This is a genomic window from Microbulbifer variabilis (genome assembly GCF_020524905.1).
In the GTDB taxonomy this organism is placed as follows: domain Bacteria; phylum Pseudomonadota; class Gammaproteobacteria; order Pseudomonadales; family Cellvibrionaceae; genus Microbulbifer; species Microbulbifer variabilis_A.
Genome location: NZ_JAIVKI010000024.1, coordinates 1 through 56,863 on the forward strand (window position 1 = coordinate 1; position 56,863 = coordinate 56,863).

General features: G+C 48.4%; 66 protein-coding genes and 2 pseudogenes (1 of these 68 cut by a window edge). 27 read left to right on the top strand and 41 right to left on the bottom strand.

Going from position 1 to position 56,863, the window contains the following annotated elements; translation table 11 throughout:
- The 21 genes from LC073_RS21855 to LC073_RS19495 form a co-directional block, all read right to left on the bottom strand.
- Positions 1-102 (bottom strand): phage tail assembly protein T (locus LC073_RS21855; RefSeq protein ID WP_226649093.1); only part of this gene is annotated, 102 nt, incomplete at its 3' end.
- Positions 102-527 carry a hypothetical protein gene (locus LC073_RS19400; RefSeq protein WP_226648981.1) on the bottom strand — a complete coding sequence of 142 codons (426 nt, stop codon included), beginning with the start codon at positions 525-527 and terminating at the stop codon, positions 102-104. The genes LC073_RS19400 and LC073_RS21855, both read right to left, overlap by 1 nt.
- A gap of 2 nt (positions 528-529) precedes the next feature.
- Positions 530-943 (bottom strand): phage tail tube protein, encoded by a 414-nt coding sequence (locus LC073_RS19405; protein ID WP_226648982.1) that lies wholly within the window; start codon positions 941-943, stop codon positions 530-532.
- A 26-nt stretch (positions 944-969) separates the two neighbouring features.
- The gene (locus LC073_RS19410) at positions 970-1,377 is read right to left on the bottom strand and encodes a hypothetical protein (RefSeq protein WP_226648983.1); all 408 of its coding nucleotides are present in this window, start codon (positions 1,375-1,377) and stop codon (positions 970-972) included.
- Positions 1,378-1,570: 193 nt separating this feature from the next.
- Positions 1,571-2,881 carry a HEPN/Toprim-associated domain-containing protein gene (locus LC073_RS19415; protein ID WP_226648984.1) on the bottom strand — a complete coding sequence of 437 codons (1,311 nt, stop codon included), beginning with the start codon at positions 2,879-2,881 and terminating at the stop codon, positions 1,571-1,573.
- Between the two features lie 213 nt (positions 2,882-3,094).
- Positions 3,095-3,391: a hypothetical protein gene (locus LC073_RS19420; RefSeq protein ID WP_226648985.1), complete on the bottom strand. Its 297-nt coding sequence runs from the start codon at positions 3,389-3,391 to the stop codon at positions 3,095-3,097.
- Between the two features lie 7 nt (positions 3,392-3,398).
- On the bottom strand, positions 3,399-3,770 hold the full coding sequence (locus LC073_RS19425) for a DUF2190 family protein (protein WP_226648986.1): 372 nt from the start codon (positions 3,768-3,770) through the stop codon (positions 3,399-3,401).
- A 98-nt stretch (positions 3,771-3,868) separates the two neighbouring features.
- The gene (locus LC073_RS19430; RefSeq protein ID WP_226648987.1) at positions 3,869-5,917 is read right to left on the bottom strand and encodes a ClpP-like prohead protease/major capsid protein fusion protein; all 2,049 of its coding nucleotides are present in this window, start codon (positions 5,915-5,917) and stop codon (positions 3,869-3,871) included.
- Positions 5,918-5,929: 12 nt separating this feature from the next.
- A complete protein-coding gene (locus LC073_RS19435) occupies positions 5,930-7,423 on the bottom strand; it encodes a phage portal protein (protein WP_226648988.1) in 1,494 nt (497 codons plus the stop codon).
- Complete coding sequence (locus LC073_RS19440) at positions 7,420-7,638, bottom strand: primosomal replication protein PriB/PriC domain protein (RefSeq protein WP_226648989.1); 219 nt, start codon at positions 7,636-7,638, stop codon at positions 7,420-7,422. Before LC073_RS19440 ends, LC073_RS19435 begins: the two co-directional genes overlap by 4 nt.
- Positions 7,639-9,663 (bottom strand): terminase gpA endonuclease subunit, encoded by a 2,025-nt coding sequence (locus LC073_RS19445; RefSeq protein ID WP_226648990.1) that lies wholly within the window; start codon positions 9,661-9,663, stop codon positions 7,639-7,641.
- Positions 9,608-10,129: a hypothetical protein gene (locus LC073_RS19450; RefSeq protein ID WP_226648991.1), complete on the bottom strand. Its 522-nt coding sequence runs from the start codon at positions 10,127-10,129 to the stop codon at positions 9,608-9,610. Before LC073_RS19450 ends, LC073_RS19445 begins: the two co-directional genes overlap by 56 nt.
- An 86-nt stretch (positions 10,130-10,215) precedes the next feature.
- Positions 10,216-10,935, bottom strand: coding sequence for a hypothetical protein (locus LC073_RS19455; protein WP_226648992.1), 720 nt, complete (start codon positions 10,933-10,935; stop codon positions 10,216-10,218).
- Complete coding sequence (locus tag LC073_RS19460; protein ID WP_226648993.1) at positions 10,925-11,155, bottom strand: holin; 231 nt, start codon at positions 11,153-11,155, stop codon at positions 10,925-10,927. The genes LC073_RS19455 and LC073_RS19460 overlap by 11 nt, the downstream gene beginning before the upstream one ends.
- Positions 11,152-11,511, bottom strand: a complete 360-nt coding sequence (locus tag LC073_RS19465; protein ID WP_226648994.1) for a hypothetical protein — start codon at positions 11,509-11,511, stop codon at positions 11,152-11,154. Before LC073_RS19465 ends, LC073_RS19460 begins: the two co-directional genes overlap by 4 nt.
- Positions 11,508-11,903 carry a DUF5675 family protein gene (locus tag LC073_RS19470; RefSeq protein ID WP_226648995.1) on the bottom strand — a complete coding sequence of 132 codons (396 nt, stop codon included), beginning with the start codon at positions 11,901-11,903 and terminating at the stop codon, positions 11,508-11,510. Before LC073_RS19470 ends, LC073_RS19465 begins: the two co-directional genes overlap by 4 nt.
- A 207-nt stretch (positions 11,904-12,110) precedes the next feature.
- Positions 12,111-12,473 (bottom strand): hypothetical protein, encoded by a 363-nt coding sequence (locus LC073_RS19475; RefSeq protein WP_226648996.1) that lies wholly within the window; start codon positions 12,471-12,473, stop codon positions 12,111-12,113.
- Positions 12,466-12,798: a hypothetical protein gene (locus LC073_RS19480; protein WP_226648997.1), complete on the bottom strand. Its 333-nt coding sequence runs from the start codon at positions 12,796-12,798 to the stop codon at positions 12,466-12,468. Before LC073_RS19480 ends, LC073_RS19475 begins: the two co-directional genes overlap by 8 nt.
- 281 nt (positions 12,799-13,079) lie before the next feature.
- Positions 13,080-14,594 (bottom strand): DUF5906 domain-containing protein, encoded by a 1,515-nt coding sequence (locus LC073_RS21860; RefSeq protein ID WP_226648999.1) that lies wholly within the window; start codon positions 14,592-14,594, stop codon positions 13,080-13,082.
- A complete protein-coding gene (locus LC073_RS19490; RefSeq protein ID WP_226649001.1) occupies positions 14,591-15,631 on the bottom strand; it encodes a PriCT-2 domain-containing protein in 1,041 nt (346 codons plus the stop codon). Before LC073_RS19490 ends, LC073_RS21860 begins: the two co-directional genes overlap by 4 nt.
- A 421-nt stretch (positions 15,632-16,052) precedes the next feature.
- Positions 16,053-16,283, bottom strand: a complete 231-nt coding sequence (locus tag LC073_RS19495) for a hypothetical protein (RefSeq protein ID WP_226649002.1) — start codon at positions 16,281-16,283, stop codon at positions 16,053-16,055.
- A 101-nt stretch (positions 16,284-16,384) separates the two neighbouring features.
- On the opposite strand from LC073_RS19495, the gene LC073_RS19500 reads away from it, so the two are divergent.
- The 8 genes from LC073_RS19500 to LC073_RS19535 all read left to right on the top strand — a co-directional run bounded on the left by LC073_RS19500 (position 16,385) and on the right by LC073_RS19535 (position 19,345).
- Complete coding sequence (locus LC073_RS19500) at positions 16,385-17,044, top strand: LexA family protein (RefSeq protein WP_226649004.1); 660 nt, start codon at positions 16,385-16,387, stop codon at positions 17,042-17,044.
- 234 nt (positions 17,045-17,278) lie between these two features.
- A complete protein-coding gene (locus tag LC073_RS19505; protein ID WP_226649006.1) occupies positions 17,279-17,620 on the top strand; it encodes a response regulator transcription factor in 342 nt (113 codons plus the stop codon).
- On the top strand, positions 17,617-17,802 hold the full coding sequence (locus LC073_RS19510; protein WP_226649008.1) for a hypothetical protein: 186 nt from the start codon (positions 17,617-17,619) through the stop codon (positions 17,800-17,802). Before LC073_RS19505 ends, LC073_RS19510 begins: the two co-directional genes overlap by 4 nt.
- Positions 17,799-18,101, top strand: a complete 303-nt coding sequence (locus tag LC073_RS19515) for a hypothetical protein (protein WP_226649010.1) — start codon at positions 17,799-17,801, stop codon at positions 18,099-18,101. The genes LC073_RS19510 and LC073_RS19515 overlap by 4 nt, the downstream gene beginning before the upstream one ends.
- A gap of 168 nt (positions 18,102-18,269) precedes the next feature.
- Positions 18,270-18,419: a hypothetical protein gene (locus LC073_RS19520; RefSeq protein ID WP_226649011.1), complete on the top strand. Its 150-nt coding sequence runs from the start codon at positions 18,270-18,272 to the stop codon at positions 18,417-18,419.
- Positions 18,416-18,703 carry a phage antirepressor KilAC domain-containing protein gene (locus tag LC073_RS19525; protein ID WP_226649013.1) on the top strand — a complete coding sequence of 96 codons (288 nt, stop codon included), beginning with the start codon at positions 18,416-18,418 and terminating at the stop codon, positions 18,701-18,703. Before LC073_RS19520 ends, LC073_RS19525 begins: the two co-directional genes overlap by 4 nt.
- Before the next feature lie 88 nt (positions 18,704-18,791).
- Positions 18,792-19,037, top strand: a complete 246-nt coding sequence (locus LC073_RS19530) for a hypothetical protein (protein WP_226649015.1) — start codon at positions 18,792-18,794, stop codon at positions 19,035-19,037.
- Positions 19,038-19,120: 83 nt separating this feature from the next.
- Entirely contained in the window at positions 19,121-19,345 is a 225-nt protein-coding gene (locus LC073_RS19535; protein WP_226649016.1) for a helix-turn-helix transcriptional regulator, read from the top strand.
- 172 nt (positions 19,346-19,517) lie between these two features.
- Here the strand turns inward: LC073_RS19535 and LC073_RS19540 are convergent, their stop codons facing one another.
- The 3 genes from LC073_RS19540 to LC073_RS19550 form a co-directional block, all read right to left on the bottom strand.
- Positions 19,518-20,345 carry a tetratricopeptide repeat protein gene (locus LC073_RS19540; protein ID WP_226649018.1) on the bottom strand — a complete coding sequence of 276 codons (828 nt, stop codon included), beginning with the start codon at positions 20,343-20,345 and terminating at the stop codon, positions 19,518-19,520.
- Positions 20,346-20,598: 253 nt separating this feature from the next.
- Entirely contained in the window at positions 20,599-21,084 is a 486-nt protein-coding gene (locus LC073_RS19545; RefSeq protein ID WP_226649019.1) for a hypothetical protein, read from the bottom strand.
- A gap of 154 nt (positions 21,085-21,238) precedes the next feature.
- Positions 21,239-22,462 carry a tyrosine-type recombinase/integrase gene (locus LC073_RS19550; RefSeq protein ID WP_226649021.1) on the bottom strand — a complete coding sequence of 408 codons (1,224 nt, stop codon included), beginning with the start codon at positions 22,460-22,462 and terminating at the stop codon, positions 21,239-21,241.
- A 386-nt stretch (positions 22,463-22,848) separates the two neighbouring features.
- Between LC073_RS19550 and LC073_RS19555 the strand changes: the two genes are divergently transcribed.
- From LC073_RS19555 to LC073_RS19565, 3 genes are all read left to right on the top strand, one after another.
- Complete coding sequence (locus tag LC073_RS19555) at positions 22,849-23,367, top strand: hypothetical protein (protein WP_226649023.1); 519 nt, start codon at positions 22,849-22,851, stop codon at positions 23,365-23,367.
- Complete coding sequence (locus tag LC073_RS19560; RefSeq protein WP_226649025.1) at positions 23,367-23,585, top strand: hypothetical protein; 219 nt, start codon at positions 23,367-23,369, stop codon at positions 23,583-23,585. The genes LC073_RS19555 and LC073_RS19560 overlap by 1 nt, the downstream gene beginning before the upstream one ends.
- A gap of 461 nt (positions 23,586-24,046) precedes the next feature.
- Entirely contained in the window at positions 24,047-24,175 is a 129-nt protein-coding gene (locus LC073_RS19565; protein WP_413231463.1) for an IS3 family transposase, read from the top strand.
- 105 nt (positions 24,176-24,280) lie between these two features.
- On the opposite strand, the gene LC073_RS21865 is transcribed toward LC073_RS19565, so the two are convergent.
- Positions 24,281-25,111 carry a PDZ domain-containing protein gene (locus tag LC073_RS21865; protein WP_226649026.1) on the bottom strand — a complete coding sequence of 277 codons (831 nt, stop codon included), beginning with the start codon at positions 25,109-25,111 and terminating at the stop codon, positions 24,281-24,283.
- 147 nt (positions 25,112-25,258) lie between these two features.
- On the opposite strand from LC073_RS21865, the pseudogene LC073_RS19575 reads away from it, so the two are divergent.
- Positions 25,259-25,846, top strand: a pseudogene (locus LC073_RS19575) (IS30 family transposase); the annotation flags it as partial.
- Positions 25,847-25,852: 6 nt separating this feature from the next.
- Here LC073_RS19575 and LC073_RS19580 read toward each other — a convergent pair.
- The 6 genes from LC073_RS19580 to LC073_RS19605 all read right to left on the bottom strand — a co-directional run bounded on the left by LC073_RS19580 (position 25,853) and on the right by LC073_RS19605 (position 30,423).
- Positions 25,853-26,008 (bottom strand): hypothetical protein, encoded by a 156-nt coding sequence (locus tag LC073_RS19580; RefSeq protein ID WP_226649028.1) that lies wholly within the window; start codon positions 26,006-26,008, stop codon positions 25,853-25,855.
- A 264-nt stretch (positions 26,009-26,272) separates the two neighbouring features.
- Positions 26,273-26,488, bottom strand: coding sequence for a cold-shock protein (locus LC073_RS19585; protein ID WP_413231462.1), 216 nt, complete (start codon positions 26,486-26,488; stop codon positions 26,273-26,275).
- A gap of 247 nt (positions 26,489-26,735) precedes the next feature.
- Complete coding sequence (locus LC073_RS19590; RefSeq protein ID WP_226649031.1) at positions 26,736-27,134, bottom strand: hypothetical protein; 399 nt, start codon at positions 27,132-27,134, stop codon at positions 26,736-26,738.
- Complete coding sequence (locus LC073_RS19595; protein ID WP_226649033.1) at positions 27,109-27,432, bottom strand: hypothetical protein; 324 nt, start codon at positions 27,430-27,432, stop codon at positions 27,109-27,111. Before LC073_RS19595 ends, LC073_RS19590 begins: the two co-directional genes overlap by 26 nt.
- A gap of 257 nt (positions 27,433-27,689) precedes the next feature.
- Entirely contained in the window at positions 27,690-28,424 is a 735-nt protein-coding gene (locus tag LC073_RS19600) for an SOS response-associated peptidase family protein (RefSeq protein ID WP_226649035.1), read from the bottom strand.
- Between the two features lie 826 nt (positions 28,425-29,250).
- Positions 29,251-30,423, bottom strand: a complete 1,173-nt coding sequence (locus tag LC073_RS19605; protein WP_226649037.1) for a patatin-like phospholipase family protein — start codon at positions 30,421-30,423, stop codon at positions 29,251-29,253.
- 499 nt (positions 30,424-30,922) lie between these two features.
- Here LC073_RS19605 and LC073_RS19610 point away from each other — a divergent pair, with 499 nt between their 5' ends.
- A complete protein-coding gene (locus tag LC073_RS19610; RefSeq protein ID WP_226649038.1) occupies positions 30,923-31,474 on the top strand; it encodes a hypothetical protein in 552 nt (183 codons plus the stop codon).
- A 65-nt stretch (positions 31,475-31,539) separates the two neighbouring features.
- On the opposite strand, the gene LC073_RS19615 is transcribed toward LC073_RS19610, so the two are convergent.
- From LC073_RS19615 to LC073_RS19640, 6 genes are all read right to left on the bottom strand, one after another.
- Positions 31,540-32,490 (bottom strand): UDP-glucose 4-epimerase family protein, encoded by a 951-nt coding sequence (locus LC073_RS19615; protein WP_226649040.1) that lies wholly within the window; start codon positions 32,488-32,490, stop codon positions 31,540-31,542.
- 205 nt (positions 32,491-32,695) lie between these two features.
- Positions 32,696-33,367, bottom strand: a complete 672-nt coding sequence (locus LC073_RS19620) for a hypothetical protein (protein WP_226649042.1) — start codon at positions 33,365-33,367, stop codon at positions 32,696-32,698.
- Between the two features lie 174 nt (positions 33,368-33,541).
- Complete coding sequence (locus tag LC073_RS19625; RefSeq protein WP_226649044.1) at positions 33,542-33,808, bottom strand: hypothetical protein; 267 nt, start codon at positions 33,806-33,808, stop codon at positions 33,542-33,544.
- Positions 33,809-33,939: 131 nt separating this feature from the next.
- Positions 33,940-37,629 (bottom strand): efflux RND transporter permease subunit, encoded by a 3,690-nt coding sequence (locus LC073_RS19630; RefSeq protein WP_226649046.1) that lies wholly within the window; start codon positions 37,627-37,629, stop codon positions 33,940-33,942.
- A 10-nt stretch (positions 37,630-37,639) separates the two neighbouring features.
- A complete protein-coding gene (locus LC073_RS19635) occupies positions 37,640-38,746 on the bottom strand; it encodes an efflux RND transporter periplasmic adaptor subunit (protein ID WP_226649047.1) in 1,107 nt (368 codons plus the stop codon).
- 2 nt (positions 38,747-38,748) lie between these two features.
- Positions 38,749-40,071 carry a TolC family protein gene (locus tag LC073_RS19640; RefSeq protein WP_226649050.1) on the bottom strand — a complete coding sequence of 441 codons (1,323 nt, stop codon included), beginning with the start codon at positions 40,069-40,071 and terminating at the stop codon, positions 38,749-38,751.
- A 304-nt stretch (positions 40,072-40,375) separates the two neighbouring features.
- Here LC073_RS19640 and LC073_RS19645 point away from each other — a divergent pair, with 304 nt between their 5' ends.
- The 9 genes from LC073_RS19645 (at position 40,376) to LC073_RS19685 (ending at position 49,376) form a co-directional block, all read left to right on the top strand.
- Entirely contained in the window at positions 40,376-41,083 is a 708-nt protein-coding gene (locus LC073_RS19645) for a TVP38/TMEM64 family protein (RefSeq protein ID WP_226649052.1), read from the top strand.
- Positions 41,083-43,326, top strand: a complete 2,244-nt coding sequence (locus LC073_RS19650) for a hypothetical protein (RefSeq protein ID WP_226649054.1) — start codon at positions 41,083-41,085, stop codon at positions 43,324-43,326. Before LC073_RS19645 ends, LC073_RS19650 begins: the two co-directional genes overlap by 1 nt.
- Entirely contained in the window at positions 43,323-44,597 is a 1,275-nt protein-coding gene (locus tag LC073_RS19655) for a glycosyltransferase (protein WP_226649056.1), read from the top strand. The genes LC073_RS19650 and LC073_RS19655 overlap by 4 nt, the downstream gene beginning before the upstream one ends.
- A 9-nt stretch (positions 44,598-44,606) precedes the next feature.
- A complete protein-coding gene (locus tag LC073_RS19660; RefSeq protein ID WP_226649058.1) occupies positions 44,607-47,054 on the top strand; it encodes an endonuclease/exonuclease/phosphatase family protein in 2,448 nt (815 codons plus the stop codon).
- 178 nt (positions 47,055-47,232) lie between these two features.
- The gene (locus LC073_RS19665; RefSeq protein ID WP_226649060.1) at positions 47,233-47,916 is read left to right on the top strand and encodes a Bax inhibitor-1/YccA family protein; all 684 of its coding nucleotides are present in this window, start codon (positions 47,233-47,235) and stop codon (positions 47,914-47,916) included.
- Positions 47,917-47,982: 66 nt separating this feature from the next.
- Positions 47,983-48,375 carry a sulfurtransferase complex subunit TusD gene (gene tusD / locus LC073_RS19670; RefSeq protein ID WP_226649062.1) on the top strand — a complete coding sequence of 131 codons (393 nt, stop codon included), beginning with the start codon at positions 47,983-47,985 and terminating at the stop codon, positions 48,373-48,375.
- Positions 48,376-48,377: 2 nt separating this feature from the next.
- A complete protein-coding gene (tusC, locus tag LC073_RS19675; RefSeq protein ID WP_226649064.1) occupies positions 48,378-48,740 on the top strand; it encodes a sulfurtransferase complex subunit TusC in 363 nt (120 codons plus the stop codon).
- 1 nt (position 48,741) lies between these two features.
- Entirely contained in the window at positions 48,742-49,032 is a 291-nt protein-coding gene (tusB, locus tag LC073_RS19680; RefSeq protein ID WP_226649066.1) for a sulfurtransferase complex subunit TusB, read from the top strand.
- 8 nt (positions 49,033-49,040) lie between these two features.
- A complete protein-coding gene (locus LC073_RS19685) occupies positions 49,041-49,376 on the top strand; it encodes a TusE/DsrC/DsvC family sulfur relay protein (protein ID WP_226649068.1) in 336 nt (111 codons plus the stop codon).
- A 9-nt stretch (positions 49,377-49,385) separates the two neighbouring features.
- Here LC073_RS19685 and LC073_RS19690 read toward each other — a convergent pair whose 3' ends face one another.
- Positions 49,386-49,790, bottom strand: coding sequence for a secondary thiamine-phosphate synthase enzyme YjbQ (locus LC073_RS19690; RefSeq protein ID WP_226649070.1), 405 nt, complete (start codon positions 49,788-49,790; stop codon positions 49,386-49,388).
- Between the two features lie 55 nt (positions 49,791-49,845).
- Between LC073_RS19690 and trmA the strand changes: the two genes are divergently transcribed.
- The 4 genes from trmA (at position 49,846) to LC073_RS19710 (ending at position 53,020) form a co-directional block, all read left to right on the top strand.
- The gene (gene trmA, locus LC073_RS19695; RefSeq protein ID WP_226649072.1) at positions 49,846-50,934 is read left to right on the top strand and encodes a tRNA (uridine(54)-C5)-methyltransferase TrmA; all 1,089 of its coding nucleotides are present in this window, start codon (positions 49,846-49,848) and stop codon (positions 50,932-50,934) included.
- Positions 50,935-51,278: 344 nt separating this feature from the next.
- Complete coding sequence (locus LC073_RS19700) at positions 51,279-51,476, top strand: hypothetical protein (protein ID WP_226649074.1); 198 nt, start codon at positions 51,279-51,281, stop codon at positions 51,474-51,476.
- A gap of 445 nt (positions 51,477-51,921) precedes the next feature.
- Positions 51,922-52,431 carry a hypothetical protein gene (locus LC073_RS19705; RefSeq protein WP_226649075.1) on the top strand — a complete coding sequence of 170 codons (510 nt, stop codon included), beginning with the start codon at positions 51,922-51,924 and terminating at the stop codon, positions 52,429-52,431.
- Positions 52,432-52,465: 34 nt separating this feature from the next.
- On the top strand, positions 52,466-53,020 hold the full coding sequence (locus LC073_RS19710; protein ID WP_226649077.1) for a BON domain-containing protein: 555 nt from the start codon (positions 52,466-52,468) through the stop codon (positions 53,018-53,020).
- Positions 53,021-53,477: 457 nt separating this feature from the next.
- On the opposite strand, the gene LC073_RS19715 is transcribed toward LC073_RS19710, so the two are convergent.
- The gene (locus LC073_RS19715; RefSeq protein ID WP_226649095.1) at positions 53,478-54,467 is read right to left on the bottom strand and encodes an endonuclease/exonuclease/phosphatase family protein; all 990 of its coding nucleotides are present in this window, start codon (positions 54,465-54,467) and stop codon (positions 53,478-53,480) included.
- 778 nt (positions 54,468-55,245) lie between these two features.
- Between LC073_RS19715 and LC073_RS19720 the strand changes: the two are divergent.
- Positions 55,246-56,148 (top strand): annotated as a pseudogene (locus LC073_RS19720) (IS5 family transposase).
- Positions 56,149-56,299: 151 nt separating this feature from the next.
- Here LC073_RS19720 and LC073_RS19725 read toward each other — a convergent pair.
- Positions 56,300-56,644, bottom strand: a complete 345-nt coding sequence (locus LC073_RS19725) for a hypothetical protein (RefSeq protein WP_226649079.1) — start codon at positions 56,642-56,644, stop codon at positions 56,300-56,302.
- Between the two features lie 85 nt (positions 56,645-56,729).
- A protein-coding gene (locus LC073_RS19730; RefSeq protein WP_319004746.1) for a putative quinol monooxygenase crosses the window boundary here: on the bottom strand, positions 56,730-56,863 show its 3' end. 238 nt of this gene lie beyond the right edge of the window; 134 of the gene's 372 nt are visible here — the last part of the coding sequence; the start codon falls outside the window, past its right edge; its stop codon occupies positions 56,730-56,732.

Consider the following 56,863-nt stretch of genomic DNA (forward strand, 5'->3'; position numbering starts at 1 on the left):
CCAGTGGTCAAACTCGGTAGAACTCATAGAGCGCAACATATTGAAATAGTCGGGACGGTTAAAATCCCGTGCAATTTGCCGGGCAAATTGAAAACCCGGCACTAGCCTTTTTTTTCGGTGTCCTCGCTTTCGTTTTCGCTACTCTCTCCCTCAACGGGTGTTTCTACATAGAGACCGGATAACTTAGCCGCAGGGACATAGAGCACATCTATCAACTTGGGGGTCACGCTGCGGATCAGCCCATGGTGAATATCTTCCAGTGATTCCTGGCAATCCGGATTCATCCAGATGGCGTAAGCCACCAGCAGCAATTTTTTGCTCACCTCCCCTGCACGGAACGCCCAAAGCTGGCCAAAGTTTTCCAGCTCAGTTTCAGGCAACTCTTCACCCTGCGGCAGTGGAATATCTTCGGTAGTTTTCTGCAGGTATTCACAGCGGTGGTAGGCGCTCAACTCAAATAACTCCACTTCCTGCTGGCCAAATACAACGGTTTCAGATTCTAAAATGGGGGTAGGAACTAAATTCATCGTTAGCTGCCTGGGGTTACTGTGGGTTTACCAGAGATTTTGAACTTCACGGTGCGGGTAATCTTGTCATCCTTGGGCACGGCCTTACCCCAGCCGGTAATATGGCCGATAAATTCCACCTTGGTACCTTCAGGATATTCAATCTGGTAATACTTATTGGTATCTGAATCGTAATCTGCCCGCAGTGCCTGCTGGCCGCTATCTGTCTCTTTCCAGATCAAAGTAATGGAAACCTCGCCGGCATCGCGTAAGCCGGAGGGGTCATAGTCCATATAGCCACTGGTGCCATCAATGGGAGTCATTTCAACTGAACCCCGCGATTCCTCACCGGGGTCGATATCCAGCATGCCCGCCACTGGTGTATAGGAAGTGCCATCATCGCTGCGGGAAAATTTTGTTTTATAACCTTGTGCCATAGCTAAGACCTTATTGAGTTGTTGAGTTAAAGGGCTGAGGGTTCGGTGGAATACTGGGCCCTGTAGATCAATCGAACCTCGCCCAGTGGGTGATCTTGGTCGAGTGCAAATTGCGTCTGGTTAAGCAGAAATAAGTCACAGGTGTTTTCTAAAGTGGCATCCTGTAGTGCATGCTCGATCTCTTCAGCAGCCTGATCCAGTGCGGCATACACATCGCCGCTAGTCTTCACAACCGCAGCAATAGTTAGATCCAGCTGTCGACCTGTACCGCCATGCATTTCGTGCTCGATGTTTTCAGTAGCAAAGCCCACCACAATTGCCGGTAAATTTTTTGAATCAATTTCTTCTGTAGTGCCAGGGGGTGGAAATGCGTAGCCGGATAGAGTTTGCAGCTTGTTTAAAACGGCATCGCGGATAGTTATGCGTTGGGTCATTGGGAAGCATTCCAAGATTTTTGGGCATAAAAAAACCCGCTATTGCGGGTTTGGGTAATTACTATGATTTCTACTAGTGGCAACATTAACCTCCGCATCATAAGTATGCTTGGAGTGAATACGCTGCCGGAATCGAAAAGCTGTCACTGTGCCTAGAATTACTAGGCCGACAACCTGATTACTCAATACGTGATTATCTATGCTGCGACAAATATGGGTAATTTTGACAAGCGGCTATCGCTGTACACTCGGCTATCAGCAAGCCTAGGATGGCCTCAATCTTGCTGACATTATACCCACCTTGAGCCAAGGTTTCGGGAGTTTGCTTTAAGAATTCCTTGCTGTAGGAATCCTTATACTCTAGTGCCCCCTGATACAATTCGAGACTTTTTTTGTAACTACTCCAACGCACTTTGGCTGGAGGGTAACCTCCAACCTCAAGATCTAGATAGCACTCAATTGCCGCAGCTCGCCGATTAATATCTGAATTCCGCAATCCCTCGGGACCTTCAGCGGGAAACTGACGGAACGTTTCTATCTCGGGCAGCATAATCCCTCGCATGTTTACTGGCAGAGCGAGCCTAGACAAACGATTATAGGCATCTAGGCCTTCTGCATCATTATCGAAGACAAATAAAACTTGATTTTGAACGTCAATCTTCGCAAGCCCCTCAGCGAATTTGACAAGATTTCCTGTTCCAGAAAAAGGATGACTTTCGCTAACGTCAATAAATCGAAAAAAATCTATAACATCAGGTTCCAATAGCTCTAAAGCATGTTTCAGTATATGGACATCTGAACTACCTTCAGTTGCAATTAAAAAGGTCTCAGTTCGTTGTGCATTTGCGACGAATTCCCCTTCTGTTGACCATCCCGCTTCCACCAGCGGACCATATTGCCACTCTACGGAAACATCCAGGTTCGCCACTACCTCTGACAAGAGACGTAAAGTCGAATAGGGGTGAAGAATATTCACTAAGTCTAGAAAAAAGCCTCTCTCAGAATAGGCGCTGGCATCATAAGATTTGTAGCACGGTATTCGTTCGAGATTTATTTCATCAAATCGACCTACAATTTTTTTTGTGCTTGCTTCGTCAAAACCAGAGATGAAAGTATTATCAAGATCACTTAACGGATGAGCATGAATAAACGCACAAAACTCAGAAAAGCTCATCAAATCAAGCACTAACTCATCATTATCAAAAAATGATTGCTGCTCCTCTATCCAGTCTTTAACAACCTTCTCATATTCACGTTGAACACGATCCAGATTGAAACCCAGCAGTTCGAGTCGTGTGGCCAAGCTCTTGAGTGGACGGGTGAAGCCCATCTCCAAAGGTGTAGGGTCCTCACTTTCATCAATATCGCAATCGTAGTTGATTTGTTGGCTTTTTATCGCTTTACGATCTTTTTCCTGAAAAATCGATCCATGATCAACCCCACGATGGTTCTTACTATACGTGAGAGACACCCCAGCAACATCAAGCGTGATTTCCGTACCCACGAATTCTCCTCAAAATCTACCTAGCAGTTAATTCAAAAGAAGCTGCTTTATATCACTTTGTGAACCCTCGAAGTATCAATAAGTTACTGAGTTTTATCGATGTAAAACAATAAATTCTACTGGTCTTTGTTAGTAAAAGCACTACGACCAGTTTTTTTAAGTCAGCGGCAGCAATCCCTAGTTAGCTAAAAGCCGGCGAGCAAAGAATCTCGGCTACCCATCCACCAACACCCGCCAAACAACCCCATCATCCGACAGCCGCTTGCGCACCAGATACTCCAAACCTCCAAGGATAATCACCGCCTCAGAACTGTAAGCCCCTACCTCACTGACCAGCAGACTCAACTCGATACGTGGCACCCGCACGCGTTCATCCTCATCGAACTCGTCAATCTCTTGATCCTTAATCACACGGCAAGTAATTGGCTCAGCACCGCTACCGTCTATATAGGTAGCGGGCTTGCCCCACTTGCGAAACGCGCGCTCTGCGGTTCGCTGGTCCAGATCCATAAATCACCTAGACCTTCACGGTGCCCGGCACGCCGGTAAACTTCACCGCTAAGCTGGTAACGCCATCACCGGCAGCCTCTGCAGCGAAGGTAGTAGCACCGGTGATATCACCGGTTGCGGCTGTTGCAGCGCTATCGTCAAAGGCTGCTGCGGATACATCCCAAGTGAGCGACTCACCTTGGGCTATCACGGCACCTGATACTTTGGGCACGGTGAATACACCATCAATAGCGATCACACCGGACTCACCCACGGCGATATCATCCATCGCCACACCCAGCACTGCGCCTACTGCTAGCACCTGGCCAGAGGTAATCACCGCGCTGGTGTTGTTGGTGTAATCCAGCATGCGCCCGTCTTGCACAAAATTAGTAGCCATTCTCTTTCTCTCAATTGAGTAAATTACTGAAAGCAAAAAGGCCGCGATGTGCGGCCCTTTTCGGATTCTTTAAGGTTTGGTTCGGTTTGAGCTGGGTATTAGGTCTTAGGTGTTTTCACCATGCCTTTTGCGTCCCAGGCCTTGGCAGCGGCATCCAGGCGGACTTTGAACTCCACCCCATCGATATTCCAGCCGTTTTGTTGCTCCAGCACCGGGGCCTGCTGGCCGTCCAGGTAGAGCACTTCGATGGTGTCTTGCATATTGGGATCGGCAGCCAGATACCAGCCGTTGTGGTTGTGTAAGCGCGCATCAGAAATCACGCTGGCGATATTGCGCACGCTATTGGGTACGGTGTTGTTTTTGCTGGTTGCGCCCACTTCGAACTCGGATTCCAGCGCGACCCGTGCAGTACCTTCGTCGGCAATATCACAGATCAGGAATTTGGGGCGGATATTCAGGAAGGCATCGCCGTCCTTTTGCTTGCCCATTGTTACCCTTGCGGCGTCGATGCTGCTGGTATTGATCCCTGCTGCGGTGGCCAGGTTTCCATGGTCGGCATGGAACAGTGCCTTGCCATCAGCCATCTTGGGATTGTTGATCAGGATACTGAACACCAGATCCCCCACGGTGCGAATAGCAGCGAGCCCCATCTTTTGCGGGATTCGAGTGAAGGCCCCCAGATCGTCATTGATGATCGCTTGGCGAGTAATGGAGAAGAGTTCCCCGTAAGTGGCCAGCGCGGCAGTTTCGGCACGCTCTCCGATACTCACATATTTAAATTCTGCCCCGGGTGCCACTTGGCGCAGTGAGGGGAAGGTGCCAAGATCCGTGCGAGTAGCTATTTTGAAATCGCTTAAGTTTCCAGTGGCGGTAAACTGCGGAAACACCTCTGCCGCTTCAGAGTACCCCTTCAGCATCGATTTATTGGCGATATTGCCGAGGACCGTCGCGAAGTCCCCGGAGCTATGGGTAAACGCAGCGGCAACCACACCCATTTTATCCAGGCCCGCCAAATTCTGTCCGTGGGCGTGCATAAACATGCGGGCAATTTCCAGCATGGTATAGCCGGCCATACTATTGCCTTCAGTGCGTTCCTCACCAAAGGCACGCATGGCAATCGCGTTTTCAGCGTCTGCCTTGATGCGCTTAATGCCCTCACCTTCCTGCACCACCACGCTGTAGCTTTGCACCGGGGTTGGGGTCTGGTTGCCCAGGGCTTCAAGCAGTTTGTCTTTGGCTGCGGTTACTGTGCAATTCATATCATCCAGACAGGATTGCATTACAGTGTTGTGAGCCTCGAAGCCGTTAAAAGCGGCTTTGATACCGTCTTTGCGCTTTTGCTCATCCGCTGCAAATTGCGCTCTGGCATCGGCGGCAATCTGCGCTTTCATTTCTGGGGTAACCTCGGTCGCAGCGGTTGCAGCTGGCGTGGTGGAGGTAGTTGTAGTCATGGCTTTCGCCTCCTGGCTATGGGTTTGGTTTGGATTGCCTGCAACCGCAGACGGGAATCGAATATCCGTAGGCCCCTGCATAACCAATGCACTAATGGCTTGAGGGGTATTTTTGAACTGGTTGAAGAGATCGCCATTAAAGCTGGAAGCCATCTCGATTGCGGCAGTGGTATCGGTGGCGAAGCCAGCGGCTACCGCCTCGGCGCCGGTATACCAAGTCTCGTCATCCATCACTTGGCTGACTTCTTCATCGGACATTCCTGTGCGTGAGGCGTACAGGCCAATCATGGTGGTTTTCACTTTGGCCAGCAGGTTCTTGGTTTTTTCCAGAGCGCGTTCATCGCCTCGCACACCGGCACTGGGGTTGTGCACCATGTAATAGGCGTTCTCGGCGATATGGACGGTATCCCCGGCGAGAGCGATCACACTGCCCATACTGGCTGCGATGCCTTCAATCCAGGTTTCCACTTCCGCTTTATGGTCTTTGAGCAGGTTGTAAATGGCGGTGCCGTCGAACACATCACCACCGGGGCAGTTGATGTGCAGATTGATCTTGCTGATATTCCCAAGCATTTTGAGATCGCGGGCAAAGTCTTTTGCGGTTACACCCCAATAACCGATGGTGTCGTACAGATAAATATCGGCTTCACCTTTGTTTGCGGCGGAAGTGATGCTGTACCAGGATTTTTTAGGCATTGCGGTCTCCTTTTAAGACTCGGGGTCTTGCTCAGTATTTTCTGCGGGGACCGCAGTGCGTTTACTTGGGGTGGTGATACCGTTCTCTTCTAGCTTTCTCTGCCAGGCAGCGGTTTGCTTGATCACATCGTCTGGCTTTTTGCCACGGCGGCGGATGGTCTGCTGCGGGCTGACCAGGACATTTTCCAGCAGGGTTTCATCCGCACTGGCTTCATGGGCCGGATTAATCCAGGGCATCACCGGGGTAATAAAATCGACGTGCATCAGGGTTGCCGGGTCGACATCAGCCGGCACTTGGAAAGCATCAGCCAGTAAACCCATTTGCACCCAGCGTCGGGTGACCGGCTCTACAATCTCCTCGCAGAATTCCAGGCTGAGGGTTTCGTAATTGGCCCACTGCTCCACCAGTTCCTGGCGCTGCGAGCTATAAGTCCCGTTGTAGTTTTTGCTGATGCTGCTAAAGCTGGCCATGGTGCCGGCGGCAGCCATACGGTGCATGGTTTCTAAAAATGGGGTTAGCAAGCCGCTTGGGCGATTGCTCTGGATGGTGCCGACAGATTCCCCAGGGCGGAGATCGTCATAGATGGCACCGGCACGGATGTCGAGAATGCGCTTTCCTTCACTATCCCAAGCATCATCATGCTCATAAGTATCAGGGCTGCCCTTCTGGATAAAACCCACCATGGCCGAGGCAATCTTGGCGGCGACGCGCTCGTTTTCTTCATAGTCTTTAATATCGTTGAGGCGATTCATTACCGCGGCAAAGATGGAGACTCCCCGGCTCTGGTGTAGACGGCGTACAAACTTTAGGTGTTCGATATTTTCTGCTGTGTGGCGCCTGCGATTCATACGCCAGTTCAGTGAGGCTCCGGGGTGCTCGTCGTACAGCCAGAAGGCCTTGGCTTCCCCCCAGGCGGATTTCTCAATGCCCTGCACTATGCGCTTGTTAGAATCGTTGTAATCCACCGGCAAAAAATCCGGTTCCAGGCATTCGATGGTGTAAGGCACCGGGGTACGATGCTTTAAGCCAGGCACCGTGCCCTGCAAGTGCCGAAGTAAAGTCTCTCCATCGCGCAGCCAGGTATTGCACAGCAGCCGCTGGGATTTGCCCCAGCTGAATTGCCGGGTGCATTCCGGGCGCCGCGCCCATTCCTTGTGAGCTTCATTCATTTGGCTGGCGAGACCTTCGTGGATATCGCCAGCCCAGGTTTTGGGCTGGAATTCCACATCGATACCGCGCGGGCCGACAATGTTGTTGACCAGGGTGGTGAGAATACCAAAGGCAAAATCGTGGTTTTGCTCCAGGTGCCGGGCCTGGCCGCGCAGGGTTTCCACACCGGCTTCGGCGACCAGATCACCGCTGCGATTATCACCGGGGTTTTTTCTCAGCCGGCTTGGCTTTGCGGCTTCATAGGCCGCGGCAATTTCCAAGGCGCGGCGAGCTTGCACACGGCGCAAGGCAGCCTCGGGCGCAAAGAACCCGATTACAGAATCCAGTTTGTTCATGAGTAAAAGTTCGCGTAGGCGGGTCCGCGGCGTTTGCCGGCAGCCTTGAGTTTTTCTTGTAGTGCACGACGCTCCCACTCCTGCCGACCGGCACGGATTTCCTGCAGGTTCTCTGCAGTAAATTGGCGGCCGTTAATCACCGTGGTTTTACCGGCGAGCACGTCTATCTCGGCCTCGATATAGAGGTCAACCATGGCTTGTGCGGTTTTTGACATTTAACTATCCAGTAGGGAGCCAACCGGTTGTGCTGGCCGGTGTGGTTTTTTCGGGGCTGGCTGAGGTTGATCCGGTGATTGATCCGATTCGCTAAACAGTGTGCGCTGGCCCAGCTGGGATTCGATGGTGGACCATTTTTTCTCGTTGTATTTGTGCATGCCCTTGGCGTGGGCTGCGTGAAGAGCGTAGACCTCGGTATCGGTGCCCTCGTTGGGTCTGCCGGGACGCTGCTGCCAGGTTTCCCGACCCTTGTGTTTTTTACTGGGGGCTTTGACCTCGGCGGTGACCTGCTCCCAGTAGTCCTGCCGCACATGCTTACAGCTGTGCATATAAGCACTGGTGCCGAGTAAACGCTTGGCGATCAGGTCTTTCGCCTTATGGGTGCCCACCATATAAACACGAACCCCGTGGCGGTCGGCCTTGGTGCGGCGCTTGGGATTGTTGTAATCCACCTGCCTGGGTTGGGAGAAAATCTCCTTGGTGCCGAAGTCGTTACTGTCGCCCTTGATCGCCATCACCAGCACGCCGCGGTGTTTTTTATCGCGGGTTCGCACCCAGTGATACACCGCGTTGCTGGTGCCCCCATCGGAGGAGTCGATGCTTACCGCGGCTGCGCGGATCTCGCCAAAGCGCTCGTGCTTAAAAGGCTGGAATACCAACTTGTCCAGGGCATCCCAGCAGCTATCGCGCTTGTCCGCGGTATCGCCATCGATCTCACCCCAGAACATCTGCCAGGACTCTTCATTGCGGCCGAAAGCGCGGATGGTGATCGCCAGGCGGTCGTGTTGCACATCGATGCCGACGGTTACCAGCAGGCCGCCAGCGGGGCAGAATAATTCTGGGTAATCCTCGGCGGCTTTCTGCAACTCCTCATGGTCCAGCAGGCGGCTGGCAGCATACTGGTAGGGCCTGCCCAGTTTGTTGTTCTGGAATACGATACGCGCGGATTCATCGCCGCTTTTGGCTTCATGCTCCGCTTCGAGAAAATCCCGCACCACATCGGCGAGGCCGGTGCCGGGGATACACACATAGAGTTCCGATAGCTCCATAAAGGTTTCGATCGGTTCGATTTCATTCTCTGCGAAATCTTCACCGCATTGGGTTTTGACCCAGCCGGCAAAGTCATCGCCATTCTCCCGAGCGGTTTTACAGGTCTGCAGAATATTGGCCTGGCGGCGGTAGTCATCCCACTCGCTGCCACACTCCGGGCAGCCATAGATAGCCGTATCAGGCTGGTGCAGGCCAAATACCGGGTGCGGTATGCCCTCTTCTTTCTTCAGCCAGCGGACGTTTTCCCAATCCAATACATGGGAGTCGCCGCAGTCGTGACAGGTCACCGGCAGTACGCGCATGGTGCCGAGCTTGGTGTAGTGCTCTACCTGGGAAAGATCCGCTACCGCCGGCGTGCCACCAATAATTAATTTCTTATTGCGCATGCGCTTGAGGCGTTCGCGCAGGTGGCGAATGGAATCGCCCTGATCACCGACGTCTTTGTTGGTATCGTCCGGCTCCTCCACATAGCCCCGGCGGGCTGTGGTGGATTTCACATTGGAGATAGAGTTGGAGCCAATGGTGCGCACCTCACCACCGGGGAATTTCTTGCGCGTCGAACGGCTGCCGCCCTTGCGGCTGGTGGTGACATCGATCACCCGATTCACTGCTGGCGAGCCTTCGATAATCGGCACCAGCTTTTCATCCATAAACAGCCGGCCTTTTTCATCCTTGGGGAACAGCATCAGGATGCGGGCCGGGTCGGTGACGGCGACCTTGCAGATATCGGTGGCCAGCAGAACCGTCCAGCCGATCTGCGCGGCTTTTTGCATCACCACCATCCACGACACCGGATTATCCAGTGCGTGCATGACGCCCCAGAAATAGGGTACATAATCATTGCGGTAATAACCGGCGTTATCGCTATCCTCCGAGGGCAGTTTGATATTGTCTGGCAACCACTCAATCAGCGGAATTTTAGGCTGTGGTATCCAGGCCTGGCGCACCTCCTCCACCAGCCTCTTCAGATTCAATCTCGTAACTGCCAATAGCTTTGAGGGCAGCGTCAATGTTTGGCTGTAAGGGTTCGCGGTCGACGGTAATTGCATGCTGGCTCTCGATAGCAATAACGATGCTTTCCACCGCTCCTAAAAATTCATTCTTGCCAATGGTGGACCACTCCACCATCGCTTTGCGTACGGACTCAATATCGACAATCAGCTGATCATCTTTATACAGCTCACGCATTTTTAGCTGTGCGTTCACTTCGGATTCAATTGCCTGGGCCATATCTCGGCGACTACGAGCATCGCTAACCTGACGGCCTGCAGCTTCTGTACGCAGCCGCTCGCAGTATTCCTGTAGCCAAACTCTGAAACTGGCACCTTCCGTAAAAAGCTGAGCTTTGTAGTGCTTGGCAATCGCTGGCTGCGAAGCGCCAACCAGGCGAGCAAAGCCCGATTGAGTGGCCTGATCATCAAGAGAGATATCACCAGCCAAGGTATAACCCCCTAGAAAATTTTAGATATCTGTTAAAAAAGCGGGGTCCGAATCACCCGTGTGTTGGCCCTCTCAGGAGGACCCGTTCAACGTCTTTTTGCGGTCGCAATCGCATGGTCCATGGTCTTATCAAGCTCTAAGGGCAAATGCCTACGGGCTATGCCTTCAGCTATTCGAATAAAAGGGAATCGCTTGCGGTAGTCTGGCTTCCCCTTGAGAAATATCAGAATGGGCTTAACCGTTGGCCGGCGCTTACCGCCTGCCCTCTTCCAAACGCCTAAGACACCATTAACTTTGCCAACGAAATATTTCCCCTTTTTACCCTGCGCACTACCTGCCCCCCTTGTAGAGCCAGGGTTACCCCGTAATTCAGCCAGGATTTTTTTATAAGTTCCGACCGAGATATTCCCGTGCTTGTTTAATCTCGCCGCCTCGCCATGCACCACATACATACCAGCAGGCAGGACACCCATGTGCCGAAGGGCACGCTCAAAGCGCTTGTCGTTCCGGTTCACATCCATGACCGACGGGGCCAGATATTTACTCGGTGCAGTTCCGTTGGAAACCTGATCACGGATAAAGACTTTGGCAATGCCAGAACGCTTCGTGGCTTTCTTTACCAATACAGAGTTCAGCGTTAATTTTGCTGGGTTTGTAAATACACGCCCCATAGCTGAGCGCTCTTCTCCCCGTATACGAAAGGCCACATTATTTAGGGCAACCGAGCTGGCATAAGGTAATTGCTTTTTTAATTCAGCAGATGTTCGATCAAACTTTGAAGTATCCAGCTTTACACTAACGTCCATCGTCACCGCCTTGCTGCTGTTCCTGCAGTTTCAAGCGCTTATGGTTGTAATACCAATTCACAATGAACCCACTCAACGCAATCAAGAAACCACCCACCGCCAATAACTCTTGTGCGGCATATCCACCGACTACCGCTGTACCCGCAGCAACCGTAGTGGTTGCACTGGCGACCTTCTGAACCATGGCTTCCCTCGCTGCCTCTTGAGCTACTGTGTTCACCGCTTGACCTCACTCACCCACGACTTCACGAAATAGAAACCGATGATGATGCTGTAAGGCTGCACAACCACATCCACCAGCAAGCCCTTTAGGTCTGCTACAAAAGGCGCTTTAAAAGCCATGGCCGCCGCAATAAATAAAACCAACAGCGCCCAAACCAAGGTCACCAGAAAGGCAATTAATCTTCGTGCCCGGTTCTGCGGCTGCGTGGCTTCCAGGTATTTGAGATACCAACGGGATTTTTCCTCATTGGTAAACCACACCGCATCCACGGTATTTACAGTGGCATCCAGCACCTTGCCCGCAGACTCTGGGCCGGCAAATAAACCCTTCACTCCAGACCAAATACCCATCATGGATACTCCGGCACATAGTGCGTAATTGTCAGATCAAACTCAGGCGGCAGCAGCTCTCGCAGCTGCTGCATTGCCCTGCGAGATTGCGTCACCCACCAACCACCGGGAGCCAGGTTAGAACCAATACCAATACAGCCCTGCACATCCGCAGAATAATTTGCCGTATGGATCAAAATTTTTGAACGACCAGGGACTTCCTGCAGCTCCCACACATTGGAGAACCTTGGTGAGTTATAGGGATTACAGGAATAAACCCCTTCAGGAATACAGCTCTCGAACGGACGATTCCCCAACCACGGGCGCTCTACCGTATAAAACACACAGTCACACACTCTCAGCCGCCCCAATGTGGCATCAGGCCCATAGGCGAATCGTTGCAGATTGCAATTCATGGAGTTCCGCTCGCAGAGCTAAAGAATTCAAAAAAAAACGGCGCCCAAAAGAGCGCCGCCAAGTACAGGATGAATTGAGATGAAAATAAAACCTCAGAAACGAAAAAACCCGGCTGGGGGAGCCGGGTTTCTTCTTACCCACCTATGGCAGGTTGCCTACATTTAATATTTTATTATCACGGATGTAAACCCCCAACTTGGAAATTATTACGCCACTCTTGGGCCACGAGCACCAAACAGCTCAACATCAAGCAAAACGTGAGCGGCATCCAGGTGACGATAGTAGGTCGATACTGAAACTCCAGCGGCCCTCGCCTTACCTCTTGCTGAGAGACCCTCACGTAAATACTGCACCTTCACTACCTGCCTTAACACTTCTGGCAATTTACGCACAGCCTCTTCCACTTCCATAGGCTCCTCATCGATCAGGATTGAAGAGCCCTTACCTGCAGACTCGCTGGCAATACCATTTTCCATAATCGCCGCAAGTGGTGATTTATATTGTCTGGCCATATTTCCAATCACCTGAACCGCCCAATCAAGCAAACGCTCTTCAACTCGATTAATCAACGGCCTTCTCCTCAATCTTTTCCAAGGCTCTTTCTAGCTCAACTACAAGATCTTGAATAGCAGAGACAAACTGGGGAGTTGATCTACCGGTATCCTCTCTCATTCCTGCTTGGGCGCGGATCGAGCCACGATCCAACATCAACTCTCTTGACGAATACTCTCCCAACTTCAGGGAAACCAAAAAGTAAGCATCCTTGTCTTCAACCACAATCTCAGGAAAGCCATTTAGATTTCGCCAGTTATTCACTCGGTAGTCTTCAAGTAAAACATCCGCAATCGTTGTTGCCACCTGGATTCTCGTCAAGTTCATACCTACATTGCGCACTGCTGTCTCCTTTCTGGTTATGACACTTCAAAAATAAGTGTCATAAATTGAGTCATAAAAAAAATCTTTATTTATCAGTAAGTTAATTATTTTTATGACACTTATGACGCTTATGACACTAGAAAATGAAGTGCATACACATGCGTGTGCGCGCGCACGTGTAAGGGGTATTTAAGAAAAAGTGTCATAAGCGTCACAGGCCCCGTATTTACTAGGTTTCATAGTGTCATACGAAGTGTCATAGATGTGTCATAAGTGTCATAAAATCGATCACTTGTTGATCACTCCTCCGTACCAAGAGCAACTGCTGATTTAAATTGACGACACGAATCACCCAAACGCTCTGCAAAGTGTGTATCGTATTTGAAGTCCATATCTTCCTCAGTCACATAAATACGCTTGGTTATGTGTGCACTTAATTGTTCAGGGTATTTAATATTGAGACGCACTTGCGGCATCACCCGTTTTAACTCAGCTCCAAAGTATCTCTCGGTCCGTTTGAACTCGCCTGATCGCTCACACCATCGCTGGAATGCTTTAAATAAATCTCCTGCAACTGCTGACTTATACGGAATATCTAACTCACCTTGCTTCCAGAGCTTATGGAAATAGGCTGGAGAGGGCAAGCTAGCATTAATTAACTCTTCCTTTTCATCATTATCTGGCGGCTTGGTATGGGGAGTAAAGTCTCCCATATCGAGATTCAAAAGGTGATGATAGAAACACTCTACACCACCATTTTTTATTTCAGCAAATAAATCGATAAAATATTGCTTTTTCGGTACTTTATCGATGTACAGCACAAGATAGCGCCGATCACCCATATCTAACTCAAGTGGTACCGTGGAATTTGAAAGAAACACAAAATTCATGTGGTTCGACTCTTCCCGTTCAGGCAGCATCTTCTCATTAATCATATGGGTATCACCTGTCACGGTTTGCTTCAGCATCCCCTTATGGTGATTTCGTTCGGAGCGGCTTACCACCTCTTCGGCTAAAACAAAGAGTCTACGAGATTTCCACCCAGTGAACTGGCTCTCCAACTGAGCCTGCCCAATTGTCACAGAGTATTCGCCATAGATTTGTTTAACCACTTTCTCCCAAATGATCGACTTACCTGGCCCCTCACTGCCATACATGATCACTGAGCTATCCATTTTGGCACCAGGATTTTGTAAAGGATACGCAATCCAACGCATCAACCACTCAAACTCAGCATCACGTTCACCACAAAGCCTAAAAATATGGTGCAGAATACGCGAACATCCCACTCTACCTCGAGGATCAGGGTCCATTTTAAAACCGGTATAAAGGTTTACATATTTTGGCCCCATGTCCGTGCCAGGTGAGAAAACAATATCCTTTACCCATCGTCGCTCGGTAGACTCTTCCCACAGCTTAAAACGTTCTCTCCCTACCCCATGACGCAAGTTCGAGAGCTCAATCTGCTCTCGATTAATATTGTCCCAGGCGTGCCGGGTTCCCCACACATACCAAAAGTGATCAATCAACGCCTGGTAAGAGAAACGACCGAATTCATCAAATAACCCACTGGAATCGCTCCCAGCCTCAGAGGGCGCGGGAGATTCAGAATACTCAGGAGGAATCTCATCAATAGGCGGGGCATCATTAATAATTTCTGCCTTCTCTAAAGCCTCAGAAGGCACCCCATCAGATGGGCGCGGGAAGATAACCACATTCTCCATAAAAGCATCCCACTGCCGCCGCACCTCCCCCAGACCATACCGGCAATGAATATCATTAAAATCAAATCCCTCTGGCTTTTTTTTACTCACGCAGCTTTCTCCTCCATCTCATCTTTTAATGAGGGAATCCACACAGAGGAACCACCAACAGCCCTCGCTGCAGCCTTGGCCTTTTCTACACCGTCATTCATCTCCAAATGCAGATCATTATCAGCAGCGAAAACCATGTGTTGATCGGGAAATCGCTCACGAATCTGCGCGGCAACTGGCAATAAATTACCGCTATCGAAACAGATCAATACAGGACATCCTGTAGCCTCACGCGCACTGGCACCAGTGGAAAAGCCCTCAGCCAACACCAATGGCTTGCGCTGGTCTATCTCACCGAGGAGAACAAATAGACCAGATTTACGTCCATTGCGTAGAAATAATTTTCTTCCATTAGGGGTGATAACTTGCAAGTTCCAAATAACTCCATCGATATCAGTCATCGGGATCGCAAAGTAACCGTTTTTAAAGTAGTGGCAGTTTCCACGTCCATCTTTAGGTAGCTTGAAGAACTCTGAGATTTTTCCCTGATCTCTTACCCGCTCCAAATGATCCTCTCGCTCAATCAGCAACACCGCGGAACGGAAAAACCTAACCCCATGCGCACCAATTTTTTTTGCACCCAGGTATTTACTTCGTCCTGTAGGTTTTAGTTCCGACCAGATCGCCTGCGCCTGTTGCTTTACGGCCTCATGCCAAGCCGCTGTCTCAGCTTCCTCCCTGCGGACATCCTCAGCCCGCTGCTTATCCCTCACCGCCTTTTCCTTAGCCCAGGCCGCTTTTTCCTCTGGTGTTAATTCCCGGCTCTCAAACTTGTAACCGCCCTCTTTCGCCTTGGCGAACAGTGAGCCTATACCGATACCACCGGCAGACCGTTTAAAACTTTTCCAGGTACTTTTCGCCGAGCGAGGGCAATAGTTATCGGCCTGCTGGCTCCACTCATCCCAGATATCAAAGGCCGAATCACCAAACTCCGCCTTAATCGCCATACCCATCTCTACCCAGGTATCGCGCACGGCATAATCGAGAACAAACGTGAGCGCACGGCGCACATCATCCATAGTGCACTGTTCGTACATAGAGAATTCCCCCTAAAACAGAAGCGCCCGAAGCGCAGTGAAAAGAGCCGGCCTTCCACCGGCTTGGGACCCTCCCAGGCCCTTGGCGCTGTTTCTCCTCGATGCAAATAGGGTTTCCCGAGGTCGTGACGTGCCCTTCTTAAAGTCCCTGCACTGCTGCCCTATCCCGAACGGCAGGAGACTGAATAATTCTGAGTGCCGGTCTTTCCCGGCTGTCAGCGGTCTTTCCCGCCGTCTTCAAAGCGGGCTGGATTGGCGTCCCTCACCGGCCCTTCCTGTGGTTATTTGAGATAACCCTGGTCATATCCCCATATATCGCAATGCATTAATCCCAACCCTCATACACCGCAGAATGGAAGGACAACAAAATGGGGATTTGAAATGATCGTTATTCTGGTTTTGCCGACTAACCCGCACGGGCTTAACTTGCCTGCTGAACTTCTGCAGGCTCTTCGTAGCGTTCTGGATATAGAGCCTCAAGCTCAGATATCTCCCCACCCGAGGCCAAACACAACCGCTCTGCCAAACCTCGGCCAACAGACCCGCGAGCAACAGCAATCTGCTTAAAGTTGGCGAAAGTGGTGCCAGCATCCTTGGCAACTTGCTCCACTTTCTCTTTTGAATACGCGTAATAGAACTGTCGTGGTGTCATAGCTAATCCCCTCCTTGGCGAAACAATAGGGAATTACTATTCCTCAGTCAATAGGGTTTCCCTAATAACCGCTAGTGTTTTCCTAATGGCATAATTGAGCGATGGAAATCAAAGACATACGCAAAGACAATCTCAACCTGTTGGCCGGCAAGCACGGCAGGACCGCCATTTCCGAGAAGTTGGGCTATCCAGACAACAACTACATTAATCAACTCTGTGGCGGGCATACCAACATTGGTTCTCGCACTGCCAGAAAAATTGAATCTGCGCTTGGGTTGAAGGCTGGATGGATGGACTGGCCTCAGTCTCCTGAGTCCGACAAATCCACCACCGGCAATGTGACAAAGGGACCAGACATTAAGGGGCGCATCCCGCTAATTAGCTGGGTGCAGGCGGGGCAATTTTGTGAGGCGATAGATCTCCTTCAGCCTGGTGATGCAGAAGAGTGGCTACCCTGCCCAACGCCTCACTCTGACCATGCTTACGCATTGCGCGTGAGGGGTGACAGCATGGCAAGCCCGTACCCAGGGCAAAGAAGCTACCCGGAAGGCATTATTATCTTTGTCGATCCAGAAAAACCTGTAGTCAATGGCAGCCGCGTGATCGCTCGCCTAAACGGTGAAGCCACATTTAAGACTTTTGCGGAAGACATGGGGCGCTTGTTTCTACGCCCCATCAATCCAAGCTATCCCACCATGGATATTACGGATTTAGATGTGGCCTTTTGTGGCGTGATCATCGGGTCCTTCTACCCAGAGTAACTTCTTCCAGCCAGCCTTCCGTTCCCCACTCTCCTCACCAGATAGCGGTAGTGGTTGCAAACAAACATGCGACCACTACCTCAATCAATACGACGCACTTCTCACTATCAAGCTTCTTACACTGGCAAGAAAACAACACACAGACACTTAAATATACAAAAATAGTATTTCCCTATTGACTGAAAAATAGGATTTTACTATTGTCGCCCTATCGACCAAGGACAGGGCACTCAAATGGACACCGCCAAGCACCTCAGACCACTGGCCCCACGCCAAGCCGAAGCGCTAACGCACCGCGCCCGTGGACTCTCCAATCGGGAGACCGCCCAAGCCATGCAGTGCTCTGTGACCAACGTCACCAACCTGCTGGCGGAGTGCTTTTACAAGCTGCACGCCCGCAACAGCACAGACGCGGTGGCGAAGGCGGTTAAACACGGATTGATTCAATTCGTCCTGCTCGCCTGCGTACTCAGCGGCATCAGTGCGGACGCCCAAGACCAAATGCGCACCCGCTTCCAGCGCCGCCCCACAGTTCGAACCATTCGCATCCGCAACAACCCGGAGGGACTCGTATGACCGCCACCGTGTTTGTACATCCAACGGCAATGAGCAAAAACGATGTTGATCGCCTCAAGCACCGCATCGATATCGCCAACGCCCATCACAAGGCGCACATCCGCTTAGTACAGCCAAAACCCACTCTTACACGGCCAACACATCACAACGACTGGCCGCCATTTGGAGGTGATGCCGCATGAATACTTTCAGCCCAACCCAGAGTGTGGAAACCCTGCTCACCGTAGCCAACCGCCACACCGGCGCCAGTGAAATTGCCGCAAAGGTTTTGCTTTCCGCCTGGAATAGCAGTGATTTTGCGGTCCCCGTTGCAGACCTCGCCCTACTCGATGGTGATAACTACCAGCACGCACTCAACGTGATCAACCTCCGCTACCACGGCAGAGAACCGCAAAGCGTGATTGCAAACGGCGAGAAAAGATTCCACGCCCTCTGGCGCGACTGGAATCACCTGGAAATACAGAGGAAGAAAGCCGCGTGAACCAAGCCCAGCCGCTCCCGCAAATGCCCTGCCCCCACTGCGGAAAACCCGCAGAACCCGCATTTAACGGGCAATTGCAACTACGCGGCTGGAGCTGCCAACCCTGTCGATACTGGGAACCCGCCATCGGCAGAGAAAGGAAGTTCAAAAAAACAACGGGGTTAAGCCATGAGTGAATTTAGCCGGATTTTAGAACTTTACGAAGAGCTAGCACGCACAGTACAGCTGCAACAAATCCAAATAAATCAACTGCGCATACTCGCAGCTCAACAAGCTCAAACCTCACAAATAAAACCGAAAAAACAGGAGGCAGCGTGAAAAAGGAAAAAACCTTCACCATCACCCAGGCCGCCAGAACCGTGAAACTGGGTAGAAATACCCTGCTGAAATTAATGCGGGAAAACGGCTTGCTGCATGACTGTGAACCCATGCGCAATACGCCAACAAAACAGGCCGTTTCACAACAACTGCTAATTGCCATAGCCGATGAATATTACCGCGGCCCGGTAAAAGTGCAGTACATCACCACCAAAGTAACGGCCAAAGGCATGGTCTGGATTCGCGACCTTGTTGAAGACAAGCCCATACCCAAAGCCAGCTAAAAAATTTAACCGCGCCCAGGCGCACTAGTCAGCTGTAACCGTCCTAGGGCTGCCGGTATGGAGCCCATTTTAAAAATGGGAGAAACCAATGAAACGATACGCCCTATTTAGCGGCGCCTACAACCTAATGATGGGTGGTGTAAAGGATTTAAGGCAGTCATACCACACAGAAAAAAAAGCCTTTGAAGTGGCAACACAAATTGCTAAAAGCGATATTTTCACCAGCTGGGTACAGATATTCGACAAGAAAACAGACACCGCAAAGATTTACAGCGTGGTGGATGGAAAGCTAAAAGAACGAAAAGGAAAATCTATCACAGAAGGAGCTTCCTAGATCATCCAACCACAGCATTTCTGAATGTCAAAATTCAGCCTAAGCAAGACTAGTGCAGTCTAAGTTTACAAAGGAGAAAAATGATGAACCACAACCAAGAATTAATAAATAGGGGTATGAAAACACCTCGTCGTATACTGCGCTTGCGAGAAGTCGAGCGTTACACCGGCTATAAGCGCAGTAGTATTTACCGGATGATCCAAGAGGGACTATTCCCTAAGCAGCGCCGCATAGGTCCGGGCGCTGTCGGCTGGGATAGCCGAGAGATAGAGGCCTGGATAGATAAGAGGTTGGATGGTGCTGCATAAAACCATTTGCTTGATTAGTTCAGATTTGCCATTACAATTCCCGCTTATTTAGAAGACACCCTATCAAGTCAAACCTGAACTACTACAATTAAGCTATGGGAAAAATATACGTCGGCAATAGTGATGAATATCTATTTCACCTATAACCACAAGTTTCAGGATGAAATCTAGATCAGATTGATTTCTCGCTTGAATATTTCACTTGCAGTCGAATCTCTTCAGCACGTCTACTTATCAGTTCTGCTCTTTCTGGACGCTCTGTTACACGATAAAAGTCGGCCAAATTATCTAGTGTAGATATAAAACTTGGATGGTTAGTACCGCGACTTTTTTCTAAAATTTCTAATGCTCTCTTGATATTCAACTCTGCACTTTCTAGATTACCATTCATTAAGTTGAAGTAAGCTAAATTTTTAAGGGCCCGCGCCACCTGAGGAGTATCAGGGCCAATTCTATCCGCAGCAATTTTTAAGGATTCCATAGCCACACTAACGCCTCGTTCATACTCTCCGCTTTCGGCTAGTTCGGATGCCTCTTCATGAAGTTCACCTAGATAAATATCTGTGATTTTCCTATCTGACAGACTTGCATGTCCTTCAGAATAGATGTAGCAACGCTGTTTAACCTTACGGTTATCTCTACGAGACTCGCACTCTTTTAGAGCTAAAATATTAGCTTCTTCCTGTGTTCTACAGTCATATGCCCATCCAATAGAGGCCGCCCCTTTATCAGAAACGGCTATGGCTAGAGCCTTCATATCTGGATGAGAATTGTACTCTTCGAAATGCAACGAGACTTCTATTTGGGAAATAACCCTTTCGCTTCTATTTTTTGCATTTTCTATATCTGGGTTAACTACACACCCGGCTAACACTACAAATGTTAAGAGAGCCAAAAACCTAATGAATATCTTAGTGTATTGAGATGATCGCATGGTATAAATTTCGGATACTACGTTTGCTTTTCTTAAGTCTATCTGCGCGTAAAGCTCTGCTCTCAAGCTAGAATTCTTCAGTGACGTTTGAAAACCTCTTTTCATGAATTTGCAAAATTTTCGGAATTTTAATCCCTCTTTTCGCGACACTAAATATTATACCAATACTTTCATCACTCAGTCTCAACCATTGATTTCGTATCGATACAAGATTCACAACAGGGGCAGGGCGACATTGCATTAGGCTGTTACCGCAGCCGAAGGCTGCGACAACAGCGCCTAGCCAGCGTTTAAACATCTATCTTACGAAGACGGATAGTTAATCCAAATTTGATATCTTGATTTTATCCAAAAACTCTGTGGACGTAATTACTGGCATCATGGTTAGATCCCCTTTCGAACCCGCCAATATCGCAGACACTACCAACCCACCTGCTGCCTGTGCGTTAGATTTATTGTAATTGAAGTAATAATAAAGCCTTGGTGAATTATTAACTTTATCTTTTGGAATCCAGATTCCTCCCTCGAATGGACCCATAGATAGTTTTTCCATGTATTGAATCACACAGGCTTCGGGACCCCGATAGAAAGTCCCAAATTCATTTTCAAATTCAGGGCGATAAATCCCACGCTCCAACCCTTCCTTCCAATTTACCTTTGCCAATCCATATTTCGCCTCATAAGTCAATTGGCTTTCCAGGACAATGGAGTTGTCCGACTCTATGGGCTCTAGATTCTTTATAAGATGCGTATAATTTGCACAGCCAGATAGAAATAAGGCTAACAAAATAATTATTTTTTTCACAAATACTCCTAAGATCCATTTTTAGATGACAACATGTCATTTTATATTGTTTGGACGCCTCTATAAAATACCAACATCTGAATCATAGGAGTCTCCGTACAACAATTGTTGTATTTGCGCATTACTACAGCACTTTCACAGCCCGCTCCAACCATTATTTTCGTATCGATACTACGTTATCCGCTAGAGCGGTGGTTGCATAGGCAGCCCAATCGGCCATTAGTGACTTTCTCTTTTCAAATAGATCACCGCGTCTATAGGCAGCCTCTACTGAATCTCCAAGGCTGTGGGCCAGTGCCTGTTCACACACATCACGCGGGTGAGGAGTCATCTCGCCAGCCCAATCACGGAAAGTTGACCTAAACCCATGGACAGTTAGGTCGCCACGGCCTACCCGGCGCAATGCCATTAGCATGGCCATATTCGAAAGTGGCCGCCCCTCATCTCGGCCAGGGAATAGAAACCGGCTATCATCGACTCGTGGTATAGATTCCAGTAGAGCTATCACAGGTGGTGCTAGTGGGACTCTATGCTCTTTGCCCGCCTTCATTCTTTCAGCCGGAATTGTCCACGACTTGGCCTCGAAGTCTATTTCATCCCAAGTCGCCTCCAGCACTTCACTTGTGCGAGTTGCTGTCAGGATAGTCAGCTCCATAGCCCTGAAAGCCAACCCTTCTCTCTTGGCAATCTCTAGCATAAACTCGGGCAGCTCTGCCCAAGGCAGCGCGCTATGGTGCTTCACCTGACGAACCTTTGAGCGCTTTGGGAGTAACTTGTCCAGGTGACCACGCCAGCGGGCAGGGTTCTCACCTTCTCGAAGCCCCCGCGCCTTAGCCGCATCCAACACGAGCTCCACTCGATTGCGGACCCTGCTTGCCGTCTCAGGTTTCTCTAGCCAAATTGGTTTCAGCATCTCCAGCACATCATCAGTGGAGACATCACAGGAGGCCTTATCACCTATCACTGGGAAAGCGTATTGTTGAAGGGTGTTCTCCCACTGCTGAGTATGCTTGGTGCTTTTCCATCCTCCACGGTGGGCCTCAATGTAATCAGCAGCCATATCACGGAACATGACAGTCTTTGCCTTCTCCCCCTGTGCTGCAGCCTTTTGCTTCTGCTGGGTGCGTCGGCGCTCCTCAACGGGGTCGACCCCTTGCAGAATCAGCCTCTTTTGGATTCCAGCTTCCACCCTGGCCTGCTTAAGGCTCACATCATTCAGGCTGCCTAAGCCCATCTCCCTGCGTTTGCCATGAAGCTGATAGCGAAGAACCCAGCTCCTTGCACCAGATACCTGCACAAATAGACGCAGGCCATCGCCGTCATCATATTTGCCCGGTGTTTTGATCCCCTCGATACCCTTTACGGTTAGCTTTCCCATATATCCTCCATGATAGCTTCCATTCCCCCACTTGTTCCCCCACTTTATCACGGATTTCATGGTTTAAGGCCGGATGCTTCTGGAAGGAAAATGCCTTACAGGCCCCGTATTTACTAGGGTTCAATGGAAATGATAGGATCAGCCTGGAAGGTAAATAGGCGGACTGCCCCACCGCCATATAAAGCCTTGTAAATCATAGAGTTACAAGCACCGAAGGGCGGTACCAATCTTCTTGGTACCGCCCTTTTTCGTTTAAGTCTCAACAAAGTCTCAACGCAAAAATATCTCTTACTGCCAGGGAGGCGGAAAGTGCATGCCTTCATGGCGACCGTACCCTCCTCCAGCTGAAAGAAAAAAGCAGAAAAGCCATTTGAAAAGGAGTTTATATGGCAGTCTACAAGCTGAGCATGCGCGAGGAGCTAGAGCGCAGGTATGCCGAACTCAGACGGCAATCGATCCAAATGGCCAATGAGGCACTGGATCTACCAGATACCCGCCTTGAACTTGTCGATACTGCCTCCTATGCGGCTTTCCGGCATTGGGAGAATCACCCCAACCGGAAGGTTGATTGGGACTGGCCTTCTTCCTGGATAAGCTGGAAACTTAATTTCCCTAAGCGATTTGAGTCTGCTACCTGGGCCGGGAACCGCCTAGTAGGCTTTGCCATGGGGCGCCCTACATATCACGCTACAGGGTTAAGGCTGGACTATATCGAGAAGTCACCAGAAGCTGGGGAGCCACATTTAGACCTAACTTATTTGGCCCTATACGCTTATGCCACTCTTCTCGGTGCTACGCATGTAAAAATCATGCACCCCATAAATAATGATGTTCGAGATTACTATGAACAAAAAGGGTTCCAGTATGATCCCAGAAGCGACAGCTGTATCCGGAGAATTATTTGATGAATGACAAAATCAAAGACTTCAATACTGCCCATGACGAGAAGCTCAAAAAGCTTTCCAAAGAAGAGCGGGCTAAAGCCGGCCTAAAAAAACTAGCCCAAAAAATGAGAGCAGACAAAGGCAAGATCAAAGAACCAGAAGGCTTGGCGTCTGGAAAAAGTGACAGAGATGGAAAGATGATCATTGATCTCGATAAGGACCATGACGATGAGCGATAAGCCACTAACCGACAAAGAGAAGCAATTCACTGTTCTGCCTAATGAAGCAGACCCCAAAAGCTCATACACGAAGGCAAGGCAAGCAATTTCTAAGGCTTTAGCTGAAGTGAAGAAAACAAAAAACTCAAGATAGTTGCCTGACCAAGCGCTACCCAAACCAGGTCTGACCGCGCCAGCCCAAGCCAAAAAAATGCTTCAGTCGCCCTCTGCCCCTGCAGTCCACACCAGTATTCCGAGGTTCTGATCAGTGAATAATCTATTCAAAGAGCTTCAAAACCTTTCGCTTCGTGAAATTCCCACTGGCTAAAGATCTCGTACCAGCTCAGGCCCTAACCTCTTATGCCATTTCATCAACTAAAAGAGCGCCCAGAATCGGCAGGCGTGGGGAGGAGTGACCGGCGCGTTTTTGCAGTACGTTTTTTGACCGGGCCGGCCTACTGACCCTACCCATCAACGACAACATTGGTGCAAAAACGTTTTTCCACTCACTCGAGGTGAAGGCGGTTCATGGGAACCGCTTTTCCATAAGGTGTTCAATGAGAGAAACAATATTTGAATATATAGAGATAGACTGCAGGGCACCTCAATAAATTGCTTTTTTATGCCCGTGATCACTGAAACATGGGGTCTTTAGTGAGATAAAACTGAAGGAACAACCAGCCGCTTAATGGCATGTCCGTTGTTGATGGGTAGGATTACTCAGTGCTCAATATACCCAGCGGGCCACTAGATATATATACTGTTTCTGAAAAATCCTTTCCTTTTCGAATAATTTCTAATGGGATGCTCTTTCCAGGCGGGATACGTTGTATCATTTGTCGAAGATCATGTATTGTTACAACTGAAGCACCATTGTAAGATAGCACTTGGTCGCCTTGCTTTAGGTTAATTCTACTTGCCTGAGAATCAGGTAACACCTTTCCAATTGTCAACTGTGGTTTCATCCCTACTGATTTTGCATATAAATCAAATTCTTCCTTGCTTAGCATTTTGGACATATAGAGAAAGGGGGAGCTATACCTATCAAACTCCGCCATTAATTCTTGAGCTTCTGGTGAGGAATTGTCAGGCAAATGTTGCAGCTTATATGCTACTTGCATCTGATCATATTCAAACCTACCCCAAAGAGATAATACATATTCCGCTCGCTCCTCGTTAAAGCCTACATTAATAAGCCTCTTTAGTTGAAGCTTTCTAAAATCCATGTTGGTAGAGGGATCATCGTTCGGATTGTATTCGACCGGCCCTTCCGGTTGTAAAACCCCTGAAGACAACTCCTTTACATCGAGATCCCCACTATCCGCACCAGTTATAAAATTTAATTTATCAATATCCTGTTGCAGAAGCTGTTGAGATCTGTAAATCTCTTCAACACGACCCTCAAGTACAGCCAATTTTCCAGCAAAGGCACTTTCATTTTTAGAGAAAATAGCATGAGCCCAGTCTTGCGCAGGAAAGATAATTACAGTCAAAATAAATACAAGACCAAATACCCCTAATGCTAGTGCAAGCTTACGGTTACTCACAATCAAATTCCTTCTCAAATTTTCATTATGCAATTTAAACAATATCTAATAATTTTACACAACTTGGTTTCGGATAATAAGTGCAATTGGTAAAGGAGGGCTCAGCTGGTAGAGTCGGCACCTCTCCCGACCAAGAGAAAGGCACTGATGAGCTACTACCAACTGAGCGAGAACGAACGATACCAGATTTACAGCCTAAGAAAAGCCGGACACTCTCAGAATGCAATAGCAAAATTGTTAGAGAGACTTCCCTCGACGATCAACCGAGAGTTACGACGCAATATAGGCTTGCGAGGATATCGTCCAGGACAAGCACATAAGCTTGCAGAAAAAAGACGCCAACAAGCGTATAAGACACAGAAAGTGACTAATGGCGTGTGGCAACAAATAGACACCCTAACTCGGAAAGAATTAAGTCCCCAGCAAACTGCGAGCTATTTAAAGAGACATACAGGTGTATCGTTACATCATGAGACAATCTACGAACTAATTTATTTAGACCAGGCAAATGGTGGAGACTTATACAAGCATCTTAGGATTGCCTCAAAACCTTATCGCAAGCGATACGGTAAGTATGATCGACGTGGAAAGATCAAAAACAGAGTGTGCATAGATGATCGGCCAGCTGTTGTAGACCGAATGAATCGGATTGGCGACTGGGAAGGTGATACCGTTATAGGCAAGGGGCGTGGCGGAGCTTTGCTGACTATGGTTGAGCGCAAAACATTATTTACTGCATGATTAGTGGGTAGGATCATTATGGTAGCCACCATTCGCATCAGACCAGCGGAGAAGCCACTGCTGGCGGTCGTAGGCCTCAGGCTCCGCTTCGTAGCAGCCGCTTAGTAAGGCTGTAAAAACTAGTAAAAAAAGTAAACGCATATAAGTCTTAAGCATCAAAGGCTACTTTGGCCCAGTTACTTCTAAGACTTTATATATTTAAAATTTACCCAGGTCTTAATTATTACTGCCATTCACTCACCAGTAGTATGCCATCGGTTATCTCTTCAACTCCGGCAGCCTTACTTCGCCCTTTTTTACACCTTCCCTTTGCCTGACGCTGAGTCACGTGAGACTTTCCCATCTCCGTATGAAATAAGAGCAAAAAAAAGGCCAGCCTAAGCAGGCTAGCCCTTTTAACTTTTAGCAAACTATCAGAGTTCAAATAATGGTAATCTTTTCAGCTTGCGGGCCTTTCGGTCCCTGGGTAATTGTGAACTCAACTTCTTGGCCTTCCATTAAGGTTCTAAAGCTAGAGTTTACAATTGCACTTGAGTGAGCAAAAACATCTGGTCCAGACTGCTGGCCAATAAATCCGAAACCTTTAAGTTCATTGAACCACTTTACGGTTCCTTTAACTACATTTGACATAATCATATCCTAAAAAATAAAAATATTAGTGCCTAACAAAGGCTAAAACTGCTTGGAAATCTGACTGAAACTTAGATGCTGCAGGACGAGGTATTACGGATAAAACTGCGAAATGTAGGATTTAAATAAGAGACGATCTTTCTAGCTTTCCCCACAGTATAGAGGTCGTATAACAATGTCTAGCATTATTTATAGGTTTTCACATTATTGTTCTCTTTTTGACTTAGTTTGAGTTATTTAAGCACCACCATGACTATGATGGGCCATTATCATCATCTGCATACACCCGCTCATCGTAATTCACCGCCGTCATACCAACCCGCTCGGTGCCGCTGGGTTTAATATCGGTAATCAGTGCCAGGTGGCTCCAGCGCCTGGCCTCGCCTAACATATACAGCAGCGGCTCCATGCTGCCATCTAGTGTGGGCGTAAAATCCAGATTGGAATCTATCGCTACGACGTTAGCGCTGGTGGTTGGCGTAGCCGTATAGAGCCCGGACAGGGTGCCGTCTCGTTTACGCAGGGCGAGGAAGTACGTTCTTGCGCCCCACTCCAGGTCCGCATCCAGGGTGATTTCTCGCCCGTTAACCGCCAACAGCCTGCCCGCCTGCGAATAGCCGGGGATATCATCGGCGAGGGCGCACCAGCTCAAATAAAGGCTGTTGAGGCCGTCCGTCCATCTCGGTTTTGAATGTGAAACGGGTGCAGCGGTAGCCCTGTATGCGTCGCGGGCGCATGTCGTAGCCCCAGGCTTTGGTTTTATCGGTGATACCAACGACCCTGACCTTGCTCAGGGATAGCCCCTGATCCCTGGGCAGGGTGCAGAGTATGGTGGCCGACTTCCAGGTGTGGGGGTCAAAATACTCTACCTCCACACCATCCACCTCACCCTGGGCCAGTAGTTGTATATCCCTTTGTAACTCCCCCACCATATTGTCAGGCTGATACATATGCTCCAGCCCTGTGCGCGGCCCATCGATTCAGATTACCAGCGGAATAGTAAGAACAACTTTCGCAACACAACCAAGCTTGCATAAAGAACCACCTACAGCGAGTAAGAAATAGTAGAATTTACTATAGAGACAACACCGCTAGAGTTGTTTCATGCCGGGTCAGACAAGAAAGTTAAGCAGTCATCAAAATCAAGAGTAACTTCGAAATACCCGCCTACAAAGAAGAGGGAAGCCATAAGCAACCCCTCAAATTCTCACGCAATAGCGAAGGCCTGATATTTTACCGGCTCACGGTGTCCCATCAAAAAATTCTGCCACTCTGGAGCCGTATAAGACTTCGCATCTAACCAGACCTGCACATATTCAGCACCCAAAAAGATAGGGCTTCTATCATGGCCTGTTGCCTCAACCTCCGGGGCTGGTTCATCAGTAATCAAAGTACATGAGTAGTAACCAACCTCCCCGCCAACAGATTCCCAGTAATCCCAAAGGATTGGTGCCCACATTAAATCCTTACGCACAGGAGTAAATTGAACCTGTGCTTTCCTCCCCTTGCGCTCGACCCACTCAAAGAAGCTAGAAAAAGGCAAAATGCCATGTTGCCGCCCTATCAAAGGTCGCCAGGTCTTTGCATCCAACAATCTATCCAACCGGGCATTATAAAGGCTATAGCGGGTCGATAGATCTACTGCAGAATTTGCAGACCGTAAGGAGTAACGCAGAGGGCGCAGCCAATTTTGCCCCCCATCCCTAACGATACCTGGCGCAAAATACCGTGGATAGACTCTTTCACTCGCACCCGCCAAACGAAATTGACTCACTCGGGGCTGTCCCTTTAAACCGAGAACATACTGAATCTCAGCTTTCCCAGCAGAAACTTCCCACTTCTGGTCCAGACGTAATTGCTTCCAGGCACGAGCGTCTTTCTTGAATTCAACAGGTAGTAATGACAGCGATTTATCATTAGGGACTGCAAAGGAGTAACACATAGGAGCTCTCCATTCAGGGTAACGAAACCTTGTTCAAAGGGGCTCAATTGGATTAGCTGACCAGCAAATGGGGTATTTTTTATTAGAAAGAAGGAGAAAGATAACCTAGCCCCTACTGCAATAGTCATTGCATCCAATATATTAGAATATGCTTTATCCTGCTATATTTGGCGCGCCAAACAACCCGATAAAGGTAAATCATAATAGGATACTGCCCCCAACTATCACCTGGCTGTCTTTTACCTCTACGATTTTCAGCTGAAAAAAGTGTTAATGCGTAGTGAATATATTTACCGAATAATGGCGACTGTCCTAGTGATCGGCACCCCCTGCAATAGTTTGGTACTGCTGAACATATCTTTCCTGGGATTTAGCGACCGTAGAAATCTAGAGGTTTTGATTACTCTTCCACTGTCAATACGATGACTTCTTTTGCATTTTCCCTTTCAATGAATTTAATTTTCTTGAACTGACAATATGTAAGTATGCTCGGAGGACTTTCAGCATGAAGATAGCATCATATTAGGGTATTAGTTGTGAATTTAGGCTTGATTTGTCTTATCACACCATGTTAGACATTACAGGAATTTTAGTGAAATCAATCAACTAAGTGCTTCGAGAAATACACGTACGTAAAGGCGCTTCACTCTGCAAACACTCAAAAAAATGGTAAAATTATCGATCTAACTACTTTTTTATTTATGATGCAGAACATCGGCGGCATTACAGGATTCACCACTGGAAGGAACCTTCCTGAATTAATAAAAATTCTCCCAAAAAATAAAAAGGAATAAAAAAATCGATGCATCAAATATAAAAAATCACATCAATTTCCCTCCGAACCTTCCTCCTTAAGATAATTAATTATTTGATCAATCTCCTCCGCATTTTCTTCGATAAGCCTATCCGAAAGTACTTTCAGTTTATCGATTAATTTGTAATCAAAGGGGCCTATAAATGGATCGATCAATAGAACATTTAAATAGTCATACCTTACACGTGTTGACGCTAAAGATTCTGCAATTTCAAGTGAAAATATCTGTTGATAGTCCATAGAGCGGCTCATGCTAAATATAGCATCCTGAAACCAACGCAATTTACCCCAGCTCTTCAAACTCTTATAGTTAAAATCCATAGTAGATACTGGATGAATCCCAGACCCAAGTATTAGCACATAATAGTTTTTCCCTGGAAAATTTTCGATTACATCATGCAAAATAATGCTTGCGGGATCGTTAGCTGTAATTGCTGCATCTGCAAAATATTCGTGACTTAGAGTGTCACCCGTAGTTACAAAATCTACGGGGGTGAAAAAAGCTTCCGCGCTGGATGCGGCCATAATAAGCTGGTACAACGTATTTGTTGGAAGGTTGGAGGCCTCGCTTCCCCGATTCTTGAATAGGTGTAATTTACCATTATGTATATCCAGAGAGGGAATAATTACGTATTTTTCCAAACTGGTGAACTTCAGCTCAGTGGAATAATTTCTCTTTAACACATCACACAGCCGGCTCCCAATAAATCTTGGTGAGAGATACCCGTTCACCGTTAAAATATTGTGATACCAGGGAGTAGAGAAAATATATTCACTTTCGTTTTCATAAATATTGATTAATCTATCAGTTTTTGAGTAAATACTTTCATCTTCGGCGTCTAAGCGGTTAAATTCCGCATCTGGTATATTTAGGCTGGTTGCAATAATCGCACCTGTCGAGACCCCACTAAACACATCAAACACATCCTCGATGGGCTTACCAAGCCGTTTTTCAATGTGACGTATCAAATAGAGAGGTATTAGACCACGAACACCGCCACCTTCAATAATCAGAATATTAATTGTTTCTTTCTTCTTGAGGTCATCATTACTTTTTATTACTTCACTCGGAATCGGTTGCGATTCAAATTTTATGCCTCGAGCAAATTGATGATTATAGAAATAAACCAGCAAAGCCAAAGCCAAAATCACTACAATAATGGCCGTTACATACTTGACCTTCATTGAAGCACCTCAAACCTTTCCATATATTATAAGAACATCAATCCTGTTTATTGTTTACTTTTATCACCACAAAAAGCTGACCGTCTATCCACAGTTATTAACCAGTTGTTATTTCTTATTGGATGTAAGCTGAGTCAGTAATAACGCTGCAGCTATAAGAAAGATTTGGACTATCAGTCAACAGCAGATGCCATAGAGCCTACGGCTCTCGATGTACATGAGCACACGGCCCTGATAAATTTTCAATCAATTTTTGCAGATGGTTTAATTTAAGCTTGCTTATAGCATTTCTTAAATAATCAATACCAATATGCAAATATGCAAATATGATATGAGTATTGATCAATTTATTACAGGGTGCTGTATTAGCTCAAATTTTACACGATTACCGATATTGTCAATCATATAAAAAAGTGCGTTACAATAACTACAAAAGATATCAAATATGAGATACTTCGCCCCTATAAAATCAAAATCTCTATCGTAGTAGGAAGGGTATATGACCAAATTTGCGATCGGTCTGGCAGCAGTTTTACTAGCCGGATGTAGCGCTACGACAAACATCACACAAAAAAGCGCTAGTGAAGTTCGTCAAGCTGTGACAATACAGAATACTACGGGTAATAGCGCGATTGAATATAGCGGCCCCCCAATGCAGGGAACAACAGATGGCTCCACTTACAATTTGTACTACTTTAATTTGCGAGCCCTAGCGCCCACTGATGGCTCCGCCCGTCAATATCAGCTGCATATTGATATCACATACAGAGAAAACTGGCGCAACTATGAAAAGGCGATCTTAAATGGTGGAGACCAGCTTGAATTATCTCAGCTAAATCTAAAAACCCTCAACTGCGTTTCATCAGTTAGCTGCATGATTGAGGAGACCATTGAGGTAGCATTGAGTGAGGATCAAATCACCAACGCCCTCAAGCGCCGGGAAAAACTCAGAGTGAAACTCTATGCAAAATCAGGGCATCGCTCGGTTATTGATGTTCCCAGTTCTTATCTGATGGGATTCTACTCTGCTATTGTCAATAGGCAGGGTTAGATACAGAAGGTCGCTGTAGTTACTCTACTGCACGGCCTCAACTCTAAGGCCCATACAATTAGCTTCTATCGATTGAAACTATGTTTTTTCATATCTTCTGCAGTCTTAACCAACCCCTCTTCTATAGTTACCGGTGGTTCCCAGCTCAACAATTGCTTAGTTTTCTCAATATCCACTTGCAAGGAACCACACAGACGATCGGATACGGCTCTTTTCCCCAGTAGGGTGAGTGTGAATGTCAAAACAGATTCTGGTACGGGTACTAGTAGGGCACGACACCCCAAGGCCCTGGAGAGTTGCTTGAGCAAATCTGTGATTGACATGTCGAAATCATCGGATACAAGGAAGATCTGGTTCTTGGCCTTAGGGTGATCAATACAAATAGTGAGCAAGTCGATCAGGTTATAGATAGAAACTAAGCTGCGACGATTCCTTACTAAACCCAGGGGAAGGGGGATGCCTTTTTGAAGCCACCTCATCATAGAGTGAAAATTGGCCTTTACTCCCGGTCCATATACCAGCGGTGGGCGGATGATGACGACCTCCAGACCGGTCTCCTTGGCCAAAGCCAGCAGCGCATCCTCTGCTTCTTTTTTAGAAATTGCATAGGGATCGGCCGGGTGGGGAGTTTCCACAGCAGTAAATGCTCCCCTACCGGTAGTTGACTCCCCATTCACCTTTATAGAACTTAAGTAGATAAACCGTTTCACTCCAGATAAGGCGGCCTGACGGGCCAGTTGGAGGGTACCTTCCAAGTTAACCTTACGAAATTCTGCCAGGGGATTATCTGCGGTTTCATGCATTACATGGACTCGCGCAGCTGCATGGATTACCACGTCAATATTATCCAGAGCGGAACTCCAATCAGTCTTCGCATCTATGTGCGGTATCTGAAGCCCTCCCTCAACCGCTCGACGATACACGGGCAGTACGTCAAAACCCTTGGCTCGGAGGGCCGGCAGGAGGGCTCTTCCTACAAAGCCGCTGGCACCGGTTAACAATACACGCTCTTCCACTAACTTCGCTCATATCAAAAGTTCTATTGGTGAAATAGTTTACAGAGGGTATAGCGGTGAGTCACTGCTGGAGATTACAAGCACGAGCAAGATTGGGAGTTCCTGATGGCCTTCGACGCCTAAAAACAACATGGACATAGGGCCAATTCAAATCTTGTTGAACTACATAAAGAATTGGATTGATGTCCTATCAACTTAAAGGCCTTCAATCCTGAGAATCTTCCTTGATCTCGCAAAACCGCCGCCGATCTTTCTCAGCGTTTTTAACCCTGGCTCTCACATTCTCCAGCGCTCGTTCATGGGGTTCTGCGGTTTCCGGTGTGCCCCATTGCACTTCCCAGTCCTCTCGGGCTTTCAGGCAATCCTTCGCCTGGCGGTAATTCCATTGCGCCTCAGAGCAAGGACTTAAATTGCGTGGTGCCTTACGGTCACAGATACGGTGGTATCTTTTACGGGCCATGGTCGGCTTGAAATCGCTTTCAATCACAGCGTCGAAGTGCCGAATAGGCAGTGTTTTTGCCCGTTGAGAAGTTGAAACATCTCTAGCAATAGTCCTAAAAATGACGATCCCAAGAAGTTCACTCGATGCATACTGGTTTTGAGATATAGAAACAGTCATCTTAAAAGGAGAAACAACCATATAACCTTTTACAGTTGGGATATCTCTATAATGGGGAAAGACTGGTAAGGGCGAATAGTCCACATTCGAATGGAGCTGTATTATATTTGCATTACCCAATTGCCAACGATAAGCACTAGTAGAAATCCCGGATTGGTTTCCAACAGCACCATTTGATAAGACCAAAGACATAAAAACCAATAGGCAGCTTAAACCAATTGATACCCCCCTTATCCCTCTATTATCAGTATCAGGCATAGAGCACCTCTGGTAAGTTGCGATGCCTGGGCTCACACTTGCAAAGGGTTTGAATACCTAGGCAATTACCGTGAAAGCCACTAGTAAACCGAAGAGTCAGTATAGTGTCCCAATTCTCAAGCTCCAACAGCTTTCAGAAAGCCCAGTCTCCTCTCACTTCCAGGCTCCACTTACTTAAAGGTGCTTTTGCAACTCTTTTTGATTTAAAACAGGGGTAATCCAGATTTCCGCTCCCAGGGCAGAAAAAAACTTTTCATTGTAAGCCATCAGACGATCCTGCCGCTTTTCCTCCAGAATAAAAATGGCTCCACGCTTGCCATTTTCAAGAAAGAAAAAAGAGGATTCCGGCTCAGCTGAAGCAATGAAATCATTAAATGTTCTTGACATGGACTTGTCCGCAATAGCATTGTTTCCGCTCTTAACGGGAATCAGGATTTTCATTAAAAGACGCATCTGACTTCCTCTCATTGCTGAATGGGGTTATAAGCCCCAAACATAGTTAATACTCCGTTTTTTAAGGGGGATGAGATGACTATTCCTACACTCAGATGTATGACTGTTAAGCAGATTCTTTATGCTTTTATAGCACTTTTACTGCCACCATCTGGGTCTGAGGATTTCTCTTCCCACCGAATCCACTTGAGATCTACCACCATGACGGTATAGAGCACAGGCACCAGCAGTAAGGTGCCACAGGTCGCCAAAATCAAGCCTCCTATCTGTGCAAAACACAAAGGCTGCCAGAGGGGGCCTCCATGGAAGGCTAGGGGCACCAGAGCACAGGTAGTAGCCGCAATAGTAATCAATATTGGCCTTAGGCGTAGAATGCCCGCATCTAATAGGGCCTCTCTGAATGGGTCGCCAGCGGCATGGCGCACTTCTATAAAGTCAAATAGTACAATGATATGACTAACAATCACCCCTACTAAGCTGACAATACCCAGAAATGCCATAAAACCAAACGGTTGATGAGTGATATACAACGCGGACAAAGCGCCAACCATACCGAGTGGCACCGTAGCAAATACCACTAGTGGTTTTAAAAGATTACTAAATTGGAATACCAGAGCCAGAAAAATTGCAGCGGAGGAAACACCAAGAATCATCAACAGCTGTGAAAAACCATGTATTGAGTTTGCCTCATCACCAGAAGCTTGTATTTGATAGCCGCTCGGCAATGTCTCTCGCAAGGCATCCAGTTCCTTTTTAACATCCCCCATAATATCCGAGGAAATATATCCACTAAAAGGATATGCAAATACAGAAATAGTTCGAAATAGTTCCAACCTGCGAATTCTTTCGGTCCTGAAGTCGATTCCTGTTGTTGCAACCTGCTCTAGTGGAACTCTGACATCGGTGTCTGAAGAAAAAACATAGAGGTTATTAATATCTTGTAGCTGTCCCCGTTGATCCAATCGCAAACGAGCAACTATGGGTATCTCTTTATCACCCTGACGTAGAGTGGCCACTTCAGTACCATTGATACCCGTAGAAGAAGCTAGGGCGATATCCTCATTGGTAACCCTAGACATAGCAGCACGGTCCTCAAGCACATTCATATTCAAGGTCAGGCTCTCCCCACCCCAATTCTGACGTACAGTGCGTGCATAGGGCGACTGCTGTACAATATTTTTCACCTTTTCTGCAATCTGTCGCAAAATAACAATATCCCTTCTCTCCTCTTCTGAACCGGTCGTCACTCGCCCGGACACTCGAATTTCAAAGGGATAATCTACCGGCGTCGTCTGCAACTGGCGGACATCCAAGTCGGCACCTGGGATATTCTCACTAAGCGCTTTTTGGATAACTGGCACTAATTCTGGAGTCAAATCTTTGTTACTCAGCCGGATGATAATCTGGCCATAGTTCGCCTGTTGCGGACGAGGATTAACGGTATACCAAAATCTTGGGGCACCTCCACCTACGGTTGTACTAAGGGACTGCAGGATTGATTCGTCAGGCTTTTTAGAACTTTCTTTTTGAAATTTTTCAATCGCCTCCCGTATCACTCGCTCCGCTTGCCTGGCAACATTATTCGTAGCATCAATACTGGCATCGTTCTGCAGCCAGACATCTACATAGGAAAGATACTGTATATCATCGGGGAAAAAAGCGTTTTTTAACTGCATTTTAAGCGCAAACCCAGCGACCAAAACAACTAAAAAACCCAGTAAAACAACTTTTCGGTTATCTACTGCCCAACTAGCTGTACGATAGTAGTACCCTGTAAGCCCCTCTTTTCGCTTTTTCTCCAAGCTTGCTTCAACATGCTTAGGCGGACGCAAAATGAGATTGCCAAGAAAGGGAAGAAAAGTCATTGACACAATTCGCGAAGCAATCAGTGCACTGGCCATAACAATCGGCAGACTGTGTAGGAAGTCACCCTGATTACCAGTTAGTAGTAAAAAGGGTAAATAAGCGACTACGTTGGTCAGTGTTGCAAAAAAAATGGCCTTGGCAAGCAAGGTCGGGCCTAGCCAAGCAGCTATAAAAGAGGGCTTGCCCGCAGCCATCTGCCGTTTGATTGCATCTCCGGCTACAACAGGATCATCTACTAAAAGTCCCAGGGCAATAATGAGTGCCGCAATAGAGACCTGTTGAATTTCCACCCCCATTACCTGAATAAAACCGAAAGTCATAGCCAGAGTGATTGGGATTGAGATCATCAGGAGCACGGCTGAGCGCCAATCTGAAAAACCTATAAAGGCCACAATCACCACGAGGATGATAGCTTCAATCAGCGCCGTAATAAAAAGTGAAACATTTTCCTTTACCTGCCGAGGCTGGTCAGAAACCCTTTCAATTATTAAATCAGGAGGCAAGTCGGCTCTAACCTTATCTAGTAATTGAGTGAGCACCTTGCCCAGCTCGCCGATCTGCTCTTTATCAAGCATCTGCACTGATAAGTTAACACTGCGATGACGATGCCATGTCCCGTCATGTTTAGAGCGGCTGATATAGTAGTTCAGTAACTGCGGTGGTGATTCATAACCCATTGATATATCCAGCACACCCCGCAAATATACAGGAGTACCTTCTTTACTCAGAGTAATAGGAACATCCCCTATTTCCTGATAATCAGTAAAATCACCGCTGGGAAATATAGAAACATCCCGATTCTCCACAGTCAAAACACCGCCGGGAATAGTCGTATTGCGTGCATTGAGTACCGGGGCGATCATATCTGGGCGCAAACCATAAGAGGCAAGTCGCTCCTGAGAATAAATCAAGTCGACTTGTTGCTGTAAAACCCCTGAGCGCAATACTCTTTTAACTTGGGGCAGCGTACGGATATTTGCCGCAATTAGATCGGAGAAATCATCCAGCTGTCGATAGCTATATTTTGCTCCAGCTACTGCAGCCAGGCGCTCGTGAGTTTTAGCAAGATCGTGAACGATAAATGGATCCCAGGCATCGGGAAAGAATTTTTGGGCACTGAGGCGTTCATTCAGAAACCGCTTTTCGGCGCGCATTAATTCTTCATCAGTTTTATCCGAGGTGAAATCCACCCCGATATAACCTGGACCAGACAGGACTTTAAAGGCGATACCATAACCTTCATTTTCCATCCAATTGGAAAACACCCGAAAGGCTGCCATGGCATTAGCCCCATGCACTGAGAGCGGCAGGGCCACCATAATACTCACGCGCTGTTCCAGTCCCTGACGTTTGTACTCAGCACGAACTTCCGAAATGGCCTCGCGGATATTTTCTGCTCTGAGATTTATTTCAGTTGGACCTGCTCGCGGACTGGCCACCGCCAAAAGTACGGCCGCGGTATCGCCAAACTCAGTATTAAATTGTGTGGACTGCGTCCCCGTTGGTAACGACCCCTGAGCATCAATCAACTTTAGGTTTATATCATTAAACGCCTTGGTAACATCGGTATGAGGCGCAAGCTGGACTTGCACTATGGAAACACCATCAAGCGTCAAAGACTTTATGGCAAAAGAGCGGGCATCGGGTTGATACAGGTATTCACTCTGGGCTATAGCATTTTCTATTCGGCGTGTTACTAACTCTTCAACCTTAATAGCACTCTGTCCTGGCCATTTGGTGGTTGCCGTTGCAATACGGACTGGGATATTAGGGTCCTTACTTTTGGGCATTGCCAAGTAGGCGAAAAGGCCCCAGAACATAACGCCAACCAGTAACGCCCAGGAGATGGAAGGGTTGTCGACGAAAAAACGTGCGGTATTAAAGCGGTGTTCACTCTCCGCCTCCAAGATCTCCTCTCTAGTTTCCTCATCCTTAACTGCCATTGATATTCCCTTAAGGCACTACCCTCACCGCTTGGCCGTCCTGTAACTGTGCCGAACCATTGGACACAACACGATCCCCCACAGAGAGTCCGTGTAAGATTACGATGCTGTTACCAATTACTGGCCCAGGTATCACTCTACGCAACTTTGCCCGCAGGACTTCCTGCTCAATTTCCAAAACAAAAACTGCAAATCCTTCTGCCACACTCGATTGGGTCACCAGACAAGACAGTGGGATCACTACACGATTCGGGGTAACCTGGCCTCTATCCAGTACAAGGCTCATTACCAGGCCGGTCTTCAGCAAGGCATCCGGATTAGGTACCGTTACCGTTATGGTAAAAACCCTGGTGCGCTCCTCAGCCTCCGGGGAGACCTCGGTAACTTGACCGGTAAAAACTTTTCTAGGTAAAGACTCGGTGCGCATAGCCACGACACTACCCAACTTGGTATAGCCCAACACCACATCAGGCACATTAAAAACCACCTTCACCCGAGAGGTATCGGCAACCACAAAGCCCACCGTATCCCTATGCACCAGAGTGCCGACCTCTATATTGCGCTGCAGGATAATTCCGGTTAGAGGAGAACGCAGTACCGTGTCATTCAGATCCTCTCTGGCAGTGTCAAGGCGAGCTTTGGCGCCCACAACCGAAGCCTGTGAGACCTCATACTCCTCCCGGGCAGCGTCATAATCCGGTGCAGTGATACTTGCGGTAGCAAATAGGGCTGAGGCTCGTTTGTAGTCCAAATCTGCTTTGCGTCTAGCTGCCTCTGCCTTACTCACATTCGCTGCAGCTTCAATGACTTTGTCCCGGTATTGCTCGTCATTGACTATTGCAAGAGGCTCACCTTGAATCACTTGGTCCCCGCCCTGCAGTATGCGGACTTCCCCCAGGGCCCTGCGAGTTGGTATTTCATCGATGTACCCCTCTGTACGGAAGGCCACATCCACTTGGGTGTAGGGGTTAACCACTGCGGAATAAGGATAACCTTCGAAACCAGTTTCTTTGCGCGCTATAGCGGCCTGCACAGGCACTGAATGCTTCTCCGGTGGCTCACTGTGACATGCAACAAGAATGTGTAAAAAAAGTAGTAGGAAAGTGAAACGCAACACCGCTACACCTCCCCAACCGCTTTTTCATATTCGGCCAGTGCGCCCCATACAGAAAGCACCGCTTTGTTGTAATCGCTGTTGGCGCGGTCAAGCTGGGTTTCCGTCTCCAGCACATTGGTCAGAAGTGTTGTCTGCTCACGATAGCGGTTAATCATCACCCGCAGCTTTTCCCGGTAAGCTGCTTGCAGCTCTCGCGCAACGCCTACCGACTCTTGTGCGGTGCTCAGCTTGCGTAAACTGTCGCGAACTTCAATTTCAATTTGATTGCGTACTTCGCCCATTTTGACTTCGGCCCCAGCAATTTTGCTCGCACGGCTCGCCAGTTCATCGCGTTTGCGCCCCCAATCAAAAAACTCCCAGCGTAAATCCAGAGCAATGAAAGCCTCAGAATCGGGAATGAGGTTGACGTTAAAAAGTTTGATATAGCTGAAGTGGATATCCACATCGGGTATATATTCTGATTTTTTGACATCGTAACTGTACTCTGCTTTTTCTATGGCCAGTTGCGACTCAATAAAATCGGCGCGTTGATCAAAGGCCAGGAGTAGAGATTGATTGGTGTCATAGACGACTTGGTAAGGAAGTGGAAGTTGCTCAACGCTAAATGGCGTTGCCACATCACGCCCCATTAAAGCATTGAGCCGCTCTTTGCCAGTGATCATTTCATCAACCAGCCTCTGACGCTCCAGCTGACGCTGGGCTAGACGGGCGCGCACATCCAGTAACTCGTACTCCAGAGCCACCTGCTGATCGACATAATTGCGCACAAGATCGCTCAGTGAACTCAAAAAGAGAATGGATTCATCAATCGCCAGTAGATCGCCAAGAATCCTGCCCACCTCGAAATACTGTAGCTTCACCAAGTAGGCGACATCCTGCTGGGTCCAACGCACTTTTTGCACCGCCATCTCGGTGGTGACATAGCCTTCGCAGATTTCCAGGGCAATGGTGTAAAGCCGAGTTAATGGTTGGCGCGCACTGACGGAAACAATCTTAGTCGTTCCCTCTTCCGTGGCGATCTCCACATTGTCTGGCGGTATTGGACCGATTTCAGAATCGGGGACAAGACTACCTTCAGGAAAGGTGTAGCTCTGGCTAGTGAGATTGTGATTGATAGCGGCATCCAGCTCTAGCCGCGGGTAGCGACGGGTCTTCAATGCTTCGACCGAATCACCCGCTTCATCGACCTCCAGCGCGGCACCCTGCACCCGCAGGTTTGCCCGAATCGCCGTTTGTACCGCTTCATTGAGTGGAAGCACAGGCTCGGGGGCTGAACTCCAGGCAGCGCCGATAAAGATCCAAATTGCGAACCCGCCCTTGAACAACGATCACCCCTTCCTGGCAGCAGCACACACCCGCTCAATATGCAATTATTCAAGTAAGTATAAGTGCTTAGTGACCACATCTAAGTGCACACGCCTATCCCCACGCCAACCGATACTTCACTCTTAATATTTCTATTTTTCATATCGGTTTTAACCCTCCCCCAGTGCTCATTAGTTTTTAAGCGTCCTTACCTCAAAAAAATCTCCAGGACGCCACTATGAACTCTCACCTGCCCTTTTCCATTGGCTAGGCTAATAACTGGCGGCAATCAAAACCGTTTGTTGTTAGCTCCCGAGCAGTTCTATGGCGGCGAAGTTCCTCCCGGTAATTGTGATTCTGATTTGCCTGATCGCCGTGGCCGGGGCGCTCGGCCTGCTGCATTATTTCAACCTGGATGAACAACTGATCGCACTGTTCCAATGGCTCAATGACCGCGGCTGGCAAACCAGCCTGCTGTTCGTTCTAATTGTTGCTGCAGCAATCGTTCTGTTGCTGCCGGGCATTATTTTTACTCTAGGGGCAGGTTTTGTATTCGGTGTTGTGAAGGGGACATTACTCGTGCTTGCCGGAACTGTTCTCGGCGCCACCCTTGCGTTTCTAATCGCCCGCTACCTACTCGGAGAAAAACCATCTCGCTGGATTATGTCCCATATCAAGCCCGCCACCGTGGGCGAAGTAATAAGGCGTGAGGGCTGGCAGATGATCATGCTGACCCGATTGGTACCGCTGTTCCCTTTTAAACTCTCCAACTACTTCTTTGGGCTGACTCCGGTACGCCTGCGGGACTTTATTTTGGGCAATGCCCTAGGGGTAATTCCCCTCACGCTAAACAATGTGTATGTGGGTTCCATCGCCGCGGATCTAACGTCCCTGGGTGAGGTAGAAGAACGCACTACAGTGCAGTGGGCGCTATATATCATGGGCTTTGTACTCGCCGTGCTGGCCCTAATCGGTCTGACCCGCATGGCGCGACGTGCACTGAAGAAGATCGTGAAAGAAGAGGACCTCTGATGCCCTGGATGAAATGGCTACCCTGGCGCTTCTTTGTTCGCCGCTTCGCCACCGCCCACGGTTTCCTCGACCCACTGACCCTGATGGCGCATCTGCAGCGCTTTGCCGAACCCTCCGAAGTGAGTGAACCCATTGAGTTACTGCGCGCGGGTGCAGTTTTCCATGCCCGTGCGCTGATAAATAGCAAGGTAATCCAACACAATTTGGATTGGGTTTGGCCCTACTGGATACAACGTCAGTTTGATCCGCGCGACAATTCTTTTATCCCCAGAGCCTTTTCCATAACCCACTGCAACCTCAGTCACCGCAATTGGACCGCCGTAGGGCTGCCCAATTGCGAGGCGTTACCCGTGGTTGATCCCCGCGGACTGGTCACACCTTTTTACGATGGCTGGTCAATTGACGCTTGGGTTATCGGCGATGGTGGGGAAGAACTTACGCCAGCCTCTCTCACCTACTGTGAGCAACATCAGGAACTGGCAGATAACCTCGCCGTAGTCACAGAATCTGCCCGTAGAGGTCTAAAACTGCGTAATCATGTTGCTGTGGTAGCACAGAGTGGCGTACCTCACTGCAAAATAAAGCTCACGGCCAGTTGCCGGGATGGCGGCTGGCTACTGGTAGTCCTGCGCCCCTGCAATCCTGAGGGGGTCAGCTTTGTGCATAAAGTCCGGCTGAATGACGAAGGCAAAGGTTGGCTGATTGAGGATAAACAGGCAGTTTCATTCAGCCAACCCATCGACAAACACCTGGCCTCAGATTATCGCGGTGGTGATATTTACTTGCACCTGAAGGACGAAACCGGCCGAATGCAAGGAGAGTGCGATGTCGGTATGGCCACGGCCGCAGCGATGTTTCGTTTAGAGCGCCACAAACCCCTAAAGCTCGAGGTCTCAATCCCCCTGGATTCCGAAACCCCAAAAGACACAGAGGTGAAAAGCTGGGAAGAAAGTTTAACCGGGCACTGTGCACTCAAAGTACCCGACCAGAATTTTCAGTTCCTCTACGACTCTGCCATTCGCACCCTGATCCTGCACTCCCCAAAAGACGTGTACCCAGGCCCTTATACCTATAAGCGATTCTGGTTCCGCGATGCCGCTTTTATGATCCAATCGCTGCTCTACGCCGGGTTTATTGATCGTGCGGAACGCGCTTTGGATCAGTTTCCCCAACGCCAAAAACGGGATGGTTTCTTTCACTCCCAAGACGGTGAGTGGGACTCCAACGGCGAAGCGCTGTGGATATTCAATCTGTTTTGCCAGCTGGCCAACAGGCCCCTCAAGCACTTCTGGTGTGACCCCATCCTCAAAGGTGCGAGATGGATTATCAACAAGCGCTTGCCCCAGGATGGCAGCCTTTGTGCCGGACTGCTCCCGGCGGGCTTTAGTGCCGAACACTTAGGTCCCAACGACTGTTACTACTGGGATGACTTCTGGGGGGTGGCCGGATTAGACGCAGCCGCGGCCATCTGCACTCGGGAGGGCATCGACGACAACGCACACCGCTTCAATACCGCGGCCAACGACTTCCAACGAACCATCGATGAAAGTCTCAGCAGCGCACAAGAGCGGCTCGGGCGAGCCGCCATGCCGGCCTCACCCAACCGGCGTCTGGATGCTGGAGCTATTGGATCTGTAGTGGCCGGCTACCCGCTGCAGCTCTACTCACCGGATAATCCCCGACTGACCGATCTGGCCGATTTTCTGATCGAAAACTGCTTTGTTAGCGGCGGTTTTTTTCAAGACATGATCCACTCGGGTATCAACGCCTACCTCACTTTGCACATCGCCCAGGTCTTACTGCGCGCCGGTGATAGGCGCTGCCTGGAATTGATGCGCAATGTCGCCAAGCTGGCCTCTCCTACAGGTCAGTGGCCGGAGGCCATTCACCCCCACTCTCTGGGTGGCTGTATGGGTGATGGGCAACATGCCTGGGCGGCAGCGGAGTGGATTGCCATGCAGCGCAATTGCTTTGTGCGAGAGGAACAGGACGCCTTGGTTCTGGTCTCAGGATTACCACCGGAATGGCTCAAGGATACCTCCGCCAAGGAACCCATTTGCTTTGGTCCAGCACCGACCCGCTTTGGAGTGATTTCTTTGGAAATTACCCCCGGTATACACCCGAAAGTATCCTGGATGGCAGACTGGTATGGAAAGCCGCCGGCCATAGCCGTCAACCCCATTGGCTTTCCACCCACACTGGTTGGCGAGGGGCTGCAGTCTGTGGAGTTAAAATCCCTGTGAATATCGTCATGCTAACCAATACCTATCTGCCCCACGTCGGTGGCGTGGCGCACTCGGTCGCCGCATTTAGTGAGGAATATCGCAGGCGGGGTCACAATGTGCTGATAGTGGCTCCGGAATTCCCGGAGAAAATCGCCGGGGAAAAGAATGTAGTCCGCATCCATGCAATCCAGAATTTCAATGGCAGTGACTTCTCTGTAGCACTGCCTTTCTCGCCAGATTTAAGTGACCGACTGGATCAATTCAAACCAGATATTGTTCATGCCCACCATCCCTTCCTTTTGGGGATGACCGCTCTGCGGGTGGCCCGACAGCGAGAGCTGCCCCTGGTTTTTACCCACCACACGCTCTACGAACACTACACCCACTATGTGCCCGCAGACTCACAGGTGCTCAAGCGCTTTGTGGTTGAGCTCGCCACCCGCTATGCCAACCTGGCGAGCCTGGTAATGGCGCCCAGCCACAGTATTGTCAAATTGCTGCGCGAGCGAGGCGTGCAGACCCCTATCGCCGAGGTTCCTACCGGCGTTCAATTGGAAGATTACAACAATGGCGACGGCAGTAAGGTGCGCCGTCGCTTGGGCATCCCCGAGTCCGCTTTTGTCGTCGGCCATCTGGGCCGCTTCGGACAGGAGAAAAACCTGCGCTTTCTCTGTAACGCGGTAGCCCGGTTTATGCGCGATGAGGAAAACACCCACTTCCTCTTTGCCGGCAGCGGGCCTCTCGAGGAAGAGCTGCAGGCAATCTTTGCCAGCCGCGGTCTGTCCCAGCGCCTGCATATGCCCGGCGCGGTGCTCGGCGAAGCACGACGGGACATGTACAACGCAATGGATACCTTTGTGTTCGCCTCCACCAGTGAAACCCAGGGACTGGTACTCTCCGAAGCAATGGCCGGAGGTGTACCGGTTATAGCCCTGGATGCCAATGGCTCACGGGAGATGGTGCGCAACGGCAAAAATGGGCGGCTGGTGACGGATATAAATTTGGATGGCTTTATCGACGCCATTCGCTGGCTTTATCAGCTCCCCCCGGAGCGGCGTCAAGCCCTCAATCGCGAGGCGCTGAACACCGCACGGGATTTTTCCATGCACAGCTGTGCGCAGCGGGCCCTGGATCTCTATCAACCACTTCTTAAATACGGTTGGGCTATGGATGACTCCCTTTTTGCCCAGTGGATGCGCATGCGCAACCTTATCGGCGCCCAGTGGGAGATTATCGAGGGACTGACTGGAGCCGCAGGCGCCGCATTTGGCCAGGCACCAGAGCCTTAATCGCAGATTATGATAAGCGAATTTGGACTTTTCATTAGACGCTGGCGCCGTCGCTTCAGCCGCAGCGAGTGGATTGCCAAGCTGCTGGGACTTTCTACCAGCGATCGCCAACCTCATGCTCCGGGTTTAATCCTGATCCAAATCGATGGCCTGGCCCATCCGGAATTATTAAAAGCCCTGGCCGGGGGCAGGATGCCTTTTTTGAAGCGCCTGATTCGCAAAGAACACTACCGTTTGGAACACATGTTTTCGGGGGTCCCCTCTACCACCCCAGCCGTGCAGGCAGAACTCTTCTATGGCGTGCGCCAGGCAGTACCGGCCTTTGGCTTTCTGGTACACGAAACCCAAAAGCTCGGCCGTATGTACGATCCTGAAGTAGCTGCACTGGTGGAAAGCCGAGCCATGTTCCAGCAGCGCGATCCGCTGCTACGCGGCGGAAGTTGTTACCTAAGTCTATTCCGCGCTGGCACCAAAACAGGCGAAGCCCACTTTTGCCCGGCCGATCAAGGCTGGGGGCCAGCCCTGCGCAGTGCCAGCCCATGGACTATCGCAGTCCTTGTCATCAGCAATTTATGGAGCCTGGTACGTACGGGTGCGCTAATTTTAGTGGAGTTATTACTCTCGCTCATAGACTGTCTGCGCGGGGTAATGCAGGGGCAAAGCTTTTTAAAGGAACTGATGTTTGTCCCCACCCGGGTCGGCGTCACCATCCTCTCCCGGGAATTTTGCACCATGGGTGCCAAGGTGGATATCAGCCGTGGCCTGCCCATCATCTATGTCAATTTGCTCGGCTATGACGAGCAATCCCATCGACGCGGTCCGCGCTCGGCGTTTGCCCACTGGGTTTTGAAGGGCATTGACGATGCCGTGGCCCGTATCTGGCGTGCCGCACATGCTTCCGACCGGCGCCACTATGACGTATGGATTTTCTCGGACCACGGCCAGGAGCAAACCAAACCCTACGAAGAGGTTTATGGCCGCAGCCTTGGTGACGCTCTTTCAGAGACACTATCCGGGCTTGCTAAATTACCGGAAATTGAACCTGGCCAGACCAGGCATGGAGTTCAGTTGGAGCGAGCGCGCCTATTTGGCAGCGAATGGATGGATAAAGAGGATATAAAAAAGCAAGAGCAGCCGACTGAACACACCGCGAGCAAAACTCCATTGGCGCTCACTGCCCTCGGTCCACTGGCCATGCTCTATAACCTGGAGCTGGGGGATATCAGCCGCGAGGAGGTCGCCCGCAAGATTGTAGAACAGGCCAATGTACCGCTGGTGCTCTATCGGGTGGACCCCACTTCAGTAAACTCCCCGGTGCACGGCTGGTGGAAACATGGCCCGCTGCGATTGCCGGAGGATGGCCGCAAGTTGATGGGAGACGAGCATCCCTACCCCGAGCAGTCCATCGCCGACATGATCAGCCTTTGCAGTCACCCCGACGCCGGCGACTTTATGATGTACGGCTGGTGTTCCAGTGAAGAGCAACCACTGACTTTCGCCATGGAAAATGGCAGCCATGGCGCCGCCGGTCCCAGGGAAACCCACGCCTTTGCCCTGATGCCGCAAGATATCCAACCACCAGACCCTCGCCTGGGTTATTGGCGCCCACAGGACCTGCGTAACGCCGCCAGATCTTACTTACGCGGCGCACGCCCCATGAAGCTGGATGAACACCGGCCGCCACAGAAAACGCTGAGGGTTATGACCTATAACGTGCACAGCTGCCAGGGAACGGATGGCACCTTGTCACCCCAGCGCATCGCTCGGGTAATCGCCCGTTACCGTCCCGACATAGTCGCCCTGCAGGAGTTAGATGTGAGACGTAAACGCAGTGGGGGGCTCGATCAAGCAGAACGGCTGGCGCGGCTGCTCGCTATGGATGTGCACTTCCAGCCCGCCATCCATCTCAATGAAGAGCTTTACGGCGACGCCATTCTTACCCACTTACCAGCCAAGCTAATCAAAAAAGGGATTTTGCCAGGACCACCCGAGGGCAAGGGACGCCTCTTCAATCCGGCTGCCGATGAACCTCGCGGCGCCATTTGGGTAGAAATTGAACACAATGGCACCAAGATCCAGGTAATCAACACGCACCTGGGCTTATCCCGTATAGAACGCCTGCGCCAGGTGGATGCGTTGCTGGGGCCGGAGTGGCTGAGCAACCCACGTTGTAAAGGCGAACGGATTTTACTCGGCGACTTCAACGCACTGCCCACCTCCGCCGAATGCAAACGACTAAATGGTTACTTGCGCGACGCCCAGGAGCAGGCCCCCAGACACACTCCCAAAGGCACTTTTCTTAAGGTGCGCATCGATCATGTTTTCTTGAGTGCCGGCATTGCGGTGAAAAAAGTACGAGTCCCCCGAACTACACTCACCCGACAGGCCTCGGACCACCTGCCATTAATTGTCGATATCGAGGTGCCTTTTCGTCCTGGGGCAACTAAAAGCCCTTGAAAAATTCCAACAGACCCCTATTAATAGCAGGAGAAGATTCGACTAAGACCCTGAAAAAACTACGGTTTTTCGAATTCATCTCAATTTATAGCCTGCGCTTAAAAGGGATTTACCGACTTGATGGTCCCCACCGCGAGCTATATGATTCCGGTATCGATTAAATAGCAGGAGTCGCTAAATGCAACCGCAAGCTTATTCAAATACCCGCGCACTGGACCGCTCGGAATCGGCGAAGGTGTTGCGCAATACCTATGCCCTATTGGCCATGACCGTACTCTTCAGTGCTGTTACAGCCGGTATCTCCATGGCCATCGGTATGGGCCGAGGCATGGGCCTGATCTGCTCTCTGGCAGCCATCGCCCTGATCTGGTTCGTACTGCCGCGCACCGCCAATTCTAGCGCCGGCGTTGGCGTTGTTTTCGCATTCACTGGTCTGCTGGGCGCATCCATCGGACCAATGCTGAACCACTACCTGGGTATGGCCGGCGGTAGCCAGATCGTCATGCAGGCCCTGGGCGCCACCGCTCTGATCTTCTTTGCCCTGTCTGCTTATGTGCTGACTACCCGCAAAGATTTCAGCTTTATGGGTGGTTTCCTGTTTGTGGGACTGATCGCCGTATTGGTTTGCTCCCTGGGTATGGTAATCGCTGGCTTCTTCGGCGTTTATATGCCTCTGGCCAGTGTTGCCCTGAGTGGTGTTATCGCTCTGCTGTTCTCTGGTTTCATCCTGTATGACACCAGCCGTATCATCAACGGCGGCGAAACCAACTACCTGATGGCCACCGTAGCCCTGTACCTGGACATCCTGAACTTGTTCACCAGCCTGCTGCACATCATCGGATTCGCCTCTTCCGACGACTAACAGACAAGCGCTGCTGAGTCATAAACAATGCCCCGCTACGCGGGGCATTTTACTATTTGTACCCCTATGAAGTTTTCCCTGGCAATTTACTCCGCTCCTCACGCCTCCCAATCGGCAGCCAGTGCATTGCGTTTTGCCAAAGCGCTGCTGGCTGGGGGACATGAAATTTACCGCATATTTTTCTACTGTGATGGCGTACAAAATAGCAACATGATTGCCGCCCCCCCACAGGACGAGGCCGACTTGATCAGTGAATGGCAGGCGCTACAGCAGAAGCACAACTTGGATTTAGTCGTTTGCATTGCCGCCGCACAGAGACGGGGTGTCTTAAGCCAGCGGGAGGCTCATCGCCTGGAGAAACCCGTAGCGAATCTCGCGGAAGGTTTCGATTTGGCCGGTCTCGGTCAGCTCACCGATGCTGTAGCCAACTCTGAGCGCCTGATCACTTTTGGAGGCTAATAATGAGTAATCGAACCCTGGCCCTCTGCCGGGCTGCACCCTATGGCAGCGCCCTAGCCAGAGAGGGCATTGAAGCTGTCCTCGCCTCCGCCGCTATGGAGCAGGATATTGACTTGCTGTTCCTTGGTGATGGCATATTTCAGTTGCTGGACAACCAAGCCCCAGAGGCCATAGGGCAAAAAAGTCTGCGCCGCAACCTCAAGGCACTACCCATGTTTGGTGTCGAGGAGCTCTATGTCTGTCAAAGCAGTCTGGAGGAGAGAGGTATTCTCCCTGAACAAATACAAATTCCCGGAGCAGAAGTCACCCTGGTCGAAAAACCCGGAGAACTGATCGCTGCCTACCAGTGTGTGTTGAGCTTTTAATATGACCTTACACATAGTCAGCAAATCTCCCTTTAGCTGCCAGGCTCTGCACGATTGCCTGCAAAGCCTTGTTGAGGGTGATGCCCTGCTCTTGATCGAAGATGGGGTCTACGCCCTACAGCACCAAGCCCTACAGAGCCTACAAGAAACAAGGATCTACTGCCTGACGGCCGATAGCGAAGCCCGCGGATTGCAGACCAGCTCGGCACCTGACTCGGTAGAGATAATCGACGACACCCGCTGGGTGCAGCTGTGCACCGAGCATAATCCCATCGTCAGTTGGTTTCGGTGATACGAACAATGAGCAACCTGAATGTAAATGGCCAAGAAATCCCTTTGGACAAAGAGGGCTACCTGCGCAACTTAAATGACTGGAACCGCGATGTGGCCGAAGCGCTGGCTCGAGCCGAGGAAATAGAACTATCAAATGCACACTGGGAAGTGATTGAACTACTACAGGAATTCTACCGCCTGTTCGAACTCTCCCCCGCCATGCGCCCATTGGTGAAGTTTATCGGTCAACGGCTGGGCCCCGAAAAAGGCCGTAGCATCTATCTGATGCAATTATTCCCCCCCAGCCCCGCCAAGGTCGCCAGTAAGATTGCCGGGCTGCCCAAACCCACCAACTGCCTCTAGAGCCCGTATTCAGATATGAAGAATGACTCTGCGCTCGCCGTGATGGTGGCGGTGCTCCCACAAGTAGATCCCCTGCCAAGTGCCCAGCATTAATCGTCCATTTTGCACGGGGATGGAGAGGCTAGTGGCGGTTAGGGCCGCTTTGATATGAGCCGGCATATCGTCCGGCCCCTCAAGAGTATGGGTGTAGAGGCAGTCATCCTCTGGTACCAGCCGATTAAGCCATTGTTCAAGATCCCTACGCGCGCTGGGGTCTGCATTCTCCTGAATCAGCAGGCTCGCCGAAGTATGCTGGATAAAAAGCGTACAAAGCCCCTCCCCCACATTCAGCCTGGAAACCCAATCAGCTACCTGATCAGTAAATTCCTGAAGCCCCTGTCCCGACACTCTTATTGCAATCTCACCTATTGCCATACGGATTCCTATATAATTCGCGCCCGCTCTACCAATGAGACTACCGTATTTTAATATGGCACTGCACCGCGTTAACACCGACGACTATCAAAAACAGCTCCAGCAAAAAGCCGAGCGTTTGGCCGAGGCTTATCGAGAATTCACCAACCTGGAGCCTGAGCTGTTTCCATCGCCACCCATTCACTATCGGCTTCGCGCCGAGTTCAAGGTTTGGCATGAAGGCGGCGTAGCACATTACGCTATGTATCGCCAAGGCGAACACAAGATTCCCTTTATCATCGATACATTCACCGTGGGCTCAGAGCTGATGAATCAGCTGATGCCCAAGGTCCTGGAGGCTGTTAACAGCAGCGAGGTGCTACGCAAGCGCCTTTTCTCCGCCGAATTCCTCACCACATTGAGTGGTGACGCGCTCATTACACTCATCTATCACAAAAAGCTGGATGAAATCTGGGAGCAAGAAGCCACAGCCCTGCAGGAAAAACTGGGCTTTCCCATACTGGGCCGCTCACGCAAGCAGAAAGTCGTGTTAGAGCGGGATTTCGTCACCGAGCAGCTGGATATCGATGGCAAGAAGTATCAGTACAAACAAGTAGAAGGCAGCTTTACCCAACCCAATGGGCACATTTGTCGTTCCATGATCCACTGGGCCAAGAATGCCTGCGGGCAAAATTCCAGCGACCTGCTTGAACTCTACTGCGGAAACGGCAACTTCACCATTCCGCTCAGTGAAAATTTTGAAAAGGTACTGGCCACAGAAATCTCCAAGGTTTCGGTCAATTCTGCCCAGGAAAATATTCAAGCCAATGGAGTCACCAACCTGGATATCGTGCGTCTATCCAGTGAGGAATTTACCCAAGCTATAGACAAGGTTCGACCATTTCGCCGCCTCACTCATATTGATTTGGATAGCTACAATTTCGACACTGTGCTGGTAGATCCACCCCGTGCAGGACTGGATGAGGATACCTGTGCGATGGTTGCGCGCTTTCCTCGTATCCTGTATATCTCCTGCAACCCAGAAACCCAACTGGAAAACCTCAAACTGTTGAGCAAGACCCACCATATTGAGCGCTTTGCCCTGTTTGACCAATTCCCCTACACAGACCACATCGAAACCGGCCTATTGCTGGTACGCAAATAACCTCCTTTTAAGCTTATGGCTTGGGGGCATCACTGTATCGCCCCCAAGTTTGTTCCAACACACTCTTCTCACCACCTCCATCTCAACAAAAAACGCTTTAACAGGCTTCCTTTTTTCTAAGAAGAGTATGTGAAGATATTACATCCTCTATTGAAAGATTTTCACACCCTAAGCCTATCTACTGTAAAAATAACCTTTCAACCCTAAAATAAAGCTCAAAATAAAATTGGCATAGCTCTTGCTTTAATACAGTACAGTAATCTGGTGAACTGAAATAGACACTTTTTGCGAGCCAAGCTTTAGCAAAAAGCCTAGTGATCCAAAACTCGACCAAAGGAGAGCCCATGAAAAATCCAGTTAAGAAACTCAGCTTAGTTATACTCGCTACAGTATTTAGTTTCTCTCTCGCAGCCTGTGGGAAACAATCCGCTGAAACTCTCGGAGAGCGAATCGATAAGAAAGCCGAGCAGGCCGGAAATCAAATTGAAGATACCTGTGAAGAGGTCAAAGAGGGGCTTAATACAAAAGATAAAGACTGCTAGCCTTTACGGAAGGGAATATACAGCACCCTTCAAATTCTTTTATTAATGAAAAACTACCCTTGGGAAATGCCTCTGGTCGTTTTCCAAGGGTACTTTTTTAATTCAAGCTTTAGCCAGAGACACTTCATAGAATTTCATTAGATATTCATGCATTTAGTGTACAATTAATTGGCCAAAAAAATTTCATACCTATCATAAACCTACCTTGGGCTTTTTTGGTATGACTGTAGTTACCCCCATTCCCAAGGAATCAGAACCTACTAACCTGCCCAAAACCAACCTGATATAAAAACTAGCCCACAGCGGCAACTTTCCACCCATAACTCACCAAAAGAAAGGAAAATTTACATTTCCCATTTGTAAAATCTTATAAACGACATTCAACATCATCAAAAGTGGCCCAATAAAACTTGTCATTTCGTTAGAATTAAATAGGTATATAGAAGTGAATCACTTACCTGTGAAAATATCGACATCATCAAATCTACCTCAACAATCAATAAAATACGGAATAGACACTATCTACTACCTAAGCACAAATGCCGAGCTATTTTACAAAGCAAGCTTAACTAACCTAGACGACCTAAGCATTAAAGAGATTTTTACGAACTTGAAAGATTTACATAAAAATGTAAAAACTTTACTTGAAGGGGCCTCTTTCAATGCCTCATCTTCAACTAAAGAATGGATAATAAAACGTCGCCCAATTGCCATAATCGCAAAGCGCCCTCCCAACAAGCTTATCAACAGACTCATTGAATGCGAAAATTTTCAGAGGCATCAGCAGCTACAAATCATCCGATCTATCGGCGACTGCCGCTTAAGAATGGCACTCTCTGCGCTTACAGCAAGGCAACAAATGGCTATCGAACAGCTGACAAATAGCCTTATCAACCTTAACCACGAAAAAAGCACTAAATCAACATCAGAAAAACTTGGCATGGATACTGCTTAAGTTATTTTGTCACAAGCAAAGAATGGAGTATTTTATGAATCTTATGAAAAGCACCCTTAGCGCCGCCATCATTGCAATATCCTTTTCAGCTGGCGCTATGGCCGGAGAAAAAGCTGACCACAAAAACTCAACCATGAGCGATGCATGGCTCGATGGAAAAGCGGAGGCCATACTGTTACTCAATGAAAATCTAAACAATTTCACCATTGATACTGATGTCAACAATGGTGTAGTTGTACTGACCGGCGAGGTGGAGAGTAATATCGATAAACGTCTAGCAGAGGAACTTATTACCGGCATTGATGGCGTAAAGAAAGTGAACAACAAACTTACCGTTGTCAACAAAGAAAGCCTTGGAGAAACCATCTCAAAAGAATATACAGACACCAAGATCGCCACCGTTGTAAAAACAAGACTATTGCTTGACCGAGAAGTCTCTGGAACAAAGATCGATGTCTCCGCACAAGAAGGTACGATTACTCTTAAAGGCACCGTCAAGTCCAGCGCGCAAAAAGATTTAGCACAGGCCATTGCTGAAAATACCGATGATGTGCAAAAAGTGGTAAATAAGCTAAAAGTAACTGGATAATTAGCATCAAAGGGGCTGCAGAGCAGCCCCTTGATTCAACAAAAATCCAACCTACAACCTTCTACAAAAAGCTGAGTATTTAAAAAGAAAAAATCCAGCAGTATGATCGACCAGCAACTAGTTGCTGGTTTATAACCTTTACGATTTCACTATAAATAAATTTATATAAAATTAACTCTTCCATTTACATCACCTTTAATTCTTTGTGTCAACCTGTAATAACCTTAAAGATTTCAGCAAACATTATTACTCCAAGCCTTATCCACAACCTTAAAGGAAATCTATACAAGCCATTACTTAGCCATCAGTTAAAGTAATAAAAAATGATAACTTTTCAAAATCAAAAAATAACACCATATCCTGTAAATAATTCCATCAACTACTCTGAGCACCCCAAAGTGGTCACATCGCTAATTTCAATATTTTTCTGAGCAGTCTTTTCCTTAGCAACACTACCCTATTTTTGTGCTGGTGGAATGTTACTTTCATTAGCTACAACTTGAGTGTGAAGCTGTAAATGGGTCAATAGAGGGAAATGATCAGAACCAAATGCCGGCAAACGTTGAATGTCAACAAGCTTGAAGTGTTTACTATGAAATAAATGATCCAATGGCCAACGAATGAACCAATGTTTTGCATGAAAAGTATTAAACATACCTCGCCCAATACGTGGATCTAGAAGCCCACTAAGTTTTCTAAAAAGCCGTGTAGTACGAGACCAAGTCACATCATTAAAATCACCTGTAACTATTACCGGAGAAATATTATTTTTTACCTTTTCTGCAACAACAAGCAATTCTGTATCTCTCTCTTCTGAAGTATCATTTTCAGTTGGACTTGGAGGGGCGGGATGTAGAAAATGGGCATTAATCGTACGACCATTAGGGGTATGAACCAATGTATGCATAGAGGGCACATCATCTTCAACCAAAAATTGAATCTGGCTATCCGACAAAGGAAGCTTGGAATATAGATGCATTCCATATAAATTTTCGAGAGGACACTTTAACGTATATGGATAGTTTGGCTCTAATGTATCCAGCTGAGATTGCCACCACTTGTTCGACTCCAGTGTGAGTATAATGTCCGGATTATGCCGCTTAATGAGATCTAAAAAGTCTATTGCTCTTCTATTTGAACCTTGTACATTAGCAGTCAAAATACCAATGTCATCGTAATCCTCAAGCTTCTCTTCCGGTGAATTTACACGCTCCACTTGAACAGGGAAAAGAAATATGTAAGGAAATATCCGCCACAACTGACATCCCAAGCAAAAAATACTAATTAGAATTAAGCCATAAGCTATGGGGCTATTGAAATCAAGAAAAATACATTGAAGTATCAAAAGAAAGATTAACAATATTGAGAACTGCAATCTGGGAAAATCAAATCCACGTATATACCAAGCCTCATACTTTAAAGCAGGCAGAAAAGTAAATATTGCCATCACAGTGCTATAGATTACTATGAATGTAAACATTAAAATATAAACTCAGCCAATCTATTGGTTAGGCAGTATATGCCTATATGAAAAGTCAACGTCCCACATCAATCAAACTAATTCAAGATATTTCGGGATAACTTAATATCGCTCTATTCACTGCTTTCCAACTCAAGCAGATAGTATTGGAATACTTATCTGAAAGCTACATGCACGGGTAATATAGCCGGTAAATCTAATAGAATTGAATAAAGGTTTACTGAAGAATCTTTTAGATCAAGGGGTTAGAAAAATGTAGTTCAGCGCTAGGTCATAGCGGAAAAATGTTACAGGTCGCGAGATTCAGCTAGCGCATCATTTGTAGTAATGACTGTGCTTGATTGTTTAAAGAGTACTTATAGTACCCTCGAGAGACTTGAGCTAGTAGTTTTCCTTGTAAATTTAAGGCCATGTATTTCATGGGAGACTTCATACCATTAACCATACCTGGATAACTCAGGTAGGAATTTCCGCTCTCAGCGCACATGGCATCATAATACTCTTCATTCTTTATATTCATACTCAACTCACGGCATTGAAGCTCTAGAGCTATGTCAAAGGGCAATATCTATTGGCTTATCTTCTGTGCAAACTTTATATCTATAAGTTCATATACTCTAACTCATGTTAGGGAACCTCTGAATAATTCCCAGTCAATTTGGTAGTATTAGGCTATCCGTCAAGGCTACGATAGATCATGCACCAAGTCACCTTTGCCGAAGCAGAATACTAGCTCAAGCGTCGTATAACTCGCCGAGAGAAGTTTCTTTCTCAGATGAATACCCTCATCCCATGGCAGCGACTAGAAGCTCAAATAGCGCCTTGTTATCCACGGGGCAAGCGTGGCCGGCAGCCTTATCCATTGAGTGTCATGCTGCGCATTCATTGTATGCAGCTGTTTTACAATCTCAGTGATCCGGCTATGGAAGATGCGCTATATGAGATTGAATCTATGCGTAACTTTGCCGGGTTGACTCTGAGCGGTCCAATTCCCGATGAGACAACGATTCTTAACTTTCGCCACTTATTAGAGTCGAATCAGCTGAGTACAACTCTATTTGGGGAAATTAATAAACACCTCGCTGAGAATGGCATGGCACTGCGTAAGGGTACCATTGTAGATGCCACTATTATCTCCGCTCCAACTTCAACTAAGAACAAAAAGAAGAAGCGCGACCCAGAAATGCACCAAACTAAAAAAGGTAATCAGTGGCATTTCGGGATGAAGATGCATATCGGTACAGATGACACCCTCGGACTCATACATAGCCTCGACACAACAGCCGCTAACTAACATGACATTACTGCAACAGGCAAATTTCTGCATGGAAAAGAGAAGCGAGTTTGGGGGGATTCTGGCTACACGGGTGCAGAAAAGCGAGAAGAGCTTAAATCTAAAGATGTGGAGTGGCATATTGCAGAGAAGCGTAGTCGCCTGAAGCATCGCCCGTGCCGAACTGAGTTGCGAAAGGTAGAAAAAATAAAGGCGCAAATTAGGGCAAAAGTAGAACACCCATTCCGATATATTAAAAATATCTTCGGGTATGGCAAAGTACGCTATCGAGGTTTAGAAAAAAACACTCAGCGATTGTTTCTGCTGGCTGGCTTTACCAACTTACTAATTGGGAAAAAGTATCTGCTGACCTAGGGTTAGTGTGCCTTAAATTCGCCAAACGCGGATCTAAGGCAGAAAAAATGAAGATAACTATGTATAGAAAGTATGATTTCGAGTAAAAAATAGGTATTTTTAGCTATAGGAAGCTTGATGCAAGGCTAAAGGCTGATTTTTCAGAGGATCCCTAACTTACTACGTGAGTAGATAAAGATAAGAAAAACCAAGCTGAACTAATTAATGCACCAAACGCTAATAGAATAAGTTGATTAACGTGTGCCCCGATATCTTTTACCCTCAAAACAATCGAAGCAACAAAACCACATAACGACAGTAAATCACTAATCAACCATAAAGCCACAACACCTTTAGCGATAGAAGTCAATATATTACTTGAGTAAATATACTTCTGCACGTGATTGAACTCGTGATTTACCAGAAATATACTCACCCCTAATGTATGGAGCAATGACCAGGCAAATAACACGTACAAAACCGATTTTTCTGGTTTGGTCAAATTACGTTCCTGCATTTAACCCCGCCAGAACCGGCACAGCAAGCGTTTTAATGGCCAGCTTTTCAAGGCCATTGCTTGCTGTGCAGAGTTGCTGGCTTTGTTAGGCCTTTTTGGACCACATCGGAGTCAGCGCCGTGACTTGCGGTGGCCCAGCCAGAAGAGACTCGACGTCTTTGAGGTACGCTGCATAACTAGCTGTTTTTAAGAACTCCTGTGAGGCTTCAGCGCTGGTGT

Bases quoted from the DNA above. Each gene is read 5' to 3' on its own strand.
- LC073_RS19400 (WP_226648981.1), bottom strand. From the start codon at position 527: ATGAATTTAGTTCCTACCCCCATTTTAGAATCTGAAACCGTTGTATTT.
- LC073_RS19405 (WP_226648982.1), bottom strand. From the start codon at position 943: ATGGCACAAGGTTATAAAACAAAATTTTCCCGCAGCGATGATGGCACT.
- LC073_RS19410 (WP_226648983.1), bottom strand. From the start codon at position 1,377: ATGACCCAACGCATAACTATCCGCGATGCCGTTTTAAACAAGCTGCAA.
- LC073_RS19420 (WP_226648985.1), bottom strand. From the start codon at position 3,391: ATGGATCTGGACCAGCGAACCGCAGAGCGCGCGTTTCGCAAGTGGGGC.
- LC073_RS19425 (WP_226648986.1), bottom strand. From the start codon at position 3,770: ATGGCTACTAATTTTGTGCAAGACGGGCGCATGCTGGATTACACCAAC.
- LC073_RS19430 (WP_226648987.1), bottom strand. From the start codon at position 5,917: ATGCCTAAAAAATCCTGGTACAGCATCACTTCCGCCGCAAACAAAGGT.
- LC073_RS19435 (WP_226648988.1), bottom strand. From the start codon at position 7,423: ATGAACAAACTGGATTCTGTAATCGGGTTCTTTGCGCCCGAGGCTGCC.
- LC073_RS19440 (WP_226648989.1), bottom strand. From the start codon at position 7,638: ATGTCAAAAACCGCACAAGCCATGGTTGACCTCTATATCGAGGCCGAG.
- LC073_RS19455 (WP_226648992.1), bottom strand. From the start codon at position 10,935: ATGGACGTTAGTGTAAAGCTGGATACTTCAAAGTTTGATCGAACATCT.
- LC073_RS19465 (WP_226648994.1), bottom strand. From the start codon at position 11,511: ATGATGGGTATTTGGTCTGGAGTGAAGGGTTTATTTGCCGGCCCAGAG.
- LC073_RS19470 (WP_226648995.1), bottom strand. From the start codon at position 11,903: ATGAATTGCAATCTGCAACGATTCGCCTATGGGCCTGATGCCACATTG.
- LC073_RS19490 (WP_226649001.1), bottom strand. From the start codon at position 15,631: ATGTACGAACAGTGCACTATGGATGATGTGCGCCGTGCGCTCACGTTT.
- LC073_RS19495 (WP_226649002.1), bottom strand. From the start codon at position 16,283: ATGACACCACGACAGTTCTATTACGCGTATTCAAAAGAGAAAGTGGAG.
- LC073_RS19500 (WP_226649004.1), top strand. From the start codon at position 16,385: ATGGAAATCAAAGACATACGCAAAGACAATCTCAACCTGTTGGCCGGC.
- LC073_RS19505 (WP_226649006.1), top strand. From the start codon at position 17,279: ATGGACACCGCCAAGCACCTCAGACCACTGGCCCCACGCCAAGCCGAA.
- LC073_RS19510 (WP_226649008.1), top strand. From the start codon at position 17,617: ATGACCGCCACCGTGTTTGTACATCCAACGGCAATGAGCAAAAACGAT.
- LC073_RS19515 (WP_226649010.1), top strand. From the start codon at position 17,799: ATGAATACTTTCAGCCCAACCCAGAGTGTGGAAACCCTGCTCACCGTA.
- LC073_RS19520 (WP_226649011.1), top strand. From the start codon at position 18,270: ATGAGTGAATTTAGCCGGATTTTAGAACTTTACGAAGAGCTAGCACGC.
- LC073_RS19530 (WP_226649015.1), top strand. From the start codon at position 18,792: ATGAAACGATACGCCCTATTTAGCGGCGCCTACAACCTAATGATGGGT.
- LC073_RS19535 (WP_226649016.1), top strand. From the start codon at position 19,121: ATGAACCACAACCAAGAATTAATAAATAGGGGTATGAAAACACCTCGT.
- LC073_RS19550 (WP_226649021.1), bottom strand. From the start codon at position 22,462: ATGGGAAAGCTAACCGTAAAGGGTATCGAGGGGATCAAAACACCGGGC.
- LC073_RS19555 (WP_226649023.1), top strand. From the start codon at position 22,849: ATGGCAGTCTACAAGCTGAGCATGCGCGAGGAGCTAGAGCGCAGGTAT.
- LC073_RS19560 (WP_226649025.1), top strand. From the start codon at position 23,367: ATGAATGACAAAATCAAAGACTTCAATACTGCCCATGACGAGAAGCTC.
- LC073_RS19580 (WP_226649028.1), bottom strand. From the start codon at position 26,008: ATGCTTAAGACTTATATGCGTTTACTTTTTTTACTAGTTTTTACAGCC.
- LC073_RS19585 (WP_413231462.1), bottom strand. From the start codon at position 26,488: ATGATTATGTCAAATGTAGTTAAAGGAACCGTAAAGTGGTTCAATGAA.
- LC073_RS19595 (WP_226649033.1), bottom strand. From the start codon at position 27,432: ATGTATCAGCCTGACAATATGGTGGGGGAGTTACAAAGGGATATACAA.
- LC073_RS19600 (WP_226649035.1), bottom strand. From the start codon at position 28,424: ATGTGTTACTCCTTTGCAGTCCCTAATGATAAATCGCTGTCATTACTA.
- LC073_RS19605 (WP_226649037.1), bottom strand. From the start codon at position 30,423: ATGAAGGTCAAGTATGTAACGGCCATTATTGTAGTGATTTTGGCTTTG.
- LC073_RS19610 (WP_226649038.1), top strand. From the start codon at position 30,923: ATGACCAAATTTGCGATCGGTCTGGCAGCAGTTTTACTAGCCGGATGT.
- LC073_RS19620 (WP_226649042.1), bottom strand. From the start codon at position 33,367: ATGCCTGATACTGATAATAGAGGGATAAGGGGGGTATCAATTGGTTTA.
- LC073_RS19625 (WP_226649044.1), bottom strand. From the start codon at position 33,808: ATGAAAATCCTGATTCCCGTTAAGAGCGGAAACAATGCTATTGCGGAC.
- LC073_RS19630 (WP_226649046.1), bottom strand. From the start codon at position 37,629: ATGGCAGTTAAGGATGAGGAAACTAGAGAGGAGATCTTGGAGGCGGAG.
- LC073_RS19645 (WP_226649052.1), top strand. From the start codon at position 40,376: ATGGCGGCGAAGTTCCTCCCGGTAATTGTGATTCTGATTTGCCTGATC.
- LC073_RS19650 (WP_226649054.1), top strand. From the start codon at position 41,083: ATGCCCTGGATGAAATGGCTACCCTGGCGCTTCTTTGTTCGCCGCTTC.
- LC073_RS19660 (WP_226649058.1), top strand. From the start codon at position 44,607: ATGATAAGCGAATTTGGACTTTTCATTAGACGCTGGCGCCGTCGCTTC.
- LC073_RS19665 (WP_226649060.1), top strand. From the start codon at position 47,233: ATGCAACCGCAAGCTTATTCAAATACCCGCGCACTGGACCGCTCGGAA.
- tusD (WP_226649062.1), top strand. From the start codon at position 47,983: ATGAAGTTTTCCCTGGCAATTTACTCCGCTCCTCACGCCTCCCAATCG.
- tusC (WP_226649064.1), top strand. From the start codon at position 48,378: ATGAGTAATCGAACCCTGGCCCTCTGCCGGGCTGCACCCTATGGCAGC.
- tusB (WP_226649066.1), top strand. From the start codon at position 48,742: ATGACCTTACACATAGTCAGCAAATCTCCCTTTAGCTGCCAGGCTCTG.
- LC073_RS19685 (WP_226649068.1), top strand. From the start codon at position 49,041: ATGAGCAACCTGAATGTAAATGGCCAAGAAATCCCTTTGGACAAAGAG.
- LC073_RS19690 (WP_226649070.1), bottom strand. From the start codon at position 49,790: ATGGCAATAGGTGAGATTGCAATAAGAGTGTCGGGACAGGGGCTTCAG.
- trmA (WP_226649072.1), top strand. From the start codon at position 49,846: ATGGCACTGCACCGCGTTAACACCGACGACTATCAAAAACAGCTCCAG.
- LC073_RS19700 (WP_226649074.1), top strand. From the start codon at position 51,279: ATGAAAAATCCAGTTAAGAAACTCAGCTTAGTTATACTCGCTACAGTA.
- LC073_RS19710 (WP_226649077.1), top strand. From the start codon at position 52,466: ATGAATCTTATGAAAAGCACCCTTAGCGCCGCCATCATTGCAATATCC.
- LC073_RS19715 (WP_226649095.1), bottom strand. From the start codon at position 54,467: ATGGCAATATTTACTTTTCTGCCTGCTTTAAAGTATGAGGCTTGGTAT.
- LC073_RS19725 (WP_226649079.1), bottom strand. From the start codon at position 56,644: ATGCAGGAACGTAATTTGACCAAACCAGAAAAATCGGTTTTGTACGTG.